This window comes from Acetobacter papayae JCM 25143 (genome assembly GCF_000613285.1).
GTDB classification, from domain to species: Bacteria; Pseudomonadota; Alphaproteobacteria; order Acetobacterales; family Acetobacteraceae; genus Acetobacter; species Acetobacter papayae.
This window is the reverse complement of record NZ_BAIN01000016.1, coordinates 1-49,732: the sequence shown is the minus strand read 5'-3', so window position 1 is coordinate 49,732 and position 49,732 is coordinate 1. Positions and strand designations below refer to the sequence as shown.

At 61.3% G+C, this 49,732-nt stretch carries 32 protein-coding genes and 15 pseudogenes; 24 read left to right on the top strand and 23 right to left on the bottom strand.

Going from position 1 to position 49,732, the window contains the following annotated elements; all coding sequences use genetic code 11:
• The first annotated feature begins 16 nt into the window (after nucleotides 1-16).
• Nucleotides 17-1,189: a 5-(carboxyamino)imidazole ribonucleotide synthase gene (locus JCM25143_RS06160; protein ID WP_025860390.1), complete on the top strand. Its 1,173-nt coding sequence runs from the start codon at nucleotides 17-19 to the stop codon at nucleotides 1,187-1,189.
• Between the two features lie 3 nt (nucleotides 1,190-1,192).
• On the opposite strand, the gene JCM25143_RS21365 is transcribed toward JCM25143_RS06160, so the two are convergent.
• Together JCM25143_RS21365 and JCM25143_RS20695 are read right to left on the bottom strand one after the other, a co-directional pair.
• Nucleotides 1,193-1,396: a JAB domain-containing protein gene (locus JCM25143_RS21365; RefSeq protein WP_081773491.1), complete on the bottom strand. Its 204-nt coding sequence runs from the start codon at nucleotides 1,394-1,396 to the stop codon at nucleotides 1,193-1,195.
• Complete coding sequence (locus JCM25143_RS20695) at nucleotides 1,360-1,656, bottom strand: JAB domain-containing protein (protein ID WP_025860389.1); 297 nt, start codon at nucleotides 1,654-1,656, stop codon at nucleotides 1,360-1,362. The genes JCM25143_RS21365 and JCM25143_RS20695 overlap by 37 nt, the downstream gene beginning before the upstream one ends.
• Nucleotides 1,657-1,703: 47 nt before the next feature.
• Between JCM25143_RS20695 and JCM25143_RS20690 the strand changes: the two genes are divergently transcribed.
• A complete protein-coding gene (locus JCM25143_RS20690) occupies nucleotides 1,704-1,898 on the top strand; it encodes a hypothetical protein (protein WP_025860388.1) in 195 nt (64 codons plus the stop codon).
• Nucleotides 1,899-1,936: 38 nt separating this feature from the next.
• Here the strand turns inward: JCM25143_RS20690 and JCM25143_RS06140 are convergent, their stop codons facing one another.
• Nucleotides 1,937-2,701, bottom strand: coding sequence for a JAB domain-containing protein (locus JCM25143_RS06140; RefSeq protein WP_025860387.1), 765 nt, complete (start codon nucleotides 2,699-2,701; stop codon nucleotides 1,937-1,939).
• A gap of 46 nt (nucleotides 2,702-2,747) precedes the next feature.
• Between JCM25143_RS06140 and JCM25143_RS17385 the strand changes: the two are divergent.
• The 4 genes and pseudogenes from JCM25143_RS17385 to JCM25143_RS17375 all read left to right on the top strand — a co-directional run bounded on the left by JCM25143_RS17385 (nucleotide 2,748) and on the right by JCM25143_RS17375 (nucleotide 8,839).
• Nucleotides 2,748-4,998 (top strand): annotated as a pseudogene (locus JCM25143_RS17385) (ATP-dependent helicase).
• On the top strand, nucleotides 4,998-5,924 hold the full coding sequence (locus tag JCM25143_RS06130; protein WP_025860386.1) for a 50S ribosomal protein L11 methyltransferase: 927 nt from the start codon (nucleotides 4,998-5,000) through the stop codon (nucleotides 5,922-5,924). Before JCM25143_RS17385 ends, JCM25143_RS06130 begins: the two are co-directional and overlap by 1 nt.
• 2 nt (nucleotides 5,925-5,926) lie before the next feature.
• Nucleotides 5,927-7,712, top strand: a pseudogene (locus tag JCM25143_RS17380) (aminopeptidase P family protein).
• A gap of 96 nt (nucleotides 7,713-7,808) precedes the next feature.
• Nucleotides 7,809-8,839, top strand: a pseudogene (locus JCM25143_RS17375) (isocitrate/isopropylmalate dehydrogenase family protein).
• Between the two features lie 93 nt (nucleotides 8,840-8,932).
• Here JCM25143_RS17375 and JCM25143_RS17370 read toward each other — a convergent pair.
• Both JCM25143_RS17370 and rpsD read right to left on the bottom strand, forming a co-directional pair.
• Nucleotides 8,933-10,479 (bottom strand): annotated as a pseudogene (locus tag JCM25143_RS17370) (peptide chain release factor 3).
• A 120-nt stretch (nucleotides 10,480-10,599) separates the two neighbouring features.
• Nucleotides 10,600-11,217 carry a 30S ribosomal protein S4 gene (gene rpsD / locus JCM25143_RS06110; RefSeq protein ID WP_025860385.1) on the bottom strand — a complete coding sequence of 206 codons (618 nt, stop codon included), beginning with the start codon at nucleotides 11,215-11,217 and terminating at the stop codon, nucleotides 10,600-10,602.
• Nucleotides 11,218-11,578: 361 nt separating this feature from the next.
• On the opposite strand from rpsD, the pseudogene JCM25143_RS17365 reads away from it, so the two are divergent.
• A pseudogene (locus tag JCM25143_RS17365) lies at nucleotides 11,579-12,105 on the top strand (HdeD family acid-resistance protein).
• A gap of 44 nt (nucleotides 12,106-12,149) precedes the next feature.
• Here JCM25143_RS17365 and JCM25143_RS17360 read toward each other — a convergent pair.
• Nucleotides 12,150-14,776: pseudogene (locus JCM25143_RS17360) on the bottom strand (cation:proton antiporter).
• Nucleotides 14,777-15,098: 322 nt separating this feature from the next.
• Between JCM25143_RS17360 and fumC the strand changes: the two are divergent.
• From fumC to JCM25143_RS06080, 4 genes and pseudogenes are all read left to right on the top strand, one after another.
• Nucleotides 15,099-16,561: pseudogene (fumC, locus tag JCM25143_RS17355) on the top strand (class II fumarate hydratase).
• 121 nt (nucleotides 16,562-16,682) lie between these two features.
• Nucleotides 16,683-16,829 carry a hypothetical protein gene (locus tag JCM25143_RS22265; protein WP_159101594.1) on the top strand — a complete coding sequence of 49 codons (147 nt, stop codon included), beginning with the start codon at nucleotides 16,683-16,685 and terminating at the stop codon, nucleotides 16,827-16,829.
• The gene (locus tag JCM25143_RS06085) at nucleotides 16,822-18,594 is read left to right on the top strand and encodes an ABC transporter substrate-binding protein (RefSeq protein WP_456303593.1); all 1,773 of its coding nucleotides are present in this window, start codon (nucleotides 16,822-16,824) and stop codon (nucleotides 18,592-18,594) included. Before JCM25143_RS22265 ends, JCM25143_RS06085 begins: the two co-directional genes overlap by 8 nt.
• Before the next feature lie 116 nt (nucleotides 18,595-18,710).
• Nucleotides 18,711-19,223, top strand: a complete 513-nt coding sequence (locus JCM25143_RS06080) for a hypothetical protein (protein ID WP_025860383.1) — start codon at nucleotides 18,711-18,713, stop codon at nucleotides 19,221-19,223.
• A 19-nt stretch (nucleotides 19,224-19,242) separates the two neighbouring features.
• Here the strand turns inward: JCM25143_RS06080 and JCM25143_RS17350 are convergent, their stop codons facing one another.
• The 10 genes and pseudogenes from JCM25143_RS17350 to rpmI form a co-directional block, all read right to left on the bottom strand.
• Nucleotides 19,243-20,952 (bottom strand): TonB-dependent siderophore receptor, encoded by a 1,710-nt coding sequence (locus JCM25143_RS17350; protein ID WP_234395027.1) that lies wholly within the window; start codon nucleotides 20,950-20,952, stop codon nucleotides 19,243-19,245.
• Nucleotides 20,943-21,467, bottom strand: coding sequence for a TonB-dependent receptor plug domain-containing protein (locus JCM25143_RS23630; protein ID WP_234395026.1), 525 nt, complete (start codon nucleotides 21,465-21,467; stop codon nucleotides 20,943-20,945). The genes JCM25143_RS17350 and JCM25143_RS23630 overlap by 10 nt, the downstream gene beginning before the upstream one ends.
• Before the next feature lie 154 nt (nucleotides 21,468-21,621).
• Nucleotides 21,622-21,906 (bottom strand): hypothetical protein, encoded by a 285-nt coding sequence (locus tag JCM25143_RS06070; protein ID WP_025860382.1) that lies wholly within the window; start codon nucleotides 21,904-21,906, stop codon nucleotides 21,622-21,624.
• Nucleotides 21,903-23,360, bottom strand: coding sequence for a PepSY-associated TM helix domain-containing protein (locus JCM25143_RS06065; RefSeq protein WP_025860381.1), 1,458 nt, complete (start codon nucleotides 23,358-23,360; stop codon nucleotides 21,903-21,905). The genes JCM25143_RS06070 and JCM25143_RS06065 overlap by 4 nt, the downstream gene beginning before the upstream one ends.
• Nucleotides 23,360-23,623 (bottom strand): hypothetical protein, encoded by a 264-nt coding sequence (locus tag JCM25143_RS06060; protein WP_025860380.1) that lies wholly within the window; start codon nucleotides 23,621-23,623, stop codon nucleotides 23,360-23,362. The genes JCM25143_RS06065 and JCM25143_RS06060 overlap by 1 nt, the downstream gene beginning before the upstream one ends.
• 301 nt (nucleotides 23,624-23,924) lie before the next feature.
• Nucleotides 23,925-24,919 (bottom strand): annotated as a pseudogene (gene pstS / locus JCM25143_RS17345) (phosphate ABC transporter substrate-binding protein PstS).
• A gap of 126 nt (nucleotides 24,920-25,045) precedes the next feature.
• Nucleotides 25,046-27,504: pseudogene (gene pheT, locus JCM25143_RS17340) on the bottom strand (phenylalanine--tRNA ligase subunit beta).
• A 3-nt stretch (nucleotides 27,505-27,507) separates the two neighbouring features.
• Nucleotides 27,508-28,578 (bottom strand): phenylalanine--tRNA ligase subunit alpha, encoded by a 1,071-nt coding sequence (gene pheS / locus JCM25143_RS06045; protein WP_025860379.1) that lies wholly within the window; start codon nucleotides 28,576-28,578, stop codon nucleotides 27,508-27,510.
• Nucleotides 28,579-28,805: 227 nt separating this feature from the next.
• Nucleotides 28,806-29,165 (bottom strand): 50S ribosomal protein L20, encoded by a 360-nt coding sequence (gene rplT, locus JCM25143_RS06040; protein WP_025860378.1) that lies wholly within the window; start codon nucleotides 29,163-29,165, stop codon nucleotides 28,806-28,808.
• A 14-nt stretch (nucleotides 29,166-29,179) separates the two neighbouring features.
• A complete protein-coding gene (gene rpmI, locus JCM25143_RS06035) occupies nucleotides 29,180-29,383 on the bottom strand; it encodes a 50S ribosomal protein L35 (protein WP_025860377.1) in 204 nt (67 codons plus the stop codon).
• A 526-nt stretch (nucleotides 29,384-29,909) separates the two neighbouring features.
• Between rpmI and JCM25143_RS17335 the strand changes: the two are divergent.
• The 3 genes and pseudogenes from JCM25143_RS17335 (at nucleotide 29,910) to JCM25143_RS17330 (ending at nucleotide 34,058) form a co-directional block, all read left to right on the top strand.
• Nucleotides 29,910-31,237 (top strand): annotated as a pseudogene (locus JCM25143_RS17335) (c-type cytochrome).
• Nucleotides 31,238-31,258: 21 nt separating this feature from the next.
• Nucleotides 31,259-31,747, top strand: coding sequence for a (2Fe-2S)-binding protein (locus JCM25143_RS06025; protein WP_025860376.1), 489 nt, complete (start codon nucleotides 31,259-31,261; stop codon nucleotides 31,745-31,747).
• Nucleotides 31,740-34,058 (top strand): annotated as a pseudogene (locus JCM25143_RS17330) (molybdopterin cofactor-binding domain-containing protein). Before JCM25143_RS06025 ends, JCM25143_RS17330 begins: the two are co-directional and overlap by 8 nt.
• A 105-nt stretch (nucleotides 34,059-34,163) precedes the next feature.
• Here the strand turns inward: JCM25143_RS17330 and JCM25143_RS17325 are convergent.
• From JCM25143_RS17325 to hslV, 3 genes and pseudogenes are all read right to left on the bottom strand, one after another.
• Nucleotides 34,164-34,603, bottom strand: a pseudogene (locus tag JCM25143_RS17325) (SufE family protein).
• Nucleotides 34,603-35,916 carry an ATP-dependent protease ATPase subunit HslU gene (gene hslU / locus JCM25143_RS06010; protein ID WP_025860375.1) on the bottom strand — a complete coding sequence of 438 codons (1,314 nt, stop codon included), beginning with the start codon at nucleotides 35,914-35,916 and terminating at the stop codon, nucleotides 34,603-34,605. Before hslU ends, JCM25143_RS17325 begins: the two are co-directional and overlap by 1 nt.
• A pseudogene (gene hslV, locus JCM25143_RS17320) lies at nucleotides 35,916-36,514 on the bottom strand (ATP-dependent protease subunit HslV). The gene hslU and the pseudogene hslV overlap by 1 nt, the downstream one beginning before the upstream one ends.
• 176 nt (nucleotides 36,515-36,690) lie before the next feature.
• Between hslV and JCM25143_RS06000 the strand changes: the two are divergent.
• The gene (locus JCM25143_RS06000) at nucleotides 36,691-37,200 is read left to right on the top strand and encodes a GNAT family N-acetyltransferase (RefSeq protein ID WP_025860374.1); all 510 of its coding nucleotides are present in this window, start codon (nucleotides 36,691-36,693) and stop codon (nucleotides 37,198-37,200) included.
• 32 nt (nucleotides 37,201-37,232) lie between these two features.
• Here the strand turns inward: JCM25143_RS06000 and JCM25143_RS05995 are convergent, their stop codons facing one another.
• On the bottom strand, nucleotides 37,233-39,344 hold the full coding sequence (locus JCM25143_RS05995) for a response regulator (protein WP_025860373.1): 2,112 nt from the start codon (nucleotides 39,342-39,344) through the stop codon (nucleotides 37,233-37,235).
• Nucleotides 39,328-41,154: an ATP-binding response regulator gene (locus JCM25143_RS05990; RefSeq protein ID WP_025860372.1), complete on the bottom strand. Its 1,827-nt coding sequence runs from the start codon at nucleotides 41,152-41,154 to the stop codon at nucleotides 39,328-39,330. Before JCM25143_RS05990 ends, JCM25143_RS05995 begins: the two co-directional genes overlap by 17 nt.
• A 250-nt stretch (nucleotides 41,155-41,404) precedes the next feature.
• Here JCM25143_RS05990 and JCM25143_RS05985 point away from each other — a divergent pair, with 250 nt between their 5' ends.
• The 5 genes from JCM25143_RS05985 to JCM25143_RS05970 all read left to right on the top strand — a co-directional run bounded on the left by JCM25143_RS05985 (nucleotide 41,405) and on the right by JCM25143_RS05970 (nucleotide 44,104).
• Nucleotides 41,405-41,806 carry a hypothetical protein gene (locus tag JCM25143_RS05985; RefSeq protein WP_025860371.1) on the top strand — a complete coding sequence of 134 codons (402 nt, stop codon included), beginning with the start codon at nucleotides 41,405-41,407 and terminating at the stop codon, nucleotides 41,804-41,806.
• Between the two features lie 74 nt (nucleotides 41,807-41,880).
• Entirely contained in the window at nucleotides 41,881-42,561 is a 681-nt protein-coding gene (locus JCM25143_RS05980) for a cell division ATP-binding protein FtsE (protein WP_025860370.1), read from the top strand.
• Nucleotides 42,562-42,640: 79 nt separating this feature from the next.
• The gene (locus tag JCM25143_RS23625) at nucleotides 42,641-42,967 is read left to right on the top strand and encodes a hypothetical protein (protein WP_234395025.1); all 327 of its coding nucleotides are present in this window, start codon (nucleotides 42,641-42,643) and stop codon (nucleotides 42,965-42,967) included.
• Nucleotides 42,939-43,529 carry a cell division protein FtsX gene (locus JCM25143_RS23620; protein WP_234395024.1) on the top strand — a complete coding sequence of 197 codons (591 nt, stop codon included), beginning with the start codon at nucleotides 42,939-42,941 and terminating at the stop codon, nucleotides 43,527-43,529. The genes JCM25143_RS23625 and JCM25143_RS23620 overlap by 29 nt, the downstream gene beginning before the upstream one ends.
• A complete protein-coding gene (locus JCM25143_RS05970) occupies nucleotides 43,529-44,104 on the top strand; it encodes a YdcF family protein (protein WP_025860369.1) in 576 nt (191 codons plus the stop codon). The genes JCM25143_RS23620 and JCM25143_RS05970 overlap by 1 nt, the downstream gene beginning before the upstream one ends.
• Nucleotides 44,105-44,139: 35 nt before the next feature.
• Here the strand turns inward: JCM25143_RS05970 and fghA are convergent.
• Nucleotides 44,140-45,002: pseudogene (gene fghA, locus JCM25143_RS17310) on the bottom strand (S-formylglutathione hydrolase).
• A 158-nt stretch (nucleotides 45,003-45,160) separates the two neighbouring features.
• Here fghA and JCM25143_RS17305 point away from each other — a divergent pair.
• The 4 genes and pseudogenes from JCM25143_RS17305 (at nucleotide 45,161) to JCM25143_RS21920 (ending at nucleotide 48,478) form a co-directional block, all read left to right on the top strand.
• Nucleotides 45,161-46,035, top strand: a pseudogene (locus tag JCM25143_RS17305) (bestrophin family protein).
• Nucleotides 46,036-46,103: 68 nt separating this feature from the next.
• Nucleotides 46,104-46,694 (top strand): CarD family transcriptional regulator, encoded by a 591-nt coding sequence (locus tag JCM25143_RS05955; RefSeq protein WP_025860368.1) that lies wholly within the window; start codon nucleotides 46,104-46,106, stop codon nucleotides 46,692-46,694.
• Nucleotides 46,695-46,838: 144 nt separating this feature from the next.
• Nucleotides 46,839-48,068: a tetratricopeptide repeat protein gene (locus tag JCM25143_RS17300; protein ID WP_159101593.1), complete on the top strand. Its 1,230-nt coding sequence runs from the start codon at nucleotides 46,839-46,841 to the stop codon at nucleotides 48,066-48,068.
• The gene (locus JCM25143_RS21920; protein ID WP_159101592.1) at nucleotides 48,041-48,478 is read left to right on the top strand and encodes a hypothetical protein; all 438 of its coding nucleotides are present in this window, start codon (nucleotides 48,041-48,043) and stop codon (nucleotides 48,476-48,478) included. Before JCM25143_RS17300 ends, JCM25143_RS21920 begins: the two co-directional genes overlap by 28 nt.
• Nucleotides 48,479-48,661: 183 nt before the next feature.
• Here JCM25143_RS21920 and JCM25143_RS05940 read toward each other — a convergent pair.
• The coding region (locus tag JCM25143_RS05940; RefSeq protein ID WP_025860367.1) for a penicillin-binding protein activator at nucleotides 48,662-49,732 on the bottom strand (1,071 nt) is incomplete at its 5' end.

Below are 49,732 nucleotides of genomic sequence, written 5' to 3'. Positions count from 1 at the left end.
CCATGACCGAACTGCCATGAACGACACAGCCGCCCTGCCCCCCAACGCAGTCATTGGTATTGTCGGCGGTGGGCAGCTTGGCCGCATGTCGGCCATTGCCGCAGCCCAACTAGGCTACCGCACCCATATTCTGACACAGGATGCCAGCGGCCCCGCGGCTCAGGTGGCCGACGCCATAACCCTCGGCGCCTATGATGACCCTGCGGCACTGGAGGCCTTCGCCCGCGCGGTGGATGTTGTCACTTTCGAGTTCGAAAACATCAGTGCAGATGCGCTGGACCATCTCTCCCGCCATTGCCCGGTGCGTCCCTCGGGACATATCCTGCGTATCAGTCAGGATCGGCTGGCAGAAAAAACCTTCCTGTCCGAGGCGGGTATTCCCCTCGCCCCGTGGCATGCCGTGCTCAGCCGGGCAGACCTGCATGACGCGGCTAAAAGCCTCGGCCTGCCGCTCATTCTCAAAACCACCCGTAATGGCTATGACGGCAAGGGCCAGATTCGCGTGCATGACGCGGCGGAACTGGACAACGCCTTCGATACGCTGGCCCCGCACCCGCTGGTGGCCGAAGGCATGGTGGATTTCGCCAGCGAACTCAGCGTAATGGTCGCACGCGGCACGGATGGCACCATCCGCTGTTTCGATACGGTGCAGAACAAGCACTGGCAGGGTATTCTGGACCTGACGCTGGCTCCGGCCCCGGTAATGGATGCCATCGCTCAGGATGCCCAGACTCTGGCGACAAATATCGCCCAAGCCCTCGACCTAGTCGGGATCATGGGTGTGGAGATGTTTCTCTCACGCTCTGGCACATTGCTGGTCAATGAAATCGCGCCCCGCCCGCATAATTCGGGCCACTGGACGATGGATGCCTGCCCGCAGGACCAGTTTGACCTGCATATCCGCGCTGTGGCGGGCCTGCCCCTACCCCCGGCCGTGCGCCATTCCGATGCGGTGATGAAAAACCTCGTCGGGCCGGAAGACATGGCTCTGTGGCCTGATATCGTGGCGACACCGGGCCATATCCCCCATCTGTACGGTAAGGAACAGGCCCTACCCGGCCGCAAGATGGGCCATGTGAACCTGCTCTTTCCGTTCGGTAGCCTGCCCGGTGAATTCGGAATCCGTGCGGCGCTTGGGTCTCTGGCCACACGCTGCGCTGCTCCCGATCTGGCCGAGCAGGATAGCTGAGCGCTACAGCAACCCCTCCGCCTTGAGGCTGAATATCCGCCCGCCGCCAACAATCACATGGTCAATGACAGCCATGTCGAATACGGCGGCGGCGGCGATCACACGGCCCGTCATGATAATATCGGAATCGGACGGAGCCGGGTTGCCGCTGGGGTGGTTGTGCACAAGAATCAGTCCTGCAGCCTCCAGCTCCAGCCCGCGCCGCACGACCTCGCGCGGGTAAACCGGCGCATGATCACCGTGCCCTGCCCCATTAGAACATCTTCGAGCAGATAGTGCTCCTTATCCACATACAGCACGCGAATCTGCTCCACACGCTCATGCGCCATGACCGTGTGCAGATAGGCATGAAGCTGCGGCCCGCTGGTTAACAGCCGCTGGGCGCGCAAGGAGGCCTCCTGCACCCTGCGGCGCGCCTCATGCACAACCAGCAGCATGACCCTGAGCGCATCTGCCATTGCTGCCACGCCTCCCCCGCACTACCCGCCGCCGCGAACACGCCTGCCAGTGAGCCATGTGCGGCCAGCAGCCGCTGGGCCACGGCTTCGGGGCCAGCAAGCCGGGGCACTGCGAGGCTAACAAGGCGTGCGAGCAGATCCACTTCATCCGCGCCAACTGCCAGCAGCGGCTCTCTTGGCGGGAAAATTTCCGTCCCCTGCGGCCCTCCGTGCCCGAAACGGAAGAACGCGGCATCATCCAGTTCGCCTGAGGGGTTTCGCCGTGCAGGATCGGCCGATTTACGCCGGTTCACGCTTCATCCCCGTCGTAGCTGAAGCTCAGCCACTGCCCGCGCCCGACTGCCAGATGCCCATGCGCACTTAAAGCCAGCCGGGGAGCCGCCTGTCCTATGGCAACCGCCAGCGGTCTGGCCTGCGCCAGTGCCTGATCGAGCAGGGTATCGTCACGCACGAGATGCACCGTCAGCACCGCGCAGGCATGCAGCGCCACGGCCCGGCGCATAAGGGTGGCCACAGCCTCCGCAGCATCCTGAAACGGCTGCCCCGGCAAAGCTTCATCGGCCAGAAGGTTGTTATGGCTATCCAGAAACAGGGCCCGAACCTGCCCCGGCGGACTGAGTGCCAGACAGGAATTGGCGTATAAAAAAATACTGCCCCAGCTATCGAGCATCAGCCGCTCGGCTTCGGCCGCACGCGGCGTTGTAGCCGCAAGCTGCGCAACACAGCCGAACACCCCGGCACTCCGCTCAGGCGCGCCGGCTGCCCGCAAAGCTTCCGGTGGAGCCCCCAGCACAGCGGATAACGAGCCAAACTGGTTTATAAGCGCTTTGGCCAGTGGCTTGGTGTCGCGCCGTGGCACACCTGAAAACAGCAGCATTTCAATAATTTCGTAGTCAGCCAGACCGGCGGGACCATGCCGCAGTACGCGTTCGCGCATGCGCTGCCTGTGCCCCTGTGGGCCAGTGCTGTCAAAAACGCTCCCGCTCCGCCCCTGCCCCGTAAGCCTGCCACTCCGCCGTCTTTCAGCCTGTTCATCCGGCGGCCCGTTATCCATGATCCTGCTCCGATTGGCCTAATGCCCGACATCATTATATAAGGGTCTGGTGACGACATCCGAACCCCCTTCCTCACCGCTTTTTGCGTCCCTGCCCTCTGAGGGCGAGTCCTATCTTGCACGGCTCAACCCCGAGCAGCGCGCAGCCATTGAAACAACGGATGGCCCGCTGCTGGTGCTGGCCGGGGCTGGCACGGGCAAAACCCGTGTCCTGACAACCCGCTTCGCCCATATCCTGCTGACAGGCCGGGCAAAGCCGTGGCAGATTCTGGCGGTAACCTTTACCAACAAGGCCGCGCGGGAAATGCGCGAGCGCGTGGGCACCCTGCTGGGCAGCCCGGCGGAAGGGCTGTGGCTGGGCACCTTCCACGCCCTGTGCGCACGCATGCTGCGCCGCCACGCGGAAACGGCGGGCCTGACATCCAGCTTCACCATTCTGGACACGGATGACCAGTTGCGCCTGCTCAAGCAGGTCATGGAGCCATGGCGGATCGATACCAAACGCTGGCCGGCACCGGGGCTACTGGGCGTAATCCAGCGCTGGAAGGACCGGGGCCTGACACCCGCGCGCGTAACCCCGGCGGAAGACACAGATTTTGCCAACGGCCATGCCCGCGCCATTTACACGACCTATCAACAGCGCCTGATACAGCTCAACGCCTGCGATTTTGGCGATCTGATGCTGCATGTAACGGAAATCCTGCGCACCCACCCTGATATTCTGGCCCAGTATCACCGCCTGTTCCGCTATATTCTGGTGGACGAATACCAAGATACCAACACCGTCCAGTATCTGTGGCTGCGCCTGCTGGCCAAGCAGCCTGACGGTTCGGCCAATATCTGCTGCGTGGGAGATGACGACCAGTCGATCTACTCATGGCGCGGGGCCGAGGTTGAAAACATCCTGCGGTTTGAAAAGGATTTTCCCGGCGCGCAGGTAGTCAGGCTGGAGCGCAACTACCGCTCCACCCGACATATTCTGGGAACCGCCGCCGGGCTGATTGCCCATAATGCGAACGCTTGGGCAAGACCCTGCGCTCTGGCCGTGAGGATTCCGAAGGCGAGAAGGTGCGTGTCATCGGCGTATGGGATTCGGATGCCGAGGCCCGGAGCGTATGCGAACGCGCCGAATCCCTGCGCAGGCAGGGGCACTCACTGGCGGAAATGGCCATTCTGGTGCGCGCCGGTTTCCAGACCCGCGCTTTTGAAGAACGTCTGGTACAGACCGGCCTGCCCTACCGTATTGTTGGCGGTGTGCGTTTTTATGAGCGGGCCGAAATACGCGATACCCTCGCCTATCTGCGCGTGCTCAATCAGCCTGCGGATGATCTGGCGTTTGAGAGAATCGTCAACACGCCCAAACGGGGTGTAGGCCCTGCGGCGTTGCAGAAACTGCATGCCAGCGCACGCGAGCACAACCAACCCCTGACCGCCGCCGCACGTATTCTAACCGAAAACGGCACGCTCAAAGGCAAGCTGGGAGAGCAGGTCAGCACCCTGCTGGCCACGCTGGAAGCCACGCGCGAGCTGCTTGCGCGTGAAGGCCATGTTGTCGCCACCGAACACCTGCTGGAAGAAAGCGGCTATCTGGACATGTGGCGGCAGGACCGCTCGCCCGAGGCACCCGGCCGCCTGGAAAACCTCAAGGAACTGGTGCGCGCACTAGCCGATTTCCCGACACTGGGGGATTTTCTCGAACATGTAGCCCTTGTCATGGAACAGGATGAAAACGCGCAGGAAGCGCGCCTGTCCATCATGACCCTGCACGGCGCCAAAGGCTGGAATTCGATATCGTGTTCCTGCCCGGCTGGGAGGAAGGCGTGTTTCCCTCGCAGCGCACGCTGGATGAAGGCGGGCTGAAAGGGCTGGAAGAAGAACGCCGCCTTGCCTATGTCGGCATTACGCGCGCGCGCAAGCTGGCCCTTATCTACCACGCAGGCAGCCGCCGGATCTACGCGAACTGGCAGCCTTCCATGCCCAGCCGCTTTCTGGATGAACTGCCCGATGAGCACATTACCCGCAAGAACGAGGGCGGCACGCGCCAGCACGGCCTGCGCAGCACCGAATCCCTTTTTGCCGCCGGGCCGCTCAACGCCACACCCGGCCTGTCCTCGCCACGCAGAACACCCGCCCCCCGGCCTGCAGCCACGGCCCCCGCCTTCTCGCTGGGCCAGCAGGTGCGCCACCCCCGCTTTGGGGAAGGCACCGTCATTGCCGTTGACCGACACCATGTTGAGGTCGTGTTCGAAGGCGTTGGCACCAAACGACTTCTTTCCTCCTTTATCGAGAAACTCTAATGGCCCCCACCACCCGCCGCCACGCCACCAGTCTGGAAACGATTGCTGTCACCGTACCCGAAGCCGCTGTGCCGTTTTTTGAAAACGCCATTGGCAGTGTGTGCACCACGGTCGGTATTTTCGAGGCCAACCCGGAAGGCACGCTCTGGCGGGTTGAAGGCGTGCGCGACCATGGCCACCGCGATGATGAACTGACCACCGCCCTGCTTCTGGCGCAGCTCGCCAGCGGCGAAAATGCTGAGCTTGAGCGTAGCCCCACCGAGGCAGAAGGCTGGCTAGCCCGCACGTATGAAGCTTTTCCCGAGCAGGCAGTCGGTCGCCGTTTCGTCATTCGTGGCACGCACCTGCCGGAACAGGCCGATAGCACACGCATTGCCCTGACCCTGGATGCCGGAGTGGCGTTCGGTTCGGGCGAGCACGGCTCCACCCGTGGGTGCCTGCGTGCGCTGGAACGGATCGCCCACCGTGCGCCCCGGCGCATTCTTGATCTGGGCTGCGGCACCGGCATTCTGGCCATGGCAGCCGCAGCCCTGCTGCACAGGCCGGTTCTGGCTGTGGATATCGAGCCGTGGTCGGTGCGGGTTTCAGCCCATAACGCCCAGCGTAATCAGCTCAGCCGCCTGCTCACCTGCCGACTGGGCAATGGCTGGAACACGCCTGCCATCCGCCGTGCGGCTCCGTATGATCTGGTGTTTGCCAATATTCTGGCCCGCCCGCTCTGCCTTATGGCCAAAGACCTTGCGCGCAACCTGAGCCCCGGCGGCACTGTCATTCTGGCAGGACTTTTGCGCACGCAAATCCGCATGGTGCTGTCTGCCCACAGGCGGCAGGGGCTGGTGCTTGAACAGGTTCTGACCGAAGGCGACTGGGCAACGCTCGTGCTCCGCAAGCCCAACCGCCCGACACTTCGCGCCAAAGGACAATAAGCATGGCTCCTGCCCATCCTTTTCCCCACCGCCTTGCCGCCCTGCGCGCAGCGCTGACAGAAAACGGACTGGATGGGCTTCTGGTCCCCCATAGCGATGAATATCTGGGGGAATACACCCCGGCCTGCGCCGAGCGTCTGGCCTGGCTGACCGGCTTTACCGGCAGTGCGGGAAGCGCGGTGGTGCTGGCCACCAAAGCCGCTGTTTTTTCCGATGGCCGCTACACAACCCAGATGGCGCAGGAGGTTGATTCAGCACTCTGGACATGCCTGCACAGCCTGAACACGCCGCCTGCCACATGGCTGGCCACCACCGCAACGCCGGGCAGCCGGATCGGTTATGACCCACGGGTGATGAGCCAGTCGGCCCTCAGGCCGTTCCTGTCCATACCGGACATCACGCTGGTACCAACCGACCACAACCTTATCGACAGCCTGTGGGCCGACCGCCCCACCCTGCCCACGGCCCCAGCCTTTATCCACCCGCTAGACTATGCGGGCGAGGCATCCGCCACCAAGCGGGCCAACATTGCAACTGAACTGAAAACGCTCGGGCAGAGCGCCGCCATCCTGAGCGACAGCGCCTCCATTGCGTGGCTGCTCAACATCCGTGGTGCGGATATTCCCTGTACCCCGGTCGTGCTGGCCTTTGCCATGGTCCATGCCGATGCCACGGTCGATCTGTTTGTCTCTCAAGCCAAAATACCCGCAGATGTAAAAACATGGCTCGGGCCGGATATCCGCCTGCATGAGCCAGAACACATGCAGGCAGTACTGAGCCGCATGAGCGGTGCGCGCATCGGCGTGGACCCGGCCTCTAATGCAGTCTGGTTCACGCAGGTTCTTGAAAATGCCGGGGCCACCGTGTGCCCCACGCCAGACCCGTGCCTGCTGCCAAAAGCCCGCAAGAACGCTACCGAGCAGGCTGGTATGCGCGCGGCCCATCTGCGCGACGGCGTGGCCGTATGCCGCTTCTTGCACTGGCTCGACACGCAGGGACAGGGCTGCACGGAGCTTGAAGCCGCCGACCGACTGGAGGCCTTCCGGGCTGAGCATGCGCTTTACCGGGGCGCATCTTTTCCCACCATTTCCGGCTCCGGCCCTAACGGAGCCATTATCCACTACCGGGTAACCACGCAGAGTGATCGCAGGCTGGGCGAAAACGAAGTCTATCTGTGCGATAGCGGCGGCCAGTATCCTGATGGCACTACCGACATTACCCGCACAATCTGGACCGGGCCGGGCACACCGCCCGATGCCCTGCGCGCCACGTTTACCCGTGTGCTCAAAGGCAACCTGACACTGGGCCATGCGCGTTTTCCCGCTGGCACCACCGGCACGGCGCTGGATGCGCTGGCCCGCTACGCTCTGTGGCAGGACGGGCTGGAATACGACCACGGCACTGGGCATGGAGTCGGCTCTTTCCTGTCCGTGCATGAAGGGCCTGCGCGGATTGCCAAGCGCCTTCCGCCATTGCGCTGGAAGCGGGCATGGTTCTGTCGAACGAGCCGGGCTTTTACCTGCCGGGTGCGTATGGAATCCGTCTTGAAACACTGGTTCTGGTACACCCCGCACAACGGGTACAGACCGAACGTGTCTTTTTGGAATTTGAAACACTGACGCTGGCGCCCTTTGACACGCGCCTGATCGACCCTGCCTGCTGGGTGCGGAAGATACGTCACGACTGAATGCCTATCATGCGCAAATTCTGGGGCAGATCGCACCATTTCTGCCTCAGGACGCGCAAAACTGGCTGGAAAACGCCTGTGCGCCTCTCAACTGCCCGTGAAGACGAAACCCGGCGCGGATTGTCACGCAAATGGGAATCGCCTGACCGGCGAAAGAGGCGCAGAACAGGCAGCGAAGTGAAAGGGAGCTTCTCAGAATGACAGCAGACAGCAAGACCATTCCCGCCACTCTTATCGCTGGCGATGGAATTGGCCCTGAAATTGTTGAATCGGTAATCGAGATTCTGGATGCGGTTAACGCCCCATTCGCATGGGATCCCCAACTGGCCGGCATGGCTGGCGTTGACGCCGTAAACGATCCTCTGCCCAAGCAGACAATCGAAAGCATCCGCCGCACCGGCCTCGCCCTGAAAGGCCCGCTGACCACGCCGGTCGGGGGTGGTTTCAAGTCCATCAACGTGACGCTGCGTCAGGAATTCGGGCTATTTGCCAACCTGCGCCCCACCAAGACCATCGTGCCCGGCGGCAAGTTCGAAGATATCGATCTTGTGCTCTTCCGCGAGAACCTTGAAGGGTACTACGCGGCGATGGAACACTACATTCCGGTGGGTGAAGACCCCAAGGGCATCGCCCTCAGCTCGGGCTTTACCTCCCGCGCGGAATGCCGCCGTATCGTCAAATATGCTTTTGAATACGCCGTGCAGAACAACCGCAAGACGGTTACCATCGTGCACAAGGCAAACATCCTCAAGCTGCTGACCGGGCTGTTCCTTGAAGAAGGCCGCAAGGTGGCCGAAGAATACAAGGGCCGCATCGAGTTCAACGAACGGATTGTCGATGCCTGCGCCATGCAGCTTGTCATCAACCCGTGGCAGTTTGACGTGATCGTCACCACCAACCTGTTCGGCGATATCCTGTCCGACCTCACGGCGGGTCTGGTCGGCGGTCTGGGTATGGCACCGGGTGCGAATATCGGTGAAAAGGCTGCTGTCTTTGAAGCCGTGCACGGCTCTGCCCCCGATATCGCAGGCAAGGGCGTTGCCAACCCGCTGGCCCTGCTGCTGGCCGCCGTGATGATGCTGCGCCATGTCGCCGCGGCGATCTGGCAGACCGGATCGACAGTGCCATTGCCAATGTCATCACCAAAGGTTCCGTGCGCACGCGTGATCTGGGTGGCAAGGCTGGCACCAAGGAACTGACGGCTGCTCTCAAGCAAGCGCTGGTCTGATAGCACTTTTGCTTTCCCGCCGTGGCAACAGGGCAGGAAACAGAAAAGGGAGCCTTTCGGCTCCCTTTTTTTATGCCCAAACGGCCATGGGCCTTAGCCCACGCCAATACCAATCTGCTTGATGTCATGAAAGCGGATATCGGGGTTCTGTTCTTCCGTACGCCGCATCATGAACGAAGACGTGGCAAGAAACACCGGATCGTCATCCAGATCATCCGCCATGGCAGCACGGTTGGCCCCGGCAAAGGCTTCGATTTTATCGCGCGGGCCGGTAATCCAGCGCGCGAGCGAATAAGGCGTTGAGTCAAAGCCAATACCAACGCCGTATTCCGCCTTCAGCCGCGCCTGTAGCACGTCAAGCTGGAGGGTACCCACCACCCCCACAATCGGCGGCGCGCCATCCTGCGGTCGGAAAAGCTGTACCACGCCTTCTTCCGCAAGCTGCACCAGAGCCTGCTTGAGCTTCTTGGCCTTCATTGCGTCATCAAGCGAACGCGACGCAGGATTTCAGGCGCAAAATGCGGCACGCCGGTAAACTGGATGTCTTCACCCTCGGTCAGCGTATCGCCAATGCGCAGCGTGCCGTGGTTGGGAATACCCACCACATCGCCCGCAAAAGCTTCTTCTGCCAGATGCCGGTCCTGGGCGAAAAAGAACTGCGGCGTATGCACAGCAAAGCTCTTGCCCGTACGGGTATGCTTGAGCTTCATGCCCCGCGTCAGACGGCCCGAGCAGACACGCGCAAAGGCAATACGGTCGCGGTGGTTGGGGTCCATATTCGCCTGAATTTTGAACACCAACGCCGTCATGCCGGTTTCATCCGCCGTAACGGTACGGCTTTCGGCTGCCTGCGCACGAGGGGAAGGCCCAAAGGCCACCAGCGCATCCAGCAGGTCCGTGACCCCTATTTCCTTGATCGCACTCCCAAAGAACACAGGGGTAAGGTGCCCCGCATCAAAGGATTCGCGCTCGAAAGGCGGCAGGGCGGCACGGGCCAGTTCCAGTTCCTCTTCCAGTTGTGTCAGGCGCGGGTCGTCCTGCGGCAGAGGCGTTGGGGTGTGCAATGTATCGTTCAGCAGATCATACGTGCCTGCGAAATTTGCCGCACGGCCAACCGGCCATGTCGCGGGCGATGTATCGAGCGCCAGTGACGAGGCAATTTCATCAAGCAGCGCAAAGGGATCCTGCGCTTCACGGTCCATCTTGTTGATGAATGTGACAATGGGAATATCGCGCAGGCGGCAGATTTCGAACAGCTTGCGTGTCCGATCCTCGATCCCCTTGGCGGCGTCGATCACCATCACGGCGGAATCCACGGCTGTCAGGGTGCGGTAGGTATCTTCCGAGAAGTCTTCGTGTCCGGGCGTATCGAGCAGATTGAACACGCAGCCGCCGTAATCGAACGTCATGACCGAGCTGACAACCGAAATGCCGCGATCCCGCTCGATTGCCATCCAGTCAGACCGTGTCCGGCGGCGCTCGCCCTTGGCGCGCACATTACCCGCAAGCTGAATGGCCCCACCTGCACGCAGGATACGCTCGGTCAGCGTCGTTTTACCGGCGTCAGGATGGGAGATAATGGCAAAGGTGCGCCGACGGGCAATTTCCCTGCCCAGTTCGGCCATGGCGGGATCAGACATGCGAAAACCAGTTCCAAGACGGTGCGCGCAATAAAGGCTGGCACCGGTAAAAACGGCAAACGCCGGGTGGAGAGCAGGCCCTCCACCCGGCGTAGCACAAACCGAATCTGTACGCCCGGATTAGCGGGAGTAGAATTCGACCACCAGATTGGGTTCCATCTGCACCGGGTACGGCACATCGGAAAGCTGCGGGCCACGCAGGAACGTGCCCTTCATCTGGCGATGATCGACTTCCATGTATTCCGGCACGTCGCGCTCGGCGGACTGAGCGGCATCCAGAACGATGGCAAGCTGCTTGGACTTTTCACGCACTTCGATCACATCACCATCCTGCACGAGGTAGGAGGGGATGTTCATCTTGCGGCCGTTGACCGTAACATGGCCATGGCTGACGAACTGACGTGCTGCGAACGGCGTGATCGCGAACTTCATACGGTAGATCACCGCATCCAGACGGCGTTCCAGCAGATTGATCAGGTTTTCAGACGTATCGCCCTTGCGACGCACGGCTTCCTGATAATAGCGGCGGAACTGCTTTTCCGTGATGTTGCCGTAGTAGCCCTTGAGCTTCTGCTTGGCCATCAGCTGCACGGAGAAGTCGGAGGGCTTGCCCTTGCGGCGCTGGCCATGCTGGCCGGGGCCGTATTCACGACGGTTAACCGGGGACTTTGCACGGCCCCACAGGTTGACGCCGAGGCGACGATTGATTTTGTACTTGCTCTCGAGGCGCTTGCTCATAGTGCGCTCTTACTCTCAACAGGCGGGCGGCGGCCTTGCGGTTGCCTGTCCCGTCATTACACCGGTAGTCTCCGTCCACCGCGGACTGGAGCGGGCGCGAAACGCATTACCAGCCGTAGCGTGCTGGCCGTTTCGTCCTCATTCCCGGCAATGGTCGCAGCCTTTACGGAAACTGCCGCGTTCTGTCAAGAAACCGACACACTCCCGATGGAGAGGCATGCAGGAACAGGGCTGTGCATTTTTCCCTTTCTCCTTACCCCAACACCATATTATGCCCAAAGGGGCATGGCCGGATACCGCATGCCGCTGCCATCATTCCGGCCAAGATCAGGCCACCGACCGTATTCAAGGAAAATATTTCATGCCGTTTGCACGCAAATGGGGCCTGTTCGTAGGTATAGGCGCCCTGCTGATCGCTCTGGGCTTTGTCTCCTGTGTGGAGCTGTCGCCGTAACGCTGGCCAGCACTATCTTTATTGGCGCCCTGCTGATTTTCGCAGGGATCATGCAAGGCGCGCACGCTGTGGCCGTGCGGGACTGGGGCGGCTTTCTGCTGGCTCTGCTCTGCGGTGCGCTTTACGTTATCGCCGGGGGTATCCTGATTGCCGAGCCCGTTTCCGGCTCTGCGGCCATAACCCTGTTTGCGGCGGCCTGCTTTATGGTGGTGGGCATCAGCCGCGCTATCATCGCCCTCCGGCACCGTGCGCTGCCGGGCTGGGGCGTGATCCTGTTCAGCGGGCTTATCAGCTTTGTTGTGGGGCTGTGCCTGTATCTGACCCTGCCCTGGTCGGGCCTGTGGCTGATCGGCACGTTCGTGGCCGTGGAACTGATTGTCAGTGGCGTAAGCTGGGTGCAGTTTGGCCTCGCCCTGCGCGCCACACAGTCATAACGCCTCTCTAAGCCACAACATGGCAGCCGGAAGCAGCCCTGTGCTTACAGGGCCTCGCCTCCGGTTGCCGGTGCGTCCAGCAGGGGCGGTGTAGGGTTACCCTCGATAGCCAATGGCGCGGGGTCTTCCTTCGGCTCAGACGGCGTACCATTCAGGCCCGGCTTGCGGCGTGGCAGCAGGCTGAGGGGGCGCTCCCCCGTTTCGCGCTTGCGCAGGTTGGCCTGAATATTCTCCAGCACCACCGGATAATCCTCCACCAGCCGCCGAAAGCGTGAGGCACGGATTGCCATAAGGTGGCCGAACTGCACGGCCCTGACGGTGCCTGCACAGCGCCAGCGCTTGAGCGCCTCCTGTGCGCCAATCAGATCGCCCGCACCAAAATGCATGTCTTCACCCACCACATGCGCTTCCGCCAGACCGGCACTGATGAAATAGACATATTTCACCTTGCGGCCCTTACGGCAGATCACTTCCTGCGGGGTAACAAAGCGCAGGGAGGTGGTGGTTGCCAGATCATGCAGCTCTGCCCCTGACAGCCCCTTGAAGATGGTGGCGTTTTTGATGCGCTCCTCAATCCCGCTACGCAGGTCGAAGCTCAGGCGCTTGTCCAGCCGGTGGCGACGGCGTTCGACTTCCTTGATCAGTTCCCGGCTGAGTTCTTCGCTCACCAGAGATTCCGACAAGAGGGCATCATATTCCTCGCCCTCAAGGCGTAGGACAATCTGGCGGAAAATGCGGTTTTCCAGCGCTTCGGCATAGCCATGGTAATGCAGGCGCATGGTTTCCAGCGCCTCATCCAGCAACTTGCGCTGGCGCGACAGCACCTCGGCCACGATCTCGCCAATACGGCTGCCCAGCGTGGGCTCCAGCCGCACACGCATGAAGCGAGTGAGCGAGATGGAAACAAAATGCGCAACCATGAGCATTTCAAACCGTTCGGCCATGCTCAGCATCAGCGGCCGGTCGAGTTTGAGATAGTTATGGATCGCCTGCGCCATTTTGAAACGCAGCGTGGGGCTAAGCCTGCGGCGGATAGCCCGCACGTAACCCAGACGCCCTTCCAACCGCGCACCATCAACCGCTGCCTCGGCCGAGCGCAGCAGGTTTTCCATCACCCGGCGCGAAAGCCCTTTCATGCGGAACAGATCGAGCAGCAAGGAGCGCTCCTGACTGGCGATGGTAATCAGCGCCAGATTGATGCGCTGCGTATCAGACAGGGCGTTGTCGAACTCGTTAACCGCCTGCTCCTCTTCCGAGCGGCGGGCCACCTGTTCCAACACGGAGCGAGTGGCATCGGCGGAAAAGCCAAGCTCATCGCCCAGCGCTTTAGCCCGTCTCTGCACATTGCCAAGCCCGATCCCCAGAACCTGATGGCGCATGGCCTCATCAATGGGAGAAAGCTGGTCGAGCTTGAGAAACAGCACGAGCGAGCGCAGCGTGGTGCCGTTGACCAGCAGCGTAATCAGCACGAAGCCAGTGGCGATAATCCCTATAAAATGAGCCGTAGGTGTGGCTACGTGGTCGTTTTCCGTCACGGCCAGCGCCAGTGCCAGCGTAATGGCGCCGCGCAGCCCGCCCCACACCATGGTAACCTTGAAAGGTGTGGGAACGGGGGGCGACAGGCGGCTCCAGGCCAGAAGCGGCAACATACCAAACACCACAGCGGCACGCGCGGCCATGCCCGCCACACTGGCAATAAGGATCAGCACCCAGTCCCAGCGGTTCATGCCCACCAGCAGATGCGGCACCAGCATGGAGGCCAGCACGAACACCAACGACCCCGCCCAGAACACAAGCTGTTGCCAGAGCTGGTTAAGGAATAGCCATGTCTGTGGCCGGATGGTCGAAGGCCCGTAAACCGAAACCGTCAGCCCGGCGGCAGCTGTCGCCACCACACCGGATACGGACAGGAATTCGTCCGAAACGATATAGGCTACGTAAGGCAGCGCCACCGTAAGCGTAATTTCGGCGGCGGAACTGCCGATAGCCGACATCATGGCCAGTGTCAGCCGCCCCAGTACCATCCCGACAATGACCGCACCGCCAAAGGAGATGAAGAACGAGATCACCGCCTCACCGGGGTGGATGGCCTTATGCAGCGTGACCGAGGGCAGCAGGATGGAAAAGATCGAAATAGCCGCTGCATCGTTCAGCAGCGCCTCGCCCTCCACCAGCCGGGTCAGGCGCGTGGCGGCCCCGATATCACGGAAGATCCCTGCCACGGCTGAAGGGTCTGTCGTAGCCACGATGGAACCAAGCAGCAGACACACCACAAGCGGCATCTGCGCAAACGGGTGCAGGGCAAAACCGATCATGCGGTGGACAGCACCACCGCCACCACGGCCAGCAGCAGAACCGTGGCCGCTTCATGCGCAAGACGCCGCACGTCAATGGCCAACGCCCCCTGAAACACCAGAACGGGCAGGAAGATCAGCAGAAACGCTTCGCTGTTAATGGGAAAATCAAGCAGGGTTTCGGCAATGCCACTCAGGGCCGAGGCATGGGAGGAACGCAGCGCAAAATCTGCCACAGAACCGATAATGATCCCGACAATGGCGAGCAGAACGGTTTCGGACAGCTCCAGCTTGCGGGCCAGAGGCTGCACCGCGCTCACGACAACCAGCAACAGTGCAATAACCAGCAGCGCTGCTGCCAGACCCGTTAACGCCATACCCGTCCACTCCCCCGTTCCAGACACGCCCGCCAGTCGATTTTACTTAATAGACAGAACGGTAAGGCAAAGACATGGCAACTCACGCAGCCAGTGACCGTGTGGTCTTCTAGCAGACGGCTTGCTGCCACACCATCGAAGAACACGCACACGAGGCAGACTGGCGGGGCAGCCCCTCTCGGCAACGTGACTACAAACAGACCTGCCGGGGCTGCATCGCGCGCCCTGCTGTTCCCATGTTCATACAGGAACGCTTACGCATCCGCCACCGCACGCGCCCTGTTATGGACGCCCGGCACCACGCGCCCGGAGAGACACGCAGATGACCGACACCGCAGCCCAGCCCCCCGTGCCAGACACCACCCTGCCCGTAGGCATTGCCGCACAGGGCACCCGCACGGAACAGGATTCCATGGGGTCGATCGCCGTTCCCGCCGACCGCTACTGGGGTGCGCAGACACAGCGCAGCCTTGTCCATTTTTCCATTGGCACGGACCGCATGCCCCTGCCGCTTTATCATGCCTATGGCATTGTCAAGAAAGCGGCGGCTCTGGTCAATGCCGCCGAAGGCGCATGCCACAGTGGAAAGCCGAGCTGATTGCCCGTGTAGCAGACGAAGTCAGCGCAGGCGCGCTGGATGCGCATTTTCCGCTCTCGGTCTGGCAGACCGGTTCAGGCACCCAGACCAACATGAATGTCAATGAAGTCATAGCCAACCGGGCCATCCAGCTTGCGGGGGGAGATATTGGTAGCAAAACCCCGGTTCACCCGAATGATGACGTGAACATGGGGCAGTCGAGCAATGATTCCTTTCCCACCGCGATGCATGTCGTAACCCTGCTGGAAATAGAAGACCGCCTGCTCCCCCGGCTGGAAGAACTGGCCGACGCGCTGGACGCCAAGGCGGCGGAATGGAAAGGCGTGGTCAAGATTGGCCGCACCCACCTGCAGGATGCGGTGCCCCTTACTGTCGGGCAGGAATGGTCGGGCTGGGTGCAGATGCTGCGCGATGCGCTGGACGTGCTGAAAAACGCCCGTTTGGGCCTGTTTGAACTCGCTGCCGGTGGCACAGCCGTTGGCACGGGGCTGAACGCGCCCCCCGGCTTTAGTCAGGCTATTGCAGAGCGCATTGCCTCGCTAACCGGCAGGCCGTTTGTAACGGCCCCCAACAAGTTCGCGGCCCTTGCCGGGCTGGACGCCATGGCCCGAGCCTCTGCCGGGTTGCGGGCCGTGGCCATTGTCTTGCTCAAGATCGCCAACGACATGCGCTGGCTGGCCTCTGGCCCCCGCTGCGGTCTGGGCGAACTGCTACTGCCTGAAAACGAGCCCGGCTCCTCCATCATGCCTGGCAAGGTCAACCCGACCCAGTGCGAGGCACTGGTCATGATTGCAACGCAGGTGCTTGGGCATGACAACACCATCGCCTTTGCCGCCAGTCAGGGCCAACTGGACCTGAACGTCATGCGCCCGGTCATTCTGGCCAACTGTCTGCACAGCATCCGCATTCTGGCGGATGGCTGCCATAATTTCCGTATTTTTTCAGTAGAGGGAACGCGCCTCAACCACGCGCGGATCGAGCGCTACGTGGCGGGCTCCATCATGCTGGTAACCGCACTCAGCCCCGCCATAGGCTACGACAAGGCTGCGGAAATTGCCCATATCGCACTACAGAACGACCTGAGCCTGAAAGAAGCGGCGCTAAAATCCGGCTATGTTGACGCCCCCACCTTCGAGCGGCTGGTCAACCCGCTGGATATGGTCGGCCACGGCACCGCTGGTGCCTGAGCCCCGCAGGGCCGAAAAGCCCACAGCCTCTTGCGCCCGGCAGGATTAGGGGTAGAAGAAAACAAAGGCTCCGTGGCCCGGTTTCCGGCCCGCATAACCAGCAGATGGCAGGTTTTTTCCGATGAATGAGAATGCAACCCGTATCGGTATCATCATGGGCGCGATCATGGTCGGCATTATTGTCTTTTGCACCATGTTCCAGAATTTCCGTGCACTTCTGCTGAACAAGCCCGAGCCCACCGCCATCAGCCGGAACGCGGGTGAATAACGGCACAACCGGATTATCTGCCCTCCCTCTTGGCGGGCGCTGCGTCAGGCTGTGGGCATTACTGGCGGGGTTGTCGCTCGCACTGGCGGGCCAGCCTTCCCCCTCCATGGCGCAGACTGTCGCTCAGAAAGAACCGGAGCAGGTCGCAGCCTCGGATAACCCTGCCGACGACACCCATAAAGGGGGCACACTCCGCCTTGTGGCCTCGGCCTCCGGTGGCACGCTGGACCCGCAGATCAATTACGGGGCCCGCTTCGTCAACCTATTTGCCAATGTGTATGACGGGCTGACGGCCTTCCGCAAAGCAGCCGGGCCAGAGGGTGCCCAACTCGTGCCGGATCTGGCGGAAAGCCTGCCAACCCCAAGCAATGGCGGGCTGACCTACAGCTTCACCCTGCGGCCGGGGCTACGTTTCTCCAACGGCCAACCCGTGACCGTGCAAGATGTGCGCGCCTCTTTTCAACGGCTATTCAAGGTGGCCTCCCCCACGGCTGGTGCGTTTTACGGCACCATTGCCGGGGCCGATGCCTGCCTGAATGCCCCCGCCACCTGCACGCTGGAAAAAGGGCTGGAAATCGACCCCGCACAACGGCGCATTACCTTCCACCTGACGGAACCCGACACCGAATTCCTGCACAAGCTCGCCTTTATTCATGCCGTGATCCTGCCAGCCTCAAGCCCCCCGCACGATACCGGCAATACGCCCCTGCCCGGCACCGGCCCCTACCAGCTTGAAACCTATGACCCCGCCACCCGTCTTGAACTGGGCCGCAACCCGTATTTTGCCCCATGGAACCCGCAGGCCCAGCCCCAAGGCTTTCCCGACAGGATAACCTATACTTTCGGTATTCCTGACGAGACCGCCGTAACGGCCGTAGAAAACAACCAGTATGACTGGATGGCTGACCCCATCCCCCTCGACAGGCTGGGCGAAATTGGCAGTCGCTTTACCAGCCGCACCCATGTCATGCCGCACCCGTCCATCTATTTCCTGTCCATGAACATGCAGGAGCCACCCTTTACGGAACTGGCGGCCCGGCAGGCGGTCAATTACGCGCTCAACCGCAAGGCGCTGGTTATCCTGTATGGGGGGCCGGGTATTGCTCGCCCGCTCTGCGGTATGGTGCCAACCTCCCTGCCCGCCTCCGATATCGGGTGCGACTACACGGTTGGTGCCTCGCCCGAAAACCCCGCCCCCCAATGGCGTGGGCCAGACCTTGAGCGCGCCCGTGCGCTTGTACGTGCCAGCGGTACCGCCGGGCAGAAAGTAACCCTCATTACCGCCAACACCAGCACCGATATCGCCATGGGAACATGGCTGCGCGACATGCTCGAAAGCATTGGCTACAAGGCCACCGTGCGACCATTGAACGGCAATATCGCCTTTCCCTACATGCAGAACACCGACAACCATGCACAGATCGGGCTGACGGGCTGGTCGGCGGATTATCCCTCCCCCTCCAATTTTTTAGATGCACTGTTAGGCTGTGAGAATTTTCACCCTCACTCAGACAGTTCGATCAACCTGCCCGGTTTCTGCGATGGGCCAACGCAGGCCCTGATGGATCGCGCCCGCTCCGATACAAGCCTGAGCGACGAAGCACGCAACGCCATCTGGCGTCAGGTCAATGAGCGTGTCATGGCGCTTGCCCCCATGGCTCCGGCGTTTGAAACCGAAAGCGTGGTGCTGACCTCCGAGCGGGTAAAACACTTCATTTACACCACCATCAATCAGGTTCTGTTCTCACAGGTCTGGCTGCACTAGCCCTTCAGCCAAGCCCCCTGCACCGGGGACAGAATGGCTGTCATGCCTGATCTCTCTACCCACAGCCCCATCCACGCCGTAAAACGCGGCCTGATACACTGGGAGGATAAGCCGGAATGGCCGTGACATGGGGTGATTTTCAGGCTGTGGTGCAGCTTTCAGCCGGGCTTAACGTCGCCATTCTGAGCTTTGTGGATATCAGCCTGCCCGCCATCAAGGAGCGTCGGCGTGTTTTTGCCAAGGCCCGGCAGGAACTCGAAATTCACCGAAAAAACCCGCACAAACGCACTGCCGAGGAAAAAGAGGCCCACGCCGAGGCCGTGGGCGATGTGGACCGCAAACTATTCGACCTTTGGCAGGAAACATCGGCCTTCGAAAACATCGAAGATTCCCTGATGAAATCCACCGGCGTGTTCGGTTTTTTTGGCGCGGTGCTGAGCGTCACCCTGCTGTGGTATTCAGCCCTGTACTATAACGACACCATTCGCCTGACGGGCGAGATGCTGATTATCGTTTCCTTCTGCTCGCTCATAGGTGCGTTTCTGATCAATTTCTTTACCGCCTCCAAGGCATCGCATTATGCCAAGCGGTGTAACGACCTGCGCGAGCATATGCGCAAACACCTATAACGTGGCATTTTCCAGCGCCTTACCAACGCTGGGAAATGGTAACGAACATGGCGCGGCCCGGCGCGTAGGCACAGGCGACCGAACGCGTACAGACAGACACGTATTTCTGGTCCGTTATATTGGTGCCATTAAACTGCACGCGCGTTTTCCGGTAATCGAGATGCGCTACCAGATCCCCCACCAGTTGCGATGGCACGGTAAAGGTTTCAGGCAGCGCGCCGGCCGTATTGCCGGTATAGCGAAGCCCCCCGCCCACACCGGCTGACCAGTTCTGCCCGAACCGGAAATCCCGCTTGAGAAATAGCGATGCCATGTGCGACGGCACGGCCACAGGCCGCTGCCCAAGCTGTGCTACTTCCGTTGTCCGGGTAATGCGCGGGTCCTGATACGTGTAGGACGCAATAAAATCGATCCGCCCCGGCAGCCGCCCTATCCCTTCAAACTCGAAACCGCGGGTTCTCTGCTGCCCGGTCTGGATATCAAAGGCTGTATGATTGGGATCGGAGGTGAGCACATTATTTTCAACAAGATTGAAAAAATCTGCCGTGAGCATGAAATTTTCCAACCCCGGCATCTCTTTCACTGGCCGGTATTTAACCCCTGCCTCGATCTGCTTGCCCGTGGTTGGCACATAGGGGGTGTTATCATACGTCTGCCCCACCTGCGGCTGGAAGGATGTTGCATAGGCAACATACGGGTTAAGCCCGATGGAAGACGCGTAAAGCAGCCCCACGCGCCCGGTAAAAGCGTTATTGTTCTGCGGTGTGCTACCTCGGGTCAGGTTATTAACCGTAAGGCTCTGCGTAAAATCACCACGGCCGGACAGGGTCAGATAGATATGTTTCCACTCTGCCTGTTCCTGCAAATACAGGCCTGTATCTGTCTCGGTTTCGTTGGTGTTGCTGTAGGTGCCTGCCTTTGGCCAGATAATGGCGGTGTAGACCGGGTTATAAAGATCAAGCGTAGAGGCTTTGGTCTGCCCACGCCGGTTGGCCATGAAATCACTTCTGAAATCAACGCCAAACAGCAGTTCGTGGTGCACCGGCCCGGTTGTGAGCTTGAGGTTTGAGCGGGTATCGAGCGTTACGTTGTTATAATTTGCTGTCTGCAACAGGGCTGTACGGGAAATCGTGCGCTGGTTGGCCGCCAGTGCAGAGGTGGTGACGAACCGGTAATCCAGATCAAGATGCGCGTAACGCATGTTTTGCGTAATGGTCCAGTTAGGAGCAAGCTGGCGGGTAAAGCTATAGCCAATCGCTACCTGACGCTTTGAATACACATCGAAATTCGCATCGCTGCTCAGGAAATTACGGGCAATATACCCATAGGGCGATGCGTAAACGGTTCCATCCGCTGGCAGGAACTGGGCTGTTGATCCGGCATCAAGCTGTTCGTAACTTGCCAGAATGGTAAAGTCGGTTTTGCTATCGGGCCGCCAGCGCAGAGACGGGGCCACATAAATTTCGTTATTCTTGATATTGATGGCGTAAGTATCAGACTTGCGTAGCAGACCGTTAAAACGCCAGAGCAGCGTCTTGTCCCTGTTCAGTGCTCCGCCAACATCCGCGGCCCCCTGTATGCGTGAGTAGGAACCGGTTTGGATATTGACCTCGTTCTGCTGTTGCAGGGTCGGGCGTTTGCTGACCGCATTGATAATACCCCCCAACTGCCCTGACCCATACAGTGCCGAAGAAGCCCCGCGCAGCACATCCATGGCCTCTAGCCCCATGGTTCAATGCTGAAAGACTGAGAGGACGAGGCATCAGGCGTGCGGGTACCATCAAGATAGATATCCGGGCTGAACCCGCGAATTGTCCCGAAATAACCACGCGGATCATCCTTGGAGCCATAATCGGACACACCGGCAGAATAACGAATGGCCTCGGACACGCTCCGCGCGTTGAGGATTTTCATTCTTTCCTGCGTAATGACCGTAATATTCTGGGGGGTGAGTTCCAGCGGCGTTTGCGTTTTTGTAGCGGATTGCGATGCATGCGGCAGAAAACCCGAGCGCAGCCCTGCCACCGTGATGTCTTCATGCTCCGTCGCGGGCTTGCCCTGTGCCGCAGGTGCCGGGCTTGCTCCGTGGGGCTTTACTCCAGCCTCGGCTTTTCCGTGAACAGGCCCCTGCGCCTGTGGCGGCACGGTATCTGGCTGGGTCTTGGCATGGGCAGCCGTAACATGCAGCCCCCCTTCAAGAACCAGAAGCATGGCACACGGTACAGAAGTAAGACGACGGGTCATAAGGACAGACAGGCTCCTGAGCGGTTTTTTGCGCAACCCTGCAATTGCGAGTTATTATCAATTTCTGCTCATAGCCAATGCGTAAACCTTTTGTAAAGAAATTCGGCACATTCCCGTTGAAATAAGTAAAAAACGCTGCGGCCCGGCGTGCCTGTCAGGCCTCAGCCCGTGGTTTGCGGGCACGAACCGAAGCCACCGTCAGCACGCCTCCGGCCAACAGCCCACCCAGCGAGAACATGCCCAGCCAGATCATCAGCCCCAGAGGCTGTGTCAGCCGCATGCACAGGACCAGTGCCGCAAGCGGCAGCACAAGCCTTACCACCCGCAGCGCAGTCGCATGCGTGTTCCCGATCAGCAGCAAGCGTTGGATTTTAGACTGCAACAGCCCGTGGCTCAGCAAAGCAAGCGTCCAGCACACCAGTGCCATAAAAGCGATCATCGGCTCCGCGCAATCATGGACTGCCCCCAGACTGCCAGCAGGCCGAACCCAAGGGCGCAGGCATCCACCACCCCATAAACATCCAACCGGGGCGCAAAAGCTGTGCCACTGCGCGATACAACGTCAAGCACCGGCAAACCGCAGCCAAGCACCGCAATACCCCATGCCTGCTCGCGCCAGCCTGCGCGCACATGCCCCGTACAACTGCGCACCGCCGCATGCACCAACGTGCACAGCCACAGCAGGAAAAAGACTTTGGCCTCCAGCAGATCACGCTGCGCCAATGACGGCGCTATCAGCCGGTTGCTCCACAAAAAACCCAGAGCTGCAAAGGGCAGACCAAAAGTGACCGTGAGCGTAAAGGCCTCCGCTACAGCCAGCCGTACCGTGCCACCATGGTTGCGCCGGTGCTTGATTACAAACAGCACAAGCCCGGCCGACATCATGGCGCTGCCGACTGCACCGCAGATAAAATACAGCCAGCGCAGCCCCGATGTACCCCAGCGGGCATAATGCAGTCCGCGCATAACACCCCCAAGGCTCTGCACGCCTCGCTCCCCCGGTTTGACGGCAATCTGCTGTCCATCACGCGGAGAGAAATCGACATGATCGCGCGTGATCACAAAATTCGCCGCATCCGACCGGTAGAAAGAAACCGCGCGGGGCTCGAACCGGATAAAGCCGATATTGCCTTCTCCATAAACCGCCTCGGCCTGTTTCCACATCGGCCCCAACGGTGCGGACGGAGCTATGCCATGCGCTCTGTCATGGCCGGGGCGGTTGGCGGCCTTTCCGCCATACCCGTTGCTGATCATGGGAAACAGCCGGGGGGCATGAATAACAGCCCCGGTATAGGTAATCATGATGATAAACGGCAGCATCAGCACGCCCGCCATCAGATGCGCATCAAGCCATGCTCGTCCGGGGGCTGCAAAGGGCCGGAACAGCAGCAAGTCTGGCACCAGATTGCGAAAATGGATGACAATACCGGAAAAAACAGCAACCAGCAGGCCAATCGCCACCAGTTCCGTTACCATATTACCCCATACCGGCCCGCGATAGAGCGACTGATGCAGGTCAAAAAATAGCTGCCCACCCTGTGTCTGCCGCACATTCAGGTCTGAGCCGTCACGCGGGTTGAGTGCGGGGCCTACAAATGCGTGGCCGTCATAATGGAGGATACGCAGCACCGGGTCGCGGGCTGAGGGCATGTTCAGAAAAACCGTCTGCCCCGCATCGCGCAGGGCCTGCACCTGTTCGCCCGCGCGGTTCAGCCCCTCTTCCGTTAGGGTTAGCTGCGACAGCCCTGACAGTTCCGGCTGCATCCAGCGCGTAATTTCCGTATCGAACATAGCCAGCGAGCCACCGGTGAACACAACCACCAGAATGACACCGCAGACAAACCCCACCCAGGCATGCAGCCAGCCCATGCGGTTACGCAGGATATCGCGCATTAGAGCACGCCCGCCTGTAACAGCGGCACCGCCAGCACAACCAGCCCGGCCCCACCTCTAGGGAGCGCAAACAGCACCACAATCAGCAATGGCATGACAGCCAGTCCAATGCTCTGGAACACCATGGCATCTGGCCGCCCTGCCGCCAGAAAGAAAAGGCCGAGCGTGCAGAAATAGGCAAAGCCCACGATCCAGGCCCCACGAACAAGCCATCGTTTCCACAAGGCCCCCTTGGCGGCGGCTTTTCGGGGTCCACGGGTCATGCGCAGGTGACTTTCAGGCTTTCATCCGCTCGCCGTGTGTCTGGGAGAACAATCGGCATGGCTTTATGTGTTGAGAGAGATTCTCATCTTCACACATGTATCCGCATCCCGGCCCGTTTTGTCAATTGAGCCCGCGCGCCTGAGGCTGAAAGAACATGAACAAGACGGGCGGATAATCCGCTCCAAATAGCTGCCTGTGCGGTGCCCTGCTTATCCCGGCTCTGGTTTATCCACAGAATCTGTGGATGAAACACAGGACAACTTCATAACAAGTGCCGGATAACATTGTACAACTTTGTGCCTAATGGCGTTCAAGCCGCTCTATGACGGCACTCGCAACCTGAGGCGGCAGGGGCACATAATCCAATGAGCGGCCAATAGTGCCGCCATCCTTCACCGCCCAGCGGAAAAAGCGGCGCACCGCCTCCCCCTTGTTATCTTCCGTGGCATGAGCGGGCAGCAGCACATAGGTGGTGGTAACAATCGGCCAGCTTTCCGCACCCGGTGCATCGCACAGGGTTGCGGTCATGTCCTCGGCATCCCAATGGGCGGATTCCGCAGCGTGGCTGAAAGTCTCAACCGTCGGCCGCACAAAGCTGCCTGCCTGATTACGAATCTGCAGACCTGTCAGGTTATTATGCGCGGCATAAGCGTATTCCACATAGCCTATGCTGCCCTCCGTATTGCGGACATAAGCCGCAATGCCGTCATTACCCCGAGCCCCCGCCCCGGTTGGCCAGTCCACCGACATGCCCCGGCCCACGCCATTATGCCATGAGGAGGAAACCCGGCTCAGATAATCCGTAAAAACATAAGTCGTGCCCGAGCCATCGGCCGGTGCAACGGGGCTATGGCCAAGTCAGGCAGGGTCACGTCAGGGTTAAGTGCCACCAGTTGCGCATCGTCCCACTGGGTAATGCGCCCGGCATAGATATCGGCCAGAACCGGCCCGGTAAGGCGCAGCGCGCCAGCGGGAACCCCCGGCACATTGGCCGTTACGACAATGCCGCCAATGGCGGTCGGAACCTGCAACAGCCCCGCGCTGACCAGCCGCTCATGCACCATAGGTGCATCGGACGCCCCAAAATCCACCGTGCCGACACTGACAAGGTTCTGCCCTGCCCCCGAGCCGATCGCCTGATAATTGACCCTTACACCAACAGCCTTCTGCGCTGCTGTTGACCAGCCACCATACAGGGGGGCCGCAAAACTCGACCCGGCTCCGGTAATAATGACATCATCAACCGGGTCAGCCGCCGTATCCGCATACGCGGCAGAAACAGGGAGTGCGGCCATAAGCAGTGCGGCCAGACCGCAGGCCACCCCGACACGCTGAAAGCCATAAGCGGCCCTACCGAAAGATTGCCCGTAGCCCATGGTCTTTCCCTCTTCCGTCACACAGCGGATACGCATCCTGCGCGCCTAGCGCAGGACTGCACCCGTAGCCTTGACAACTGCGGCAACGATCTTGTCCGAGACGGCTTCCAGTTCCGCATCCGTCAGGCTGCGCTCATCGGGCTGCAAGGTCACTTCCACCCCGATAGAGCGATGTCCTTCAGGCACATGCGGCCCGGCATAGACATCAAACAGGCTAACACCCGCGACAAGCTGGCGTTCCGCACCACGCACCGCACGCAGGACATTTTCGCCCGCCACGTCGTCCGACACCACAAACGCAAAGTCACGCCGCACGGGCTGGAACGCGGAAAGCTGCGGCGGTGTCTTTTTACGGCGCTTGGGTTCAGGCACCGTATCGAGCAGCACCTCAAACGCGACCACCGGCACGTCTATGCCCTCGGCCCGCAGCACGGAGGGATGGAGTTCACCAAAGCGGGCCAGAACCAGCTTTGGCCCCTGCCGCAGCACACCGGAACGACCGGGATGATACCAGCTCGGCGCATCCGCCGTAGTGGTCACGGCATCAGGGTTCACGCCAAGCTGGCGCAGGATTTCAAGTGCATCGGCCTTGGCCGCCCAGAGCGAGACCGGCTCCGCAGCCACGCCGGGGGCCCGCGCCGTATGGCCCGCGCGCATACCCGCCGCAATGCTCTGCTGCGTCTGCTCAGCAAAAGCCGGGCCGATTTCAAACAGGCCGATATCCGACCAACCCCGCGCGCTATTGGCGCGAATGGCCGCCGCAAGGCTGACAAGCGGCGTGGGGCGCATCTGATCCAGATCAGAGGCAATCGGGTTCAGCAGCCGCAGGCTTTCGGGCGCGCCGCCAAACCGGGCAGCGGCATCGCTCGACACGAAAGAAAAGCCGACCGTTTCCGTCAGCCCGCGTGCGGCCAGCACACGCCGCGCCAGAGCATGGCGGGCAAGGCGCGGTTCCATCGCCGCCCCCGGCACTGCACCCAAGCGCGGCAGCGAGACAGGTGGCACGGCATCCAGCCCCTTGAGGCGCAGCACTTCCTCGACCAGATCTCTCTCGGCCTCGATTTCGGCAACACCCTGTGCCGCCTCGCGGGCAATATCGGCAGGCAGCATGTCGCCCTGCGCCAGAACCGGGGTCTGGGCTACATCATTACGCCATGCGGGCACGGCCACATCCACCTTCTCGGCGGTGCGGTCACGCACTTCAAAGCCCAGTTTCTCAAGTAGCCCCACGCTCTCATCTGCCGGAACAGGCAGGCCGCCAAGGGTTGCGAGGCTTTCAAAACGCAGGCTGGCAGTGCGCTGCCAGTGCGGCGGCTCACCAGCGGACACAACCTCGCTCGCCTCGCCACCACACAGATCGATAATCATGCGTGTAGCCGCTTCCAAGGCTGCAACCGGCAGAGCCTGATCCACCCCGCGTTCGAAACGGTAGCTGGAATCGGATGACAGGCCGAGCCTGCGCGCGCTGAGCGAAATCCTCACGGGGTCGAACAGGGCGCATTCAACAAACACATCGGTTGTCGTGTCATCCGCGCCCGAGCTTCGCCCCCCATGATACCGGCCAAAGACTGCACGCCCGCCTGATCGGCAATCACGCATTCTTCCGCCGTTACGGTGTAATCTCGCCCATCCAGCGCGCGGAATGTCTCACCCGAGCCCCGGCAGACCGTCAGCCGCCCGCCTGCAATCCGTGCCGCATCGAACACATGCAAAGGCCGCCCCAGATCGAAGCAGAAATAATTGGTGATATCCACCAGAGCCGAAATAGGCCGCAGACCAATGCTTTCCAGCCTGTTGCGCAGCCATTCCGGGCTGGGGCCATTTTTGACACCACGGATCGTGCGCCCCAGCACCCACGGGCAGGCCTCGGGGAAGGTGTTGGCCCATTCCACCGGCGAGGGGAAATGCCCCTCCACTGCCTCAGCCAGCCATGGCCGCAGCGTGCCAAGCCCGGCCGCGGCAAGGTCACGCGCAATCCCGCGCACACCCAGCGCATCGCCCCGGTTGGGCGTGATGGCGATATCGATCACCACCTCGTCCAGCCCGGCGTAGTCCGCATAGGATTGCCCCGGCAACGTGTCTTCGGGCAGCTCGGCAATGCCGTCGCTTTCAGCACCCAGCCCCAGTTCACGCAGCGAGCAAAGCATACCGCCGCTGGCCTCGCCCCGGATCGCGCCCTTTTTAATGGTGATATCGAGCCCAGGCACATAGGTACCCGGCTGCGCGAAAATAACCGCAAGCCCGGTACGCGCATTCGGCGCGCCGCAGACAACCTGCACGTTTTCAAAACCCGGTCCCGCATCCACGCGGCATACCCGCAGGCGGTCGGCATTGGGGTGCGGCACCGCCTCGACAATGCGCGCGGTCAGAAACGGCTCAAGCGCCGCACCACGGTTTTCAACACTTTCGACCTCAAGGCCGATACGGTTCAGGGTTGTGCAGATTTCGGCCAGTGTCGCCTGGGTTTCCAGGTGCTCATACAGCCATGACAGCGTGAATTTCATTGTCTACACCCCCTCGTGCAGCATGGCGGGCGCGAGCGGATCAGAACCGTAATGCCGCAGCCAGCGGATATCACTTTCATAGAACGACCGCAGATCAGGAATGCCGTTCTTGAGCATGGTCAGACGCTCCACCCCCATACCGAAGGCAAAGCCTTGCCACGTGCGCGGGTCCAGTCCACAATTGGCCAGCACGCGCGCATGCACCATGCCGGCACCCAGCACTTCCAGCCAGTCTTCTCCCGCACCGATTTCACCCGTCTTACGCGACCAACCGATATCCACTTCCAGCGACGGCTCGGTAAAGGGGAAATAAGAGGAGCGAAAACGCACAGGCATATCCGGCTTGGCAAAAAAGGCGCGCAGGAAGTCGATCAGGCAGCCCTTGAGGTGCCCCAGCGTAATATCCTGCCCGACAACGAGCCCTTCGCACTGGTGGAACATGGGCGAGTGTGTCGCGTCATGGTCAGCACGGTACGTGCGGCCGGGAGCGATGATACGGATAGGCGGCTTTTGCGCCAGCATGGTGCGGATCTGCACACCAGAAGTCTGGGTACGCAGCACACGCGCCACATCCAGCCCCGGCACGGGCGGCAGGTAAAACGTGTCATGGTCCGTACGGGCCGGGTGGTGAGCAGGCGTGTTGAGTGCTGAGAAATTATGCCAGTCGGTTTCGATATCCGGCCCTTCCGCCACCTGAAAGTCCATGGCGCCGAAAATGGCGGTCATTTCCTCGATCGCGCGGCTGATAGGGTGAATATAACCCTGCTGGACAGGCGCAGGCGGCAGGCTGACATCGACCCGCTCGGCTACAAGTCGCGCCTCAAGGGCTGCGGCTTCCAGCGCACGGCCGCGTTCTTCCACGGCCTGTGTCAGTTCATCACGCAGGCGGTTAAGGGCAACGCCACGCTGCTTGCGTTCCTCCGGCGCCATTTTGCCCAAAGCCTTGAGCAGCCCGGTCAGGCGACCGGACTTACCAAGCGTGGCGACACGCACGGCATCCCAGGCTTTCAGGTCAGACACGGCTGCCAGTTCAGACAGAACTTCGTGCCGAAGAGTATCAAGATCGTCGCTCATGGAACCCCACACGAGGAGAAAACGCTACCCGGCGGATACAATTTCCTGCCCGCCGAGGAAAGCCCCGATACCCAAAAACCCTCCATTCCCTTCGATTAAGCATGAACCCGCCCCCCTGCGCCCCCCAGATGGTGCACAGGTTTTACGCTCAGAACGCAAAAAAGGCCGCCCGGAAAACCGGGCGGCCTTTCTCGTTAAAGCCGTAAAAGCCTATCAGGCGCCTGAAATCAGGCTTCCAGAGCGGCCTGGGCCTTCTTCACGATTTCGGCGAAGGTCGCGGCGTCATCGAAAGCGATGGCGGCCAGAACCTTACGGTCGATTTCGATCCCTGCCTTGTCCAGACCGTTGATGAAACGGCTGTAGGTCAGGCCATGCTCACGCACGGCAGCGTTGATACGCTGAATCCACAGAGCGCGGAATTCGCGCTTTTTGTTGCGACGGTCGCGATAGGCGTAACGCAGCGCCTTTTCAACACGCTCGAGCGCAATACGATAGTTGGTGGATGACCGGCCGCGATAGCCTTTAGCCAGATCCAGAACTTTTTTATGACGGGCGTGGGTGGTTACACCGCGTTTTACACGTGCCATTTCTCAGATGCTCCTTACGACAGCCCGTAGGGGGCCCACTGCTTCACAGTGAGGCCGTCCTGGTGAGCCAGAACCTGCGTACCGCGTGCAGTGCGCTTCATTTTCTGCGTGCGTTTGATCAGGCCGTGGCGCTTGCCTGCCGGGCCGGAGAGCACCTTACCGGTCGCGGTGATCTTGAACCGCTTCTTGACCGATGACTTGGTCTTCATCTTGGGCATTTGACTACTCCTGCTAAACACAAAGGATCAGGCTGAACAGCGCCACAAGGACGCAGCGTTCAACCGTACACGGCCGGGCATGCCCCACAGGCCCGGACGCGTGCATGAGTGCGCTCCCTTAAAAGAAAGCGCTGCACCATGCAAGCCCCGCATGACAAGTAGGTGACATATTAAAGCCTTGCCGCCGCGCGAACCGTTCCTCGAGCGGCATAAAAGCAAGCAAAGACAGGCATACCTCATGTAAAGCGGGCAGGGAAATTGGCACCTGTCTATATACGGACAAATATAGATGCCCGTGACAGCACTCCATAGTCAGTAAACTCACACACCATCAGCCTCGGACAAATAAATCTTATTCACTTTTGCGCGTCTTTATCCGTCATCCATACGTTGTATTGATACCCAAAAGGCGGATAAGACTTGATCCAAGTCAAAACAGTATCAGCCTCAGATGCGTAAGCCGCGACGAAAGCGCCCCACTGGTCTTTCGTAAGCAAAGGTATCCGGCATGGGAGTGGGGGTTGGAGTGATCAAACGTTTTCTAGCAGGGGCAGCCGCAGTCGGAACTGTGGCCGGGCTCGGTTTCCTTTATTATGCTTGGTATCCGGCGCTGGCGCCTGTCACGCCGCCGGCTGCAGGCACGTTCACGCCTGAACAGATCGAACGCGGGCGCATTGTCGCGGCAGAAGCTATTGCGCCGAATGCCACACCCGTACCGATGGCACGCCGGGCCCCGAGCTCGCAGGCGATTACAGGATGGAAACCCCCTTTGGGGCCATCCACTCCTCGAACATCACGCCTGATGTCGAGACCGGTATCGGCACATGGTCCGAGGCCGCGTTCAAGCGCGCCATGCGGCTGGGTGTATCGCGGGAAGGTGAACACCTGATCCCGGCTTTCCCTTACGATCATTTTACCAAAATGACCGATCAGGATCTGTCCGACCTTTATGCCTTCCTGATGACACGCCCTGCCGTGCATCTGGCTCCCCGGCCCAATGAGCTGCCCTTCCCGCTCAGCCTGCGCATCATGCAGGCAGGGTGGAAGCTGATGTTCTTCAGCCCCGGCGCATACAAGCCCGACCCCAGCCATGATGCGCTGTGGAACCGCGGCGCGTATCTGGCTGAAGGCAACGCGCATTGCGGTGCGTGCCATACGCCGCGCAACTTCATGGGCGCTGAAAAGAAGGGCTCGCAATACGATGGGGCCGTGGTGGATAACTGGATCGCCCCGCCGCTGAACGAGCACAACCCCACCCCCACCACATGGACGGAAGATGAACTCTTCCAGTACCTGCGTTTTGGGGTAGCGCCACTGCATGGCCCGGCTGGCGGCCCCATGTCGCCCGTGCCGCACCGCTTCCTGTCCACCGTGCCGGAAGAAGATGTGCACGCCATCGCGCATTATTATGCCGATGTCGATCACGCTGCCGAACGCTCCAAGCATGATGCAGCCGCTCTGGCACTTGCCATGGAACAGTCACGGGCAGGCCTGATTGGCCCCAACCCGGACCCGGACGCCAAGCTGTATCAGGGCGCATGCGCGGCATGCCATTACAATGCTGCCCCTGCCCCCGTTCTCGGCCGCCCCGATCTGGCGCTGAACAACGCCCTGTGGCTGGATGAGCCGACCAACCTCTTCCAAGTCATGCTGCACGGGCTGACTGCGGAAGAAGGCCAGTCTGGCGTAGCCATGCCGAGTTTCTACAACGCCCTGTCCGATGCGGACATGGCCCGGATCGCTGCCTATCTGCGCCGGACACGTACGACCCTGCCACCATGGACCGACCTTGAGAAAAAGGCCGCCGCCATACGCAGCACCGTGCAGTCCAGTCCTGTCAATTCATCCCACTAAGGCGCGGCAGCGGAGCAAGACATGATAACGTTCAAACTCAACGGCCGTGATGTCAGCATCGATGTGCCTGAAGATACCCCCCTGCTGTGGGCCCTGCGTGACGATCTGGACCTGACCGGCACAAAATTTGGCTGCGGTGTTGGCCAGTGCGGTGCCTGCACCGTGCTGGTCGGCGGGCGGGCTACCCGTTCGTGCATCACCCCCATGAGTTCCATTGAGGGGGCGGATATCACCACCATCGAGGGGCTGGACCCACAGGGCCAGCACCCCGTGCAGGAAGCCTGGAAGGACATTCAGGTTCCGCAGTGCGGATACTGCCAGTCCGGCCAGATCATGCAGGCTGTCAGCCTGCTCAAGGACTACCCGGACCCGACCGACGAGGAAATCGACGGTGTCATGGGTGGTAGCCTGTGCCGGTGCATGACCTATGTGCGAATCCGCAAGGCCATCAAAAAGGCAGCGGCAGCCCTTCGTGCCCAGACATCCGGCAAGGAGACCTCTCATGGGTAAGCTCGAACGCATTGCCGCCCGTCAGGATCGCGCGGCGGGGCTTGGCCCCACCCGGCGCGGCTTTCTGCTGACCGCAGCGGGCTCTGCCTTTCTCTTCGGTTTCGCACGCTCGGCCAAGGCGGCTCCTGTTTTCCCACAGGCAGCGGCTAACCTGCCTGAAGCCGGAGCCTTCGAACCCACGCTGTGGTGTTCCATCGCCCCCGATGGCTGGGTGAACATCAACATCATCCGCGCGGAAATGGGCCAGCATATCGGCACAGCACTGGCCCGGATCATTGCTGATGAAATGGAAGCCGACTGGGACAAGGTGCGTATCACCTATGTCGATACCGATCCCAAATGGGGCCTGATGGTTACCGGCGGGTCGTGGTCGGTCTGGATGACATGGGACCAGTTCCGTCAGGCCGGGGCTGCGGCGCGCACCGTCATGGTGGCCGAAGGGGCCAAGCTGCTGGGCGTGGACCCTGCCGCCTGTGTTGCCCGTAATGGTCAGGTGATCGCGGGCAAGCGCTCCATTGCCTATGGCGATATCGTCAGCCGCGCGCATCCGACCCGCAGCTTCACCCCCGAAGAAATGGCCAAGCTGCCGCTCAAGCCCGCCTCCGAACGCAGGCTGATCGGCAAGCAGGTGCGGGCACTCGACATCCCCGCCAAGACCGACGGTACCGCCGTATATGGGATAGACGCCAAGCTGGAAGGCATGGTGTATGCCCGCCCCAAGCTGCCGCCCACCCGCTACGGTGCCAAGGTCGTTTCGGTGGATGAAACCGAAGCGCGCAAGGTCAAAGGCTATATCCGCCATATCGTGCTGGAAGATCCGTCCGGCACGGTGCCGGGCTGGGTGGCCGTTCTGGCCTCCTCCTACCCCGCAGCCATCCGCGCTACCGATGCGCTCAAGGTGACATGGGAAGCCGGGCCTACCGCGCATGTGAGCGAGCATGACATTATCGAGCATGGTCGCGCGCAGATCGCCAACAAGGAAGGCGGCTCTTGCGTCTTCAACGATCCCGGGGTGGATGAAGCCTTCGCCCATGCCGACAAGATTGTGGAGCACACCTATACCTGCTCCTCTGTCCTGCACTACCAGCTTGAACCGCTGAACGCGCTCGCCCGCCTGCATGAAGGCAAGTGGGAAGTGCATTGCGGCAACCAGTGGCAGTCTTTGTTCCTGCCCGTTATCGCCAAGGCTCTGGGCGTGCCCGAGACCGATGTGGTGATGCGCAGCTACATGCTGGGTGGTGGTTTCGGCCGACGCCTGAACGGCGATTACGCCGTACCGGCAGCCTGATTTCCAAGGCGCTGAACGGCCGCCCGGTCAAGCTGATCTTCACCCGTTCGGATGATGTGCAGTACGATTCCATCCGCTCGCCCTCCATCCAGACCGTGCGGGCCGCCCTGACAAAAGACGGCGCGTTTCAGGGCTGGCAGCACCATGCCGCCGCTGGCTGGCCGACCCGCGTTATGGCAGCCGCGTTCATGGAAAAAGGGCTGATGGCAAGCCTTACGACCAGTTCGCTATTGCCGGGGCCGACCATTGGTACACCGTCGGCCCGATGCGCGTGCGCGCGCTCGACAACGATCTGGCCGATGCGACTTTCCGCCCCGGCTGGCTGCGTTCGGTCAGCTCCGGCTGGACACCATGGGCGCATGAAACCTTTCTGGACGAAGTGGCCCACTCACTCGGCAAGGACCCGGTGGCCCTGCGGCTGAGCCTACTGATCAGCGAAGGGCGCAATGCGGGGTCTGCTCCGGATTCCGTTGGCGGTGCTAGCCGTCAGGCGGCGGTACTCAAGCGTCTGGCGGAAAAATGCGGCTATGGCCGCACGGACCTGCCCGCCGATACCGGTATTGGCATTGCCACCACCTTCGGTCAGGAACGCGGCATGCGACATGGACTGCCGGTGCCGCCCGCGTGCGGGTTGACCGCAGAACCGGCGTGGTAACCTGCGAGAAAATCTGGCTGGTGCTGGATGCAGGCACCGTGATCGACCCCGATGGCGCAACCGCCCAGACCGAAGGCGGCGCGCTGTGGGGCCTGAGCATGGCGCTGTTTGAAGGCACGGAAATCGAGAACGGCAACGTGCGTGACCGTAACCTTGATACCTACACCCCGCTGCGTATCGCGGATGTGCCGGATATGGAAATCGAGTTCCTGCCCAGCACCGAAAAGCCCATGGGCTTGGGTGAACCGGGTGTGACCACCATTGCCCCGGCTATTGGCAATGCGATTTTCAATGCCGTGGGCGTGCGCCTGCGCCACCTGCCCATTCGCCCGGCGGATGTGCTGGCAGGCCTGAACAAGGCTGGCTGATCGTCAGGCCATATGACAGAAAAAGGGGCGGAGGCCGATATGGCCCCCGCCCCTTTTTTATGGGCCGTTTTCTGGCCCGGTGTTTTTCCAATGATATGGGCCTGTTCAGGCTGGCATGGCCGCCGCCGAGCGGATAGCCCGCGCCATGGCCTCTACCCCGTTACCCCGGTTGGTGGAGAGTGCCTGCACCAGCCCGAGGTCGCGCAGGAAGGAAGGGTCAGTCGCTGCAATCTCTGCCCGTGTGCGCCCCGAATAGACACGCAGCAGCAGGGCCACCAGCCGCTGACAATCGCCGCATCGGACTGGCCCGCAAAATACAGCCGATCGCCTTCGGCTTTTTCCTCCAGCCAGACCTGACTCTGGCAGCCGGGCACCCTATGGGCGTCATCCTGCCAGACCGAAGGAAAAGGTGGCAGCTTGCGCCCCATTTCTATGATGTACTGGTAGCGTTCCATCCAGTCATCAAACAGTTCAAGCTCGTCGCGAATGGCTTCGATGGCTTCCGCCGCGCTTTCTTCAGGCGGGACGACAAAAGGCGCGTCCATTACAGGATAAACCGGCTCAGGTCGCCGCGCTGCGCTAGGGGCGTAACCTTGTCATTAACCATGTCAGCACTGACAACCATTTTTTCTCCCTGCCGTTCCGGCGCAGTAAACGAGATATCTTCAAGCAGTTTTTCCAGAACGGTAGCAAGCCTGCGCGCGCCGATATTCTCTACCCGTTCATTGATATCCGCGGCCAGTTCGGCCAGCGCATCTACCGCATCATCCGTAAACTCCAGTTCCACACCTTCGGTATGCAGCAAAGCCACGTACTGCTTGAGCAGCGAATGTTCGGGAGCCGTCAGGATTTGGCGCAGATCAGCCCGCGAGAGCGGCTGCAACTCCACACGGATTGGCAGACGCCCCTGCAATTCCGGCAGCAGGTCAGCCGGTTTGGCCAGATGGAACGCACCCGAGGCGATAAACAGAATATGGTCAGTGCGAACCGGGCCGTATTTGGTGGAAACGGTGGTGCCTTCGATCAGCGGCAGCAGGTCACGCTGCACGCCTTCACGCGAGACATCACCCCCTTTCATGCCGCTTTCGGAAGAACGGGCACAGACCTTGTCAATTTCATCGAGGAAAACAATGCCATTTTCCTGCGCGATGGTCACCGCCTCACGCGTCAGGGCCTCACTGTCGAGCAGCTTTTCGGCCTCTTCGTTTCTGAGCTGCTCACGCGCAGCGGCTACGGTCATTTTCCGTGGCCGTGGGGTGCGGTTCATAAACGACTTCATCATATCGCCAAAGTTGACGACCTGACCGGGCACCAGCCCCGGCATTTCGCCAGCCCCCGCAGGCCCCGCATCGGCCACGGAGATTTCGATTTCCTTGTCTTCCAACTGGCCGCTCCGCAGCATGCTGCGAAAACGGCTTTTGGTATCGGCAGAGGACCCTTCGCCCACCAGCGCGTTGACAATCCGCTCTTCCGCTGCCTGCGCTGCCTGTGTTTCCACATCTTTGCGCCGGGCGTTCTTGAGCATGACAATGGCGGCATCCACCAAATCCCGCACGATGCTGTCCACATCGCGGCCTACGTAACCCACCTCGGTAAACTTGGTGGCCTCAACCTTGAGAAACGGTGCCTGCGCCAGCCGAGCCAGACGGCGGGCAATTTCGGTTTTGCCGCAGCCAGTCGGCCCGATCATGAGAATATTCTTGGGCACAACCTCTTCACGCATGCCATCGGGCAGTTGCGCCCGCCGCCAGCGGTTGCGCAGGGCAATAGCAACGGCACGCTTGGCATCGGTCTGCCCGACAATAAAGCGGTCAAGCTCGGCAACAATGCCGCGCGGCGACAGGTCAGGCGCTTGCATCAGGCATCTCCCGTAGTGGTGCGGGTTTCAAGCGTTTCAACCCTGACTGCATGATTGGTATAAACACAGATATCACCGGCAATTTTCATGCTGCGCCGCACGATTTCCTCGGCCCCCATCCCATCCACGCCCAGCAGCGCTCGGGCAGCGGACAGGCATAATTGCCGCCTGAGCCAATGGCGATCACCCCGTCCTCGGGTTCCAGCACATCGCCATTACCAGTCAGAGTATAGGAATGTTCGGCATCGGCCACGGCCATCATCGCTTCCAGCCGGCGCAGATAGCGGTCTGTGCGCCAGTCCTTGGCGAGTTCCACGCAAGCACGTTCAAGCTGGTTGGGATAGCGCTCAAGCTTGGCTTCAAGCCGTTCGAGCAGGGTAAAGGCATCGGCCGTGGCTCCGGCAAAGCCTGCGAGAATGGAGCCAGATGGCCCGATCCGCCGCACCTTGCGGGCATTGCCCTTGATAACGGTGCTGCCCAGCGTCACCTGGCCATCGCCCGCCATGGCCACACATGGCCCGCGCCTTACACACAGGATGGTCGTGCCATGCCAGCCGACCGGATCATAGGGAGAGGAAGCAATGAATGAGTTCTGCATGATCTCAAAGAAATAGGGCTTTACTCCGCCAACACAAGGGGTAAGCGCTTGAACACCGCCCTGCACACACCGCACGACCAGCCCGTGCCTGCGCTTTGTTCCTTACGTTATCCGCACAACCCCGCGCAGTTTCAGCCTCGCTCGCCTTCAACCCTGTGATGTAAATTCTCCACTCCATGGCCCTTATTCCTACCCTGAACACCCAGCACTTGCGGCTGCGCCCCATGAATTTGAACGACTGGCCTGCTTATGCGGCGTTCATGGCGTCTGACCGCTGCCGCCACATGGGCGGGCCGTTCGCGCCAGACCGGGCGTGGGGCCTGTTCTGCGCCGACCATGCACAATGGGATTTTTTCGGCGTAGGGGCGTTGATGATAGAAGACCACGACAACGGATGCTGTCTGGGTCAGGTCGGGATCAACACCGGGCCACTTTTTCCCGAACATGAAATAGGCTGGCTGGTTTTTCTACAAGCCGAGGGGCTGGGTTACGCGTTTGAAGCGGCGTCCGCCCTGCGGGACTGGGCACGCGATGTCCGGCACCTGCCCTCGCTGGTCAGCTACGTCCATCAAGACAATACGCGCTCATGCAGGCTGGCGGAGCGGTTGGGCGCGATACCAGACGCAGCCACCGGCCACGCACCGGGTGATGTGGTGTACCGCCATTTCGGCCCACAGGCAGGCTGAAACAACCGAGCCTGCGGGCCGTCAGCCTGGTATTATGCCGCGAGCATCGCCCGGACATCGCCCAGCAGGGCATCTCGCGTATAGGGCTTGTGCAATACGGGAACACCTTCGGGCAGCAGTCCGAAATCGGCATAGCCGGTTACAAACAGCACCGGCAGTTCCGGCCTGCGTGTATGGATATGCCGTGCGGCCTCACCGCCGTTCATGCCCGGCATTTTCACATCCATGACAACAAGCGCTATGTCCGCATGCTGCTGCACGGCTTCAAGCGCATCCATGCCGCTGGAGGATTCCAGCACAGCATAACCCGCACGGCGCAGAAAACCTGCCGTAACCGCCCGCACCCCCGGCTCGTCATCCACGACGAGGATAATCCGCCCCTCCGCCGCATCAGGCAGCACGCGCGCCATATCCTGTGTAACAGGCGTGGACAGCGCAAAAGCCGGAACAGCCCCTTCGTTCTGGCTGGTATCCCCGTCTTTCAGCGCCTCGTCCGGCATACTGTCATCCTGCACGGATACAACCTTGCGCACGGCTGCGGGTGGCTGGGCCGGTTCTGCCTGAACCTTGCCGCGCGCCATGGCGGGGAACCATAGCTCCACCACTGTACCGCCGCCGGGAATGCCCTCTACGCGTACCTCGCCCCCACAATGGCTGATGAAGCTGTACGTCATAGACAGGCCGAGCCCGTTGCCCTGCCCGACATCCCGCGTGGTAAAGAACGGTTCGAAAATGCGGGCGCGCTGTTCTTCCGTCATGCCCGCACCATAATCGCGGATCTGCACCACTACCCATGCGCTGGCATGTTCACCACCCAGATGGCGGCCAAGGAGCTTATCCGCCAGGCGCACGCTAACAACGCAGGCACTGTCCCCCTGCGGCTGGGCCTCCAGCGCATTCAGGCACTGGTTGAGCACCGCAAGCTGAAGCTGCGTTGCGTCAGTCCACACAGGCGGCAAGGGCCTGTCGGGCAGTTCGAAACTGACACGCTCCCACCCGCTGCCGGGCTTGAAGCGGTCTGTATCCAGCTCGCCCCGAATGTCATCCGGCACCTTGCCGCGCATCAGGAAGTCGCTCAGGGTTTCGAGCATTTCCCCTACATCCACCTGCTGGCACACAAGATGGCGCGGGCGGCTGAAGTCGAGCAGGCGGCGGGTCAGCACAGCCCCCCGCCGCGCCGCCTGCATGGCGTTCTGATACAGTCGTGTGGCAGCAGCTTCCTTCGGGGGGTCGAGGTCCTGCACCAGTTCCAGCGAACCCAGAATAGCCGTCAGCAGGTTGTTGAAGTCATGCGCGATGCCACCGGCCAATGTGCCGATCGCCTGCATTTTCTGTGCCTGCTGCAAGCGCTGCTCCAGACTGAGCAACTCCGTAACATCGCGATCGATCAGGATGGAATAGGCCGAAAGCCTGTCAGCCCGCACCGGCTCGTTGCGCAGGCTGTCCAGCCTTACGCGGGTGAGATCGTGCCAGCGGGTCTGGCCATCGGGGCCGGGCAGTTGCAGCACCTGCTGGTCACGACCGGAAGCCGCCAGATCACCCTGTGCCTGCCGCAGGCTTTCAAGACGGGTGCCATCGACCAGTTCATCTTCCTGATGGCCGATGCAATCGGCAACACTGCGGTTGAATTCACGCGCCATCTGCTGGTTAAGGCGGATGAAGCTGCCATTCTGATCCTTGAACGCCAGCCCGAAAGGCAGGTTTTCAAGCAGGCCGCGCAGCAGCAGACGCTCGCGCGCCAGTTCGTTTTCCAGCCGGTAACGATCCGCCGCCTGCCCCACCATGGACAGCAGGGTTTCATCATCCCACGGCTTGTACGCAAAAAAGGAAATCTGCCCCCGGTTGAGTGCGGCTTCCACAGCCGAAATATCGGCATAGCCAGTCAGCAGAATGGCACCGGCTCCGCTCAGTTCGCGGGCATGGGCAAAAAACACGTCGCCCGTCATGCACGGCATGCGCTGGTCAGAAATAATGACCGCCACATCAGGGTGCTGGCGCAATAGGGCCAGCCCCTCCTCGCCAGAAGAAGCTGCCAGCACATGGTAGGTCTGATCGAGCAGGTCGGTCAGTGCTACCAGAATTTCAGGCTCGTCATCCACAACCAGAACGACAGGCCGCTCCGCTGTGTCAGGCAACGTTTTCACCGCGCCGCTCCTCTGCTGCTCTATATGGCACCCGGATTGTAAAACAGGCCCCACCGAGGCTTTCCGATCTTGTTATAACAATACTCCCGCCGTGCGCCTGCACAACACCATAGGCTGTAGCCAGCCCCAGCCCCGTGCCCGAGCCAACGGGCTTGGTCGTAAAAAACGGCTCAAATACGCGCTCCTGTAACGCATCAGGCACGCCGGGGCCGGTATCACAAATGCGCAGGACATAATCATTGCCCTCGCGCCCCTCGCGCGGTTGCAGGCTGGACTGGAGCAGAATCCGGTCCTTGCCCGACTGTGCGCCGCCCTCTGCCCGGCGGGTACCCTCACGTTTTTCCAGAATGGCATCCGCTGCGTTGCTGACAATGTTCATGACAACCTGATTGACCAGCGCCGCCTGACAGACAAGCTCCGGCGGGGCCTCAAGCTGGCATTCCACCTCTATTTCCTCCCCCAGTTTGGGGGCAAGCAGCGTCAACACCATGCCTATGGCCTCCGGCACGTCCAGCCGCCTGAACTCGCCTTCCTCCAGCCGGGAAAAGCGCCGTAAGCTCACCACAAGGTCACGCAGGCGCGAAAGCCCGACAAAGGACGAGGCCAGACGCTCTCCCCCTTTGGCCAGCGCGGCTTCTGCCTGCTGCGTATCGCCCAGCCGAATGGCCTGCAACGCCTGCGCCACACTGCGCTTGGCCGTGCTTTCATGTGCAAGAACAAACGCCAGCGGGTTGTTGAACTCATGCGCGATACCAGCAGCCAGCTCACCAAGAGAGGCCATTTTGGCGGACTGCACCAGCTTGGCCTGTGCGTCGATCAACTTGCGGTTGGCCGCCGCCAGATCCGCATTCACGCGCCGCAGTGCATCCGCCAGTGCGGCGCGGGCACGGGCACTTTCCATATGCGCTTCTTCCCGCTGCACCTCGTCCTGCAGGCTCTTGCGCCGTACAAGAGCTGCAACACGGGCCAGAAACAGATCGGGGCGGATATCGGTATCGACCAGATCATCCACACCCGCCTCAAACGCGATACGGATTTTTTCAGCCGAATCCGCGCTTTTTTCCATCACGCCCATCACGCGCACACATTGGCGCGTCCGCCGCCGGAAGGCCGCCACCGTGCGGGCCAGAGCCAGCCCCTCAAACGCCGGGCAGGTCAAGTCCACCACCACGCAATCGGGCGGTGTGCCACCACCAGACCCATTACCGGCCAGATCAAGCCTGTCCGGGTCATCCACAAGCTGGGCTTTCTGCCCGTTGCGCCGGAACATATCCACCAGCGCGCCATCCGCCGATACGGCCTGCTGCCCCCGCGCTCTGGCTGGCAGGTCGCGCAGACCGGGCCATGACCACAGCGCGCCACCCGGAGCCGTCACCACGCTGATTGTCGGCTGCCGAAAGCTGACCCCTTCGCGCTCGGCGGCATCGGCACCGTATTCACGCAGCAGCGCGCAAATACGAAACAGCAGGATAACCGGGTCATCCTCCATGCAAAAACAGGCATCCGCCCCACGATCGAGCAGTTCATGCTCACGCGCAGGATCGCGGGCGGAAAGCAGCACCACAACCGGCATGCCACGGGTTGCTGCATTAAGCCGCAGGTGCTGGCACAGCCGCGTGGCTGCCATATCCGGCAGGATTTCAGGCACCACCACCAGATCGGGCAGAACCTCATCAAAGCTCGAAAACACCGCCGCCGCATCGGGCACGCTGCGCAGGTCCAGCCCACGCATGCTCAGCACATCACGCAGGCAGGCCATAGCCTGTGCGTTCACCCCGGCGAACATCACGGTACACGAAAGAAACTGCATGAACGACCGTAACGCTCCCTTACAAAACCCAAAATACCCGCAAAACCCCGCAAGGCCGGGCCGCGTTCCTGACCTAACCCCATGCTCCTACCTTAAACGCCGGAACAAAGCGCCGTCTGCTCTCGAATGCGTGAACAGCCCCTGTTACGCCCCCCAGCCACACCCGGCACGCCTTCCATGACGTGACACAACCGCCCACCCCCCTGTATAACAGGCTCCACAATCGCACCCCCCAAAGGAAAAACGGTTCATGGATCAGCGCACTCCCCTTGCACCGCAGCCTCCCGCTCCCGCCCTGCATGAAGGCGGCTCGACAATCCTGCACCTCATCTGCACGGCCCTTTGGGTTATCTGCCATTTTGTGGCGGGTTTCATCCAGCAGGTGGCAGAACTGCTGGCCCCGTTCCTGCTGATTGCAGGCGTGGTGTGGGCCGCCGTGCCAACCCTGACCGGCGCACTGACACGCTCCACCGCCGCAGCCGACCCGCAGGCGCGTGACGCCATCAGCAACGCCGCGGCCGCCATTCCGCACGAAATTGTACTGGGCGGGCACATGCTCAGCGCCACCAGCCTGATCTATGACGGGATTGGCCTTATGGCCGTAGCCGCTGCCGCCTCCACCCTTACGGCCCTTGCCGCACGGAACATGTAAGTCCCTGCCGGGTCTGACACGCCCATGGGCCGTACCACCACCCCCAGCCCCGCACAGTATCAGGGCCAGCCTGCATGATCCATCTGGACACCGTTTCCTGGCGTCGGGCCAGAAAAGACCCAGCCCCCGTTCTCTCGCGGCTGTCTTTTTCCGTGCCGCAGGGCGGGTTCCGCTGGCTCCTTGGCCCTTCAGGGGCGGGCAAGAGCAGCCTGCTCAGCCTGCTGCATGTTGAAACCCTGCCCAGCTCGGGGCGGATGGTCGTTCTTGGCCAGCCGGTGGACGATACACAAAAGCGCGGCACCTTTGTCATGCTACGCCGCCGCATAGGCATGATCCATCAGGATTTCCGCCTGATGCCCGGCCTGTCGGTTGCAGATAACATCGCCCTGCCCCTGCGGCTGCAAAAACGCCCGGAAGACGAAATCCGCGATGAAATCCGCTCCATTCTCAAATGGGTGGGCCTTGGCGAATACCACGATGTACCCGCCGAGCGCCTTTCGGGGGGGGAGCAACAGCGCACCGCCATAGCGCGCGCCATTATCCACCGCCCCGGCCTGATTCTGGCGGATGAACCCACAAACGCGCTGGAAGAAAGTCAGGCCCACCGCCTGCTCGACATGTTTGCCGAACTCAGCGCCATGGGCTCCACGGTGATTGTCGCCACCCATAACGAGGCTCTGGTGCGCCGCCTGCCCCGCCCCGCTCTTTTTCTCGAACGTGGCCACCTTGTGAGCGAGGACACCCCGTTACCATGAGCCGCCGTTCCACCCGCAGGCGCGATGGCCTGTCTCTGGCTGAAGCCATGCCCGATCGCGGGCTGTTTGCGCTGGTAGCATGGTGGGGTTTCTGGCCGCCCTGACACTGGCTGGCGCGTGCGGCGCACGGGCATTATCCGCCCGCTGGGCCGGGGGGGCTGCGCAGCTTGTCATTATTCAGGTGCCACAGCCTGACCAGCCAGCCCGGCAGGGCCAGAGCGACGGGACCAAACCGCTGATGCCGTGCTGGCCGCACTGGTCAGCCTACCTGCGGGCAGCACCGTGCACCGGCTTTCCGCGCAGGACTGGACACTCTGCTCCAGCCGTGGTTGGGCAGCGGCCTGAACAACGGACAGGCCCCCGCAGGCAGCGCGGCCATGCCCCTGCCCGCCGTCCTGCGTGTTGACCTGCCCGATGGCACCGTCCCACCAGCCACACTGGAGCAGGATCTATCGGCTCTGGCTCCGGGTGTCATTGTCGAGCGTAACAGTCTGTGGAGCACGCGCCTGCATGCTCTGGCCAACAGCCTGCTAGCCTGCGCGGGACTGGCGTTGCTGAGTGTCTGCGGTGTCGCCACCCTGATTACGGGCCTGACCACCCGTGCCGGACTGGCCTCGCGCCGCGATACCATCACCACCCTGCACGGGCTTGGTGCATCGGATGGTTATATTGCCGGACGCTTTGCCCGCAGAACGGCCTCACTTGCCTTTGGTGGCGGGCTGAGCGGCACGGTGCTGGCCTGCCTGCCACTCTTTGCGCTGCTCCAGATCACGGCCCCTTTTACCGCTGATGCGGACATGGCGCAGGCCACTGCCAGCCAGACCGGCCTGATGGATGAAGCCTCTATTCTTAATGCCGTGCCCTCCGACCTGCTTATCGGGCTGGGGTGCCTGCCTGTTGCGGCAGCCCTGATCTGCTGGCTGACAACCCAGCTTATCGTACGCCTGTGGCTCCGCCGTCTGCCCTGATGCGCCGCCTTGTCAAACGTGCCCCGGCCTTTGTGCTTCTGGGGCTGCCACTCCTGTTCTTGTGTGGCTTTGGCTGGTTTGTGCACGATGCCCTGCGCCCTGCCGGTCCTTTACCGCACACAGCGGGTATTGTGGCCCTTACGGGCGGGGCGGGACGAGTGGAAACCTCGCTGCGCCTTCTGGAACGGGGGCAAGCCGAGTGGCTGCTGATTTCAGGCGTGGCACCACAGGCCTCGCAACAGGCCTTGCTACTACCAGAGCAGGAAAAAGCGCTGGGGCCGCGCATTACGCTGGGCTATCAGGCCCGCTCGACCATTGGTAATGCCGAGGAAACCGCCGCATGGGTAGCTGACAACCATATCGGCAGCCTTGTTGTGGTAACGGCTGGCTACCACATGCGCCGGGCCATGCTGGAACTGGGGCGCACCCTGCCGGATGTGGCTCTATATGCCTGCCCGGTAACCCCCCCAGCCATGCACCACCTGACCCAGCTTTCCACCCTGCGACTGCTGATGACGGAATATCTCAAATGGCTGGGGGCACTGGCAGGCATGGCGCACAAGCCCATTGCCTGACCAGCGCCCCCGGTTTTCAGGAGCGCAGGTGCCGGTTACAGCGCGCCCAGAATAGCCGCATGGTGGCGCAGGTGCTCGCACGCGAAGCTCTGCACGAACCAGTAGGAATGATCATACACGGCATGGCGGCGCAGGGTCAGCTTCTGCCCGACGGCAAGAGCCGCCTTTTCCAGATGCCAAGGCTGAAGTTCGCGCTCAAGGAACTGATCGGCATCCCCCTGATCAACCAGAATGGTGGTGGGGTGGCTCAGGCCGTCTTCGAGCATGCACACGGCGTCATAAGCACGCCATGCCGTGCGGTCTGTGCCCAGATAGGTGGTAAACGCCTTTTCACCCCAAGGCACGGCGGACGGATGCACGATGGGGCAAAGGCCGAAACCGATTTCCAAAATTCAGGGTTGCGCAGCGCATGCACAAGGGCACCATGCCCACCCATAGAATGGCCTGTAATGCCACGCCGCGTGCCATCCAGCGGCAATGCCGCCTCAACCAGCGCGGGCAGTTCGCGGCTGATATAGCTGTCCATGCGGTAATGGCGGCTCCACGGCTCCTGTGTGGCATCCAGATAGAAGCCGGCCCCCGTGCCCATATCCCAGTCCGTATCTTCGCCCGGCACCCCCGCCCCTCTGGGCGAGGTATCAGGGGCGACAATGGCCAGCCCAAGCCGTGCGGCCTCGGCCAGCGCGGCCGACTTGATCAGGAAGGTTTCATCCGTGCAGGTCAGGCCTGCCAGCACATACAGAATCGGTACGCGCTTACCTTCAAGCGCTGCGGGGGGCAGAAACACGCCAAACCGTGCAGGCAGTCCCAGCACTTCGGACTGATGTTCGTAAAACTGTACGCTGCCCCCATGACAGCGATGCTCTTCCCGCAGGGTCAACCCGGCACTGGCTTGCATGAGCTTAATCTTCCTTCAGCATTTCACCGCATATTTTCAACAACATAGCCCGGATGGCAGCACAAACATAAAGCTGCCATATCGGGAAACCACTCTCATTGTGTCATGTTAAAGCACGGACGGGCAATACAGCCCCGACAAGAAAGGAGACAGTCTGGATGATCGTTGACCCGCGCATGGGATTACGCATTATATCCCGCGAGGTTCGCACCGTTCTCCTGCTCATGGCAGCCTGGGATTTCGTGGTGGTGGTGCTGTTTCAGGTCTTCCATCAGGAATGGATGGAACAGCCGAGCCTGCCTGTCCCGCTGATCGGTTCCGCTCTGGCCCTGTTCATGGGATTTCGCAGCACCAGCGCCTATGCCCGCTGGTGGGAAGGCCGCACCCTGTGGGGGAGCATCACCAACAACTGCCGTTCCTTTGGCCGACAGGCCGGCACCCTGCTGGGCGACCGGCACGACCTGATGTACGCCATAGCCGCCTACCCGCACGCCCTGCGCATGGCGTTGGGCAAGCTGGATGCCAGCGAGGACATCAACCGCCTGCTGCCCGCCTCCATGCGTGAAGCCATTGTCGGCTACCGCAACCAGCCTAACGCCATTCTCTACCAGATCGGGCTGGGAGTGGCTGAGGAAGTCCGCAAGAAAAACATCGATGGTGCGGTGCACGGCAGATCGACCGTATCCTGTCTGATCTGGCCAATGCACAGGGCGGGCTGGAGCGTATCCGCAACACACCGCTGCCCATGCAGTTTTCGGTGCTGCCAAGGGTATTGGTGAACATCTTCTGCATCGTGCTGCCACTCTCCATGGTTCAGACACTGGAATGGATCACGCCGCTGGGCTCAAGCCTTGTGGGCTGCCTGTTTCTGGTTCTGGACAAGAGCGCCAGCGACCTTCAGGAGCCTTTTGCCAATACGCTGCATGCCCTGCCAATGGCCACCATTGCCCGCACGATCGAAATTGACGTGCTGCAACCCACAGGAGACGCAACAGCCCCGGCACTGCAAACGGTAAACGGCGTGCAGTCATAACCTCAGGCCCGCTTCATGTCGGCTGTTTTACAAGACAAACACGCATTTTTATGCTAAAAGGTCAGGTTATGAATACTTTCAGAGCACCTCCCAAAGGTGGCGTGACAGATGCAATGGCACGCACCGCCGCCGCCACGACCGCAGCACAGGCAAAAACCAAGGTAAAAGACGAGGATCCCTTTCAGGAAGGTGATGCCATCGTCTACGCCGCACACGGTGTCGGTCGGGTGGACCGGATCGGGGTGGATGAAATAGCCGGAACGAAACTGGAAGTCATCCAGATTTCCTTCCCCGGCAACCAGATGACACTGCGCATCCCGCTCACCAAGGCCCGCAAGGCCGGGCTGCGCAAGATTGTCTCGCGCGAGATCGTGGACAAGGCCATGGCCATCATCAAAGGCAAGCCGCATGTCAGCAAAGGCATGTGGGCACGCCGCGCGGTGGCGTATCAGGAAAAAATCAACTCTGGCGATCTGGTTCAGATTGCCGAAGTGCTGCGCGACCTGCGCCGCAATGTTGACAGTCTGGATGGCAGCTTCAGCGAACGTAAACTGTTTGAAGCCGCTCAGGAACGCTTTGTGGCCGAAGTCGCGGTGCTGGAAAAGAAAGAGCCTAACGAGGTTCTGGAATCCCTCACCGCCGTCATGAAAGCCGCCTGAACGGCGCGCGTAACGGCCTGACTACACAAAACCCGGCAGCCCCACAGGGATGCCGGGTTTTTTATGCCGCACCGGTTTTCCGCCCGCACTGGCGCGGATACTCTGGCGCATGTCACGCGCCCTCATTGTCCGGGACCAGCCCCCATGAAACCCGCCAGCCCTGCCCCCCTCAGCCCCGAATTTCTGCGCGCCTGCCTGTCGGACATAAAAGCCGGACTGTTCTGGCAGGCCCTGCCCCGGCTGGAACCATACGGGCAGTGCCCTCCGGCAGAAAACGCCAGTGCGGAACAGGCGGGTATTCTCTACGCCATCTGTCTGGCTGCCGCGGGCAGGCCTGAACGGGCTGCCGACCTTCTGGCCGCCGTAGCCAGCCGCCACCCCACCAGCCAGCACCCGTTGCAGGATCTGGCCGAGTTGCTGATGGCGCAGGATCGCAGGCCTGAGGCCCTTGCCGCAGGGCAGGCACTCCTACGCCGCACCCCGGATGATACACGCGTGCATGCCGTGCTGGGCAGCCTGCTGGTGCAAACCGGCCAGCACGAAGCCGCCATAAGCACGCTGAAACAGGCCCTGTCCCGCACCCCGGACGCTACACTGGCGCGTAGCCTGCTGGCCATGGCGCTGACAGAACAGGGCGACATGCAGGCCGCACTGGACTGTCTGCACCCCCTGCCCGCCAGCAAAGCTGAGCGCGCGGCAATGCTGGTCAATATCGGCACGATCCTGAGCGGTCAGGGCCGCATGGAAGAAGCCCTCAGCCATTTTGATAGCGCACTCGCCCTGCACCCGGATGATGCCCGCTTTCACTTCAACCGCTCAGTCGCCCTGCTCAAGGCTGGCGACTACGCCAAAGGCTGGCAGGAGCATGAGTGGCGGCATGCCCTGCCCGGTCACGCAACCATGCCTGACCGCGCCACACTCCCCGCCCTGAAAGGCACAGAGCGGCTTGATGGCAAGCGAGTGCTGCTCGTGCATGAAGAAGGGCTGGGCGATACGCTCATGTATCTGCGCTATATCCCGTCTCTGGCGCAGCGTGGGGCGATTATTCACCTGCTGGTGCCGCCAGAACTGCACCAGCTCTGCCAGCGCCTGCAGGGTGTCCATACCGTGCATGTCATGCGCATGATACGCCGCCTCTGCCCGCCTTTGACTGGTATTGCGGCTTTATCAGCCTGCCGCGTATTTTCCTGCATACCTCCACGCCATGGGGCACCGCCGTGCCTTACCTGCAGGCAGATGAGGAAAAAACACGCGCCATGGCAGGGCTTCTGCCTTCGGGCAAAGCGCTCAGGGTCGGGTTGGTCTGGGGCGGAGCACCACGTAACCGCACGCTGGCAGCGCATATCGTGGACAGGCGGCGCTCGCTCCCTTTAAGCGCCCTTGCCCCGCTGGGCCGCCTGCCGGGGCTTAAGCTCATCAGCCTGCAAAAAGGCCCCTATGCCGAACAGATGATGGACCCGCCCGAAGGCATGTCCCTGTACGACCCGACAGACGCCCTGCACAGTATGGACGACACGGCAGCCCTGATCATGGGATTGGACGTGGTGGTGAGCGTGGATACATCCGTGGCGCATCTGGCCGGGGGGCTGGGCAAAACGGTGCTGCTGATGGATCGCTACGATAACTGCTGGCGCTGGCTGCACGGCCGTGACGATACGCCGTGGTATCCGAACCTGCGTATCATCCGCCAGACCACACCGCGCCAGTGGGCTGATGTGGTCAGCCGTGTCGCCCAGAGCCTTTCGACCATGGCACGCACCCGGCGGGCCTCTGCCTTGAGTTGAAAAAATTATCGCGGCAACACGCCACAGGGGATACCGGGTAGCGGCACCCCATGCCCCCGGCTCTCCGCTACACCTATCATGCGGACATAAAAGCCGAGATTAACTGGGCCTGAAACCGGGCAATAAAAATGCCATGGTCCGGGCAGTCATATTGCTACCCGGACCCAACCAGAATGTATCAGCTCAGGCACCGCCTGCGGGGGCTTTGACCGCACCGGCAGCCGGTGCCGCCTGCGGGGCAACATTGGTGGGGGCGGTTGCGATCATCCGCGCATCCGCCCCACTGCCAATAACTTCGAACACCGCAAGAGCGCGCCGCACCCGGCCATCGGGCAGCAGGACAAACGCCCCATCCACGCCCTGGAAGCCTGCCGGACGGGTCAGCAATTTAGGCGAAAAGTCCTTGGCACCTTCGTTCGCCAGTGTGCGGATAGCCCCTGCGGCATCATAGGTCAGGTCAACCAGCGGCTTGGGTGCATGCTGGTACTGTGCGGAAAAACGCGCTACGAACCCCTGACGGGCCGCAGGGTTGGGAGCAGCGTACCACGCACCACGGATCGGCCCCAGCTTGCTAGCAAACGCCGCCCACAAGCCCGGCCCCATGATCCGCACTGCGGGCAGGCCAACCTGCATGTCATTCAGCGCGGTCATGACGGTTTTTAATGGCAGACCGGTATCGCCCAGCAACAGGGCATCAAAAGGCAGCGAGGCAGGCGCAACACCCTGCCCGGAAGCGCTCAGCCCAGCCACGCCCGTGCTGGCATTGCCACCAGGCATGGTTGCCGGAGCGCTGGCAGCCTCGTTACCCGCCTGCCCCAGCGCCGCCGCCAGATCCGTAGGCAGCGGCTGGGCCTGCGCATCCGGCCCCGGACCGGCCACACCAGCGGGAAGCGATGCGCCATTCGTGCTGATGCCGCTCAGTTGTTTAAGAGCGTCCGTAACGCTGTCTGGCGCCGTGGAATGATAGCTGATGACAGGCTCCGCCAGCCCCTGATCCCGGCAGGCAACCTGCAGGCCGCTGCCCATGGCGCGCCCCAGAGGATTATCCGGCAGCAGGGCCGCAAAGCGCTTGCGACCTTCCTGTCGGGCCTGCTCCACCAGACGCTGCACCTGATCTTCGGGCGTAATACCCATGACCCATACACCCGGACGGGCCTGCGCCACATCGCTGGTCAGGGCCAGAACCGGCACCCGCCCTGCCTGTGCGGCGGGTGTGGCTTCCGCCGTATCACCGCTGGTCAGCGGCCCGATCAG

Coding starts and splice junctions, on each gene's coding strand:
- JCM25143_RS23620 (WP_234395024.1), top strand. CDS start 42,939: ATGCCCCTGCCCGCCGTCCTGCGTGTTGACCTGCCCGATGGCACCGTC.
- pheS (WP_025860379.1), bottom strand. CDS start 28,578: ATGAGCGACGATCTTGATACTCTTCGGCACGAAGTTCTGTCTGAACTG.
- rpmI (WP_025860377.1), bottom strand. CDS start 29,383: ATGCCCAAGATGAAGACCAAGTCATCGGTCAAGAAGCGGTTCAAGATC.
- JCM25143_RS06160 (WP_025860390.1), top strand. CDS start 17: ATGAACGACACAGCCGCCCTGCCCCCCAACGCAGTCATTGGTATTGTC.
- JCM25143_RS22265 (WP_159101594.1), top strand. CDS start 16,683: ATGAATGAGAATGCAACCCGTATCGGTATCATCATGGGCGCGATCATG.
- JCM25143_RS05980 (WP_025860370.1), top strand. CDS start 41,881: ATGATCCATCTGGACACCGTTTCCTGGCGTCGGGCCAGAAAAGACCCA.
- JCM25143_RS23630 (WP_234395026.1), bottom strand. CDS start 21,467: ATGACCCGTCGTCTTACTTCTGTACCGTGTGCCATGCTTCTGGTTCTT.
- JCM25143_RS06000 (WP_025860374.1), top strand. CDS start 36,691: ATGGCCCTTATTCCTACCCTGAACACCCAGCACTTGCGGCTGCGCCCC.
- JCM25143_RS05955 (WP_025860368.1), top strand. CDS start 46,104: ATGAATACTTTCAGAGCACCTCCCAAAGGTGGCGTGACAGATGCAATG.
- JCM25143_RS23625 (WP_234395025.1), top strand. CDS start 42,641: ATGGTGGGGTTTCTGGCCGCCCTGACACTGGCTGGCGCGTGCGGCGCA.
- JCM25143_RS17350 (WP_234395027.1), bottom strand. CDS start 20,952: ATGGGGCTAGAGGCCATGGATGTGCTGCGCGGGGCTTCTTCGGCACTG.
- JCM25143_RS06070 (WP_025860382.1), bottom strand. CDS start 21,906: ATGATCGCTTTTATGGCACTGGTGTGCTGGACGCTTGCTTTGCTGAGC.
- JCM25143_RS20690 (WP_025860388.1), top strand. CDS start 1,704: ATGTGCGGCCAGCAGCCGCTGGGCCACGGCTTCGGGGCCAGCAAGCCG.
- hslU (WP_025860375.1), bottom strand. CDS start 35,916: ATGCAAGCGCCTGACCTGTCGCCGCGCGGCATTGTTGCCGAGCTTGAC.
- JCM25143_RS06065 (WP_025860381.1), bottom strand. CDS start 23,360: ATGCGCGATATCCTGCGTAACCGCATGGGCTGGCTGCATGCCTGGGTG.
- JCM25143_RS06130 (WP_025860386.1), top strand. CDS start 4,998: ATGGCCCCCACCACCCGCCGCCACGCCACCAGTCTGGAAACGATTGCT.
- JCM25143_RS17300 (WP_159101593.1), top strand. CDS start 46,839: ATGAAACCCGCCAGCCCTGCCCCCCTCAGCCCCGAATTTCTGCGCGCC.
- JCM25143_RS06080 (WP_025860383.1), top strand. CDS start 18,711: ATGGCCGTGACATGGGGTGATTTTCAGGCTGTGGTGCAGCTTTCAGCC.
- JCM25143_RS05970 (WP_025860369.1), top strand. CDS start 43,529: ATGCGCCGCCTTGTCAAACGTGCCCCGGCCTTTGTGCTTCTGGGGCTG.
- JCM25143_RS06025 (WP_025860376.1), top strand. CDS start 31,259: ATGATAACGTTCAAACTCAACGGCCGTGATGTCAGCATCGATGTGCCT.
- JCM25143_RS05990 (WP_025860372.1), bottom strand. CDS start 41,154: ATGCAGTTTCTTTCGTGTACCGTGATGTTCGCCGGGGTGAACGCACAG.
- JCM25143_RS06140 (WP_025860387.1), bottom strand. CDS start 2,701: ATGGATAACGGGCCGCCGGATGAACAGGCTGAAAGACGGCGGAGTGGC.
- JCM25143_RS05985 (WP_025860371.1), top strand. CDS start 41,405: ATGGATCAGCGCACTCCCCTTGCACCGCAGCCTCCCGCTCCCGCCCTG.
- JCM25143_RS06060 (WP_025860380.1), bottom strand. CDS start 23,623: ATGACCCGTGGACCCCGAAAAGCCGCCGCCAAGGGGGCCTTGTGGAAA.
- rplT (WP_025860378.1), bottom strand. CDS start 29,165: ATGGCACGTGTAAAACGCGGTGTAACCACCCACGCCCGTCATAAAAAA.
- rpsD (WP_025860385.1), bottom strand. CDS start 11,217: ATGAGCAAGCGCCTCGAGAGCAAGTACAAAATCAATCGTCGCCTCGGC.